56 protein-coding genes, 1 tRNA gene and 1 pseudogene (2 of these 58 cut by a window edge) are annotated in these 55,607 nt (G+C 72.1%); 28 read left to right on the forward strand and 30 right to left on the reverse strand.

All coding sequences use genetic code 11. The annotated features are described in order from the left end of the window. From JK364_RS32925 to JK364_RS32935, 3 genes are all read left to right on the forward strand, one after another. Positions 1 to 553, forward strand: the 3' portion of a protein-coding gene (locus JK364_RS32925) for a trans-aconitate 2-methyltransferase (protein WP_201855012.1). It extends 272 nt beyond the left edge of the window; the window shows 553 of its 825 coding nt (coding positions 273-825); its start codon lies beyond the left edge, outside the window; the stop codon is at positions 551 to 553. Then, positions 550 to 912, forward strand: a complete 363-nt coding sequence (locus JK364_RS32930) for a VOC family protein (RefSeq protein WP_201855013.1) — start codon at positions 550 to 552, stop codon at positions 910 to 912. Before JK364_RS32925 ends, JK364_RS32930 begins: the two co-directional genes overlap by 4 nt. 123 nt (positions 913 to 1,035) lie before the next feature. After that, positions 1,036 to 1,641, forward strand: coding sequence for a Uma2 family endonuclease (locus JK364_RS32935; RefSeq protein ID WP_307841455.1), 606 nt, complete (start codon positions 1,036 to 1,038; stop codon positions 1,639 to 1,641). Here the strand turns inward: JK364_RS32935 and JK364_RS32940 are convergent. Both JK364_RS32940 and JK364_RS32945 read right to left on the reverse strand, forming a co-directional pair. After that, positions 1,566 to 2,150, reverse strand: coding sequence for an ATP-binding protein (locus tag JK364_RS32940; RefSeq protein WP_201855014.1), 585 nt, complete (start codon positions 2,148 to 2,150; stop codon positions 1,566 to 1,568). The two genes, JK364_RS32935 and JK364_RS32940, sit on opposite strands and share 76 nt — an antisense overlap. After that, positions 2,125 to 2,343, reverse strand: coding sequence for a hypothetical protein (locus JK364_RS32945; protein ID WP_201855015.1), 219 nt, complete (start codon positions 2,341 to 2,343; stop codon positions 2,125 to 2,127). The genes JK364_RS32940 and JK364_RS32945 overlap by 26 nt, the downstream gene beginning before the upstream one ends. A gap of 59 nt (positions 2,344 to 2,402) precedes the next feature. On the opposite strand from JK364_RS32945, the gene JK364_RS32950 reads away from it, so the two are divergent. The 5 genes and pseudogenes from JK364_RS32950 (at position 2,403) to JK364_RS57675 (ending at position 4,660) form a co-directional block, all read left to right on the forward strand. After that, complete coding sequence (locus JK364_RS32950) at positions 2,403 to 3,125, forward strand: DUF5753 domain-containing protein (protein ID WP_201855016.1); 723 nt, start codon at positions 2,403 to 2,405, stop codon at positions 3,123 to 3,125. After that, complete coding sequence (locus JK364_RS32955) at positions 3,122 to 3,343, forward strand: DUF397 domain-containing protein (RefSeq protein WP_201855017.1); 222 nt, start codon at positions 3,122 to 3,124, stop codon at positions 3,341 to 3,343. Before JK364_RS32950 ends, JK364_RS32955 begins: the two co-directional genes overlap by 4 nt. Before the next feature lie 73 nt (positions 3,344 to 3,416). Then, positions 3,417 to 3,584, forward strand: coding sequence for a hypothetical protein (locus tag JK364_RS32960; protein WP_230992856.1), 168 nt, complete (start codon positions 3,417 to 3,419; stop codon positions 3,582 to 3,584). A 472-nt stretch (positions 3,585 to 4,056) separates the two neighbouring features. Then, positions 4,057 to 4,257 (forward strand): annotated as a pseudogene (locus JK364_RS57670) (AAA family ATPase); the annotation flags it as partial. 157 nt (positions 4,258 to 4,414) lie between these two features. Continuing rightward, entirely contained in the window at positions 4,415 to 4,660 is a 246-nt protein-coding gene (locus tag JK364_RS57675; RefSeq protein ID WP_307841456.1) for an ATP-binding protein, read from the forward strand. 329 nt (positions 4,661 to 4,989) lie between these two features. Here JK364_RS57675 and JK364_RS32970 read toward each other — a convergent pair whose 3' ends face one another. Further along, positions 4,990 to 5,700, reverse strand: coding sequence for a TetR/AcrR family transcriptional regulator (locus JK364_RS32970; RefSeq protein WP_201855018.1), 711 nt, complete (start codon positions 5,698 to 5,700; stop codon positions 4,990 to 4,992). Continuing rightward, the gene (locus tag JK364_RS32975; RefSeq protein WP_201855019.1) at positions 5,697 to 6,677 is read right to left on the reverse strand and encodes an acyl-CoA desaturase; all 981 of its coding nucleotides are present in this window, start codon (positions 6,675 to 6,677) and stop codon (positions 5,697 to 5,699) included. Before JK364_RS32975 ends, JK364_RS32970 begins: the two co-directional genes overlap by 4 nt. Before the next feature lie 247 nt (positions 6,678 to 6,924). Between JK364_RS32975 and ppc the strand changes: the two genes are divergently transcribed. After that, a complete protein-coding gene (gene ppc / locus JK364_RS32980) occupies positions 6,925 to 9,645 on the forward strand; it encodes a phosphoenolpyruvate carboxylase (RefSeq protein ID WP_201855020.1) in 2,721 nt (906 codons plus the stop codon). Between the two features lie 187 nt (positions 9,646 to 9,832). Further along, a complete protein-coding gene (locus tag JK364_RS32985; RefSeq protein WP_201855021.1) occupies positions 9,833 to 10,666 on the forward strand; it encodes a PIG-L family deacetylase in 834 nt (277 codons plus the stop codon). Between the two features lie 154 nt (positions 10,667 to 10,820). On the opposite strand, the gene JK364_RS32990 is transcribed toward JK364_RS32985, so the two are convergent. From JK364_RS32990 to JK364_RS33015, 6 genes are all read right to left on the reverse strand, one after another. Continuing rightward, on the reverse strand, positions 10,821 to 11,339 hold the full coding sequence (locus JK364_RS32990) for a hypothetical protein (protein WP_201855022.1): 519 nt from the start codon (positions 11,337 to 11,339) through the stop codon (positions 10,821 to 10,823). Between the two features lie 69 nt (positions 11,340 to 11,408). Next, complete coding sequence (gene pth, locus JK364_RS32995; RefSeq protein WP_201855023.1) at positions 11,409 to 11,999, reverse strand: aminoacyl-tRNA hydrolase; 591 nt, start codon at positions 11,997 to 11,999, stop codon at positions 11,409 to 11,411. Positions 12,000 to 12,087: 88 nt separating this feature from the next. Continuing rightward, positions 12,088 to 12,687: a 50S ribosomal protein L25/general stress protein Ctc gene (locus JK364_RS33000; protein WP_201855024.1), complete on the reverse strand. Its 600-nt coding sequence runs from the start codon at positions 12,685 to 12,687 to the stop codon at positions 12,088 to 12,090. Between the two features lie 222 nt (positions 12,688 to 12,909). After that, on the reverse strand, positions 12,910 to 13,887 hold the full coding sequence (locus JK364_RS33005) for a ribose-phosphate diphosphokinase (protein ID WP_201855025.1): 978 nt from the start codon (positions 13,885 to 13,887) through the stop codon (positions 12,910 to 12,912). Between the two features lie 72 nt (positions 13,888 to 13,959). Continuing rightward, positions 13,960 to 15,417 carry a bifunctional UDP-N-acetylglucosamine diphosphorylase/glucosamine-1-phosphate N-acetyltransferase GlmU gene (glmU, locus tag JK364_RS33010; protein WP_201855026.1) on the reverse strand — a complete coding sequence of 486 codons (1,458 nt, stop codon included), beginning with the start codon at positions 15,415 to 15,417 and terminating at the stop codon, positions 13,960 to 13,962. 140 nt (positions 15,418 to 15,557) lie between these two features. Continuing rightward, positions 15,558 to 15,629: transfer RNA gene (locus tag JK364_RS33015), tRNA-Gln, on the reverse strand. A 178-nt stretch (positions 15,630 to 15,807) separates the two neighbouring features. Here JK364_RS33015 and JK364_RS33020 point away from each other — a divergent pair. After that, positions 15,808 to 17,424, forward strand: coding sequence for a sensor histidine kinase (locus JK364_RS33020; RefSeq protein WP_201855027.1), 1,617 nt, complete (start codon positions 15,808 to 15,810; stop codon positions 17,422 to 17,424). A 150-nt stretch (positions 17,425 to 17,574) separates the two neighbouring features. On the opposite strand, the gene JK364_RS33025 is transcribed toward JK364_RS33020, so the two are convergent. Both JK364_RS33025 and JK364_RS33030 read right to left on the reverse strand, forming a co-directional pair. Next, positions 17,575 to 18,063 carry an SUKH-3 domain-containing protein gene (locus JK364_RS33025; RefSeq protein ID WP_201855139.1) on the reverse strand — a complete coding sequence of 163 codons (489 nt, stop codon included), beginning with the start codon at positions 18,061 to 18,063 and terminating at the stop codon, positions 17,575 to 17,577. An 89-nt stretch (positions 18,064 to 18,152) separates the two neighbouring features. Then, positions 18,153 to 18,674: a YwqJ-related putative deaminase gene (locus tag JK364_RS33030; protein ID WP_201855028.1), complete on the reverse strand. Its 522-nt coding sequence runs from the start codon at positions 18,672 to 18,674 to the stop codon at positions 18,153 to 18,155. A 195-nt stretch (positions 18,675 to 18,869) separates the two neighbouring features. Here JK364_RS33030 and JK364_RS33035 point away from each other — a divergent pair, with 195 nt between their 5' ends. From JK364_RS33035 to JK364_RS33045, 3 genes are all read left to right on the forward strand, one after another. After that, entirely contained in the window at positions 18,870 to 19,847 is a 978-nt protein-coding gene (locus JK364_RS33035) for an HNH endonuclease (protein WP_201855029.1), read from the forward strand. Positions 19,848 to 19,852: 5 nt separating this feature from the next. After that, positions 19,853 to 23,035, forward strand: coding sequence for an SUKH-4 family immunity protein (locus JK364_RS33040; RefSeq protein ID WP_201855030.1), 3,183 nt, complete (start codon positions 19,853 to 19,855; stop codon positions 23,033 to 23,035). Between the two features lie 265 nt (positions 23,036 to 23,300). After that, positions 23,301 to 24,221: a coiled-coil domain-containing protein gene (locus tag JK364_RS33045; protein ID WP_201855031.1), complete on the forward strand. Its 921-nt coding sequence runs from the start codon at positions 23,301 to 23,303 to the stop codon at positions 24,219 to 24,221. A 90-nt stretch (positions 24,222 to 24,311) separates the two neighbouring features. Here the strand turns inward: JK364_RS33045 and JK364_RS33050 are convergent, their stop codons facing one another. Continuing rightward, entirely contained in the window at positions 24,312 to 25,880 is a 1,569-nt protein-coding gene (locus JK364_RS33050; protein WP_269146332.1) for an MFS transporter, read from the reverse strand. Between the two features lie 470 nt (positions 25,881 to 26,350). Between JK364_RS33050 and JK364_RS33055 the strand changes: the two genes are divergently transcribed. From JK364_RS33055 to JK364_RS33070, 4 genes are all read left to right on the forward strand, one after another. Further along, complete coding sequence (locus tag JK364_RS33055; protein WP_182471651.1) at positions 26,351 to 27,139, forward strand: ABC transporter ATP-binding protein; 789 nt, start codon at positions 26,351 to 26,353, stop codon at positions 27,137 to 27,139. After that, complete coding sequence (locus tag JK364_RS33060) at positions 27,136 to 29,706, forward strand: ABC transporter permease (RefSeq protein WP_201855033.1); 2,571 nt, start codon at positions 27,136 to 27,138, stop codon at positions 29,704 to 29,706. The genes JK364_RS33055 and JK364_RS33060 overlap by 4 nt, the downstream gene beginning before the upstream one ends. Positions 29,707 to 30,266: 560 nt before the next feature. After that, complete coding sequence (locus JK364_RS33065) at positions 30,267 to 31,253, forward strand: aldo/keto reductase (RefSeq protein ID WP_201855034.1); 987 nt, start codon at positions 30,267 to 30,269, stop codon at positions 31,251 to 31,253. A gap of 72 nt (positions 31,254 to 31,325) precedes the next feature. Further along, entirely contained in the window at positions 31,326 to 31,724 is a 399-nt protein-coding gene (locus JK364_RS33070) for a VOC family protein (protein ID WP_201855035.1), read from the forward strand. A 63-nt stretch (positions 31,725 to 31,787) separates the two neighbouring features. Here the strand turns inward: JK364_RS33070 and JK364_RS33075 are convergent, their stop codons facing one another. Continuing rightward, entirely contained in the window at positions 31,788 to 32,714 is a 927-nt protein-coding gene (locus JK364_RS33075) for a DNA-3-methyladenine glycosylase family protein (protein WP_201855036.1), read from the reverse strand. A gap of 2 nt (positions 32,715 to 32,716) precedes the next feature. Continuing rightward, positions 32,717 to 33,088 carry a VOC family protein gene (locus JK364_RS33080; protein WP_201855037.1) on the reverse strand — a complete coding sequence of 124 codons (372 nt, stop codon included), beginning with the start codon at positions 33,086 to 33,088 and terminating at the stop codon, positions 32,717 to 32,719. A gap of 99 nt (positions 33,089 to 33,187) precedes the next feature. Here JK364_RS33080 and JK364_RS33085 point away from each other — a divergent pair, with 99 nt between their 5' ends. Further along, positions 33,188 to 33,649, forward strand: a complete 462-nt coding sequence (locus JK364_RS33085) for a MarR family winged helix-turn-helix transcriptional regulator (protein ID WP_201855038.1) — start codon at positions 33,188 to 33,190, stop codon at positions 33,647 to 33,649. Between the two features lie 13 nt (positions 33,650 to 33,662). Here the strand turns inward: JK364_RS33085 and JK364_RS33090 are convergent, their stop codons facing one another. The 9 genes from JK364_RS33090 to JK364_RS33130 form a co-directional block, all read right to left on the reverse strand. Continuing rightward, positions 33,663 to 33,959, reverse strand: coding sequence for a gas vesicle protein K (locus JK364_RS33090; protein ID WP_201855039.1), 297 nt, complete (start codon positions 33,957 to 33,959; stop codon positions 33,663 to 33,665). Next, positions 33,956 to 34,252 (reverse strand): gas vesicle protein, encoded by a 297-nt coding sequence (locus JK364_RS58165; protein WP_201855040.1) that lies wholly within the window; start codon positions 34,250 to 34,252, stop codon positions 33,956 to 33,958. The genes JK364_RS33090 and JK364_RS58165 overlap by 4 nt, the downstream gene beginning before the upstream one ends. Further along, positions 34,249 to 35,085 carry a GvpL/GvpF family gas vesicle protein gene (locus tag JK364_RS33100; protein WP_201855041.1) on the reverse strand — a complete coding sequence of 279 codons (837 nt, stop codon included), beginning with the start codon at positions 35,083 to 35,085 and terminating at the stop codon, positions 34,249 to 34,251. Before JK364_RS33100 ends, JK364_RS58165 begins: the two co-directional genes overlap by 4 nt. After that, on the reverse strand, positions 35,082 to 35,480 hold the full coding sequence (locus JK364_RS33105; RefSeq protein WP_201855042.1) for a gas vesicle protein: 399 nt from the start codon (positions 35,478 to 35,480) through the stop codon (positions 35,082 to 35,084). Before JK364_RS33105 ends, JK364_RS33100 begins: the two co-directional genes overlap by 4 nt. Further along, complete coding sequence (locus JK364_RS33110; RefSeq protein WP_201855043.1) at positions 35,477 to 35,737, reverse strand: gas vesicle protein GvpG; 261 nt, start codon at positions 35,735 to 35,737, stop codon at positions 35,477 to 35,479. The genes JK364_RS33105 and JK364_RS33110 overlap by 4 nt, the downstream gene beginning before the upstream one ends. A gap of 1 nt (position 35,738) precedes the next feature. Then, positions 35,739 to 36,491, reverse strand: a complete 753-nt coding sequence (locus JK364_RS33115) for a GvpL/GvpF family gas vesicle protein (RefSeq protein ID WP_201855044.1) — start codon at positions 36,489 to 36,491, stop codon at positions 35,739 to 35,741. A gap of 3 nt (positions 36,492 to 36,494) precedes the next feature. After that, positions 36,495 to 37,028, reverse strand: a complete 534-nt coding sequence (gene gvpJ, locus JK364_RS33120) for a gas vesicle protein GvpJ (RefSeq protein ID WP_201855045.1) — start codon at positions 37,026 to 37,028, stop codon at positions 36,495 to 36,497. A gap of 37 nt (positions 37,029 to 37,065) precedes the next feature. Further along, positions 37,066 to 37,377, reverse strand: coding sequence for a gas vesicle protein GvpO (locus JK364_RS33125; protein ID WP_063745093.1), 312 nt, complete (start codon positions 37,375 to 37,377; stop codon positions 37,066 to 37,068). A gap of 137 nt (positions 37,378 to 37,514) precedes the next feature. After that, positions 37,515 to 38,273 (reverse strand): FadR/GntR family transcriptional regulator, encoded by a 759-nt coding sequence (locus tag JK364_RS33130; RefSeq protein WP_201855046.1) that lies wholly within the window; start codon positions 38,271 to 38,273, stop codon positions 37,515 to 37,517. 230 nt (positions 38,274 to 38,503) lie between these two features. Here JK364_RS33130 and JK364_RS33135 point away from each other — a divergent pair, with 230 nt between their 5' ends. The 7 genes from JK364_RS33135 (at position 38,504) to mfd (ending at position 48,488) form a co-directional block, all read left to right on the forward strand. Continuing rightward, a complete protein-coding gene (locus JK364_RS33135) occupies positions 38,504 to 39,871 on the forward strand; it encodes an MFS transporter (protein WP_201855047.1) in 1,368 nt (455 codons plus the stop codon). Between the two features lie 63 nt (positions 39,872 to 39,934). Continuing rightward, positions 39,935 to 41,773, forward strand: a complete 1,839-nt coding sequence (locus JK364_RS33140; RefSeq protein WP_201855048.1) for a dihydroxyacetone kinase family protein — start codon at positions 39,935 to 39,937, stop codon at positions 41,771 to 41,773. Position 41,774: 1 nt separating this feature from the next. After that, positions 41,775 to 42,245, forward strand: coding sequence for a ribose-5-phosphate isomerase (locus tag JK364_RS33145; protein ID WP_201855049.1), 471 nt, complete (start codon positions 41,775 to 41,777; stop codon positions 42,243 to 42,245). Then, a complete protein-coding gene (locus JK364_RS33150; RefSeq protein WP_201855050.1) occupies positions 42,245 to 43,048 on the forward strand; it encodes a triose-phosphate isomerase family protein in 804 nt (267 codons plus the stop codon). Before JK364_RS33145 ends, JK364_RS33150 begins: the two co-directional genes overlap by 1 nt. A gap of 1 nt (position 43,049) precedes the next feature. Further along, positions 43,050 to 43,856, forward strand: a complete 807-nt coding sequence (locus JK364_RS33155) for a sugar phosphate isomerase/epimerase family protein (protein ID WP_201855051.1) — start codon at positions 43,050 to 43,052, stop codon at positions 43,854 to 43,856. Next, the gene (locus tag JK364_RS33160) at positions 43,856 to 44,728 is read left to right on the forward strand and encodes a phosphogluconate dehydrogenase C-terminal domain-containing protein (protein WP_201855052.1); all 873 of its coding nucleotides are present in this window, start codon (positions 43,856 to 43,858) and stop codon (positions 44,726 to 44,728) included. Before JK364_RS33155 ends, JK364_RS33160 begins: the two co-directional genes overlap by 1 nt. A gap of 190 nt (positions 44,729 to 44,918) precedes the next feature. Beyond that, positions 44,919 to 48,488 (forward strand): transcription-repair coupling factor, encoded by a 3,570-nt coding sequence (gene mfd, locus JK364_RS33165; RefSeq protein WP_201855053.1) that lies wholly within the window; start codon positions 44,919 to 44,921, stop codon positions 48,486 to 48,488. A 46-nt stretch (positions 48,489 to 48,534) separates the two neighbouring features. Here mfd and JK364_RS33170 read toward each other — a convergent pair whose 3' ends face one another. The 3 genes from JK364_RS33170 to JK364_RS57130 form a co-directional block, all read right to left on the reverse strand. Continuing rightward, positions 48,535 to 48,879, reverse strand: coding sequence for a helix-turn-helix domain-containing protein (locus JK364_RS33170; protein WP_201855054.1), 345 nt, complete (start codon positions 48,877 to 48,879; stop codon positions 48,535 to 48,537). Beyond that, positions 48,876 to 49,247: a type II toxin-antitoxin system RelE/ParE family toxin gene (locus JK364_RS33175; protein ID WP_372462025.1), complete on the reverse strand. Its 372-nt coding sequence runs from the start codon at positions 49,245 to 49,247 to the stop codon at positions 48,876 to 48,878. The genes JK364_RS33170 and JK364_RS33175 overlap by 4 nt, the downstream gene beginning before the upstream one ends. A gap of 423 nt (positions 49,248 to 49,670) precedes the next feature. Further along, positions 49,671 to 51,212, reverse strand: a complete 1,542-nt coding sequence (locus tag JK364_RS57130) for a helix-turn-helix domain-containing protein (RefSeq protein WP_201855055.1) — start codon at positions 51,210 to 51,212, stop codon at positions 49,671 to 49,673. Positions 51,213 to 51,325: 113 nt separating this feature from the next. Here JK364_RS57130 and JK364_RS33185 point away from each other — a divergent pair, with 113 nt between their 5' ends. Both JK364_RS33185 and JK364_RS33190 read left to right on the forward strand, forming a co-directional pair. After that, on the forward strand, positions 51,326 to 51,838 hold the full coding sequence (locus tag JK364_RS33185) for a hypothetical protein (protein WP_307841449.1): 513 nt from the start codon (positions 51,326 to 51,328) through the stop codon (positions 51,836 to 51,838). A 127-nt stretch (positions 51,839 to 51,965) separates the two neighbouring features. Then, positions 51,966 to 52,328, forward strand: coding sequence for a DUF1330 domain-containing protein (locus tag JK364_RS33190; RefSeq protein ID WP_201855056.1), 363 nt, complete (start codon positions 51,966 to 51,968; stop codon positions 52,326 to 52,328). A 115-nt stretch (positions 52,329 to 52,443) separates the two neighbouring features. Here JK364_RS33190 and JK364_RS33195 read toward each other — a convergent pair whose 3' ends face one another. The 3 genes from JK364_RS33195 to JK364_RS33205 form a co-directional block, all read right to left on the reverse strand. Then, entirely contained in the window at positions 52,444 to 54,309 is a 1,866-nt protein-coding gene (locus JK364_RS33195; RefSeq protein ID WP_201855057.1) for a gamma-glutamyltransferase family protein, read from the reverse strand. Positions 54,310 to 54,415: 106 nt separating this feature from the next. Further along, positions 54,416 to 55,444, reverse strand: a complete 1,029-nt coding sequence (locus JK364_RS33200) for an ABC transporter ATP-binding protein (RefSeq protein WP_201855058.1) — start codon at positions 55,442 to 55,444, stop codon at positions 54,416 to 54,418. Further along, on the reverse strand, positions 55,441 to 55,607 hold the 3' portion of the coding sequence (locus JK364_RS33205; protein ID WP_201855059.1) for an ABC transporter ATP-binding protein. The gene runs 928 nt beyond the window's last position; 167 of the gene's 1,095 nt are visible here — the last part of the coding sequence; its start codon lies beyond the right edge, outside the window; it ends in the stop codon at positions 55,441 to 55,443. The genes JK364_RS33200 and JK364_RS33205 overlap by 4 nt, the downstream gene beginning before the upstream one ends.

A 55,607-nucleotide genomic window follows, 5' to 3' on the forward strand; every position in this document is an offset into this window, starting at 1 on the left:
CCTCGACCTCCGGCAGGCCGATGTGCGGAACTGGGTGCCGGACGAGCCTTACGACCTGATCGTCTCCAACGCCGCCCTCCAGTGGATCCCCGGCCACCCCGACGCCTTCCCCACCTGGCTGGCCGGACTGCGCCCCGGCGGCACCTTCGCCTTCCAGGTCCCCGGCAACTTCACCGCCCCCAGCCACACCCTGCTGCGCGACCTGTGCAACGCACCCGAATGGCGCGACCGCCTCGCCGCCCGCCTGCGCGACCCGGCCGCCGTCCTGGAACCGACCGAATACCTGGACCGCCTGGCCGCCCTCGGCTGCGAGGTCGACGCCTGGGAGACCACCTATGTGCAGATCCTGACCGGCCCCGACCCCGTCCTCGACTGGGTCAAGGGCACCGCCCTGCGCCCGGTCCTGACCGCCCTCGCCGACGACCCGCCCGCCCGCGACCGCTTCCTGGCCACCTACGCCGCCCTCCTCCGCGACGCGTACCCCGCCACCCCCCACGGCACGGCCTTCCCCTTCCGCCGCATCTTCATCGTCGCCCACCAGGCCCCCCGGTGATCACGACCCTCGACCATGTACAGCTCGCCGCTCCACCCGGCAGCGAAACCGCGCTGCGCGCTTACTACGGCGGGGTGCTCGGCCTGGCGGAAGTCCCCAAACCGCCCGCCCTGGCGGCGAACGGCGGCCTGTGGTTCGCCTCCGGCCCGGTCCAGCTGCACCTGGGCATCGACCCGGACTTCCGCCCCTCCCACAAGGCCCACCCGGGTCTCAGGGTCGTCGGCATAGAAGCCTTCGCCGCCCGCCTCGCCGGGCACGGTGCCGAGGTCGTCTGGGACGAGAAACTGCCGGGGCACCGCCGCTTCTACTCCGAGGACCCGGTCGGCAACCGGCTGGAGTTCCTGGAGCCGATCGGGTGAAACCACTCGATCGGATGATCGGCCCGGGGTTTGCCGTAATGAGGCTTCATGGACGCATAGCGTCACGGTGTCGCTTGTGCCGCAGTGGCGTCGGCGCCCGGACTGAATGGAAGGTAATTGGCTGTGTGCAGGTCCTCGGCCGCCGAGTATGAGACCGCGTCCCTGGACGAGGTGCTGTGGCAGGCGTGGAAGGCCATGGAACTCCCCGAGGGCTACCGGGCCGAGATCATCGAGGGGTCCATCGAGGTGTCGCGCATCGGCCGTCGGCGCCATGGAGTGATCGCCAATCGTCTCCGCCGGGCCCTGACCCCCCATCTCACGGACGGCCGCTCTGCCGCCTACCAAGGCGGAGACGTCATCCACCGCCGCAAGGTGTGGATCCCCGACCTCTTCATCGCCCCCGAGGACCTCGACGAGATCCCCGACGAGGAAGACCTCGGAGTGGACGCGAGCGGCGTCCAGGCCGTCTTCGAGGTGGTCTCGCCGGGCCGGGAAGCCCAGGCCCGCGACCGGAAGCGCAAGCGCCGCGCCTACGCCCGCGCGGGCATCCCGCTCTACGTTCTGATCGACGACTTCGACGGTGACGGCACGGTCGTCATCCTCATGGCACCCGACCCCGACAAGGCCGTCTACGCCGACGAGCACCGCGTCCCCTACGGCACCGACGCCGTCATCCCCGACGGCCCCGCCAAGGGCTTCGTCATCGGCGAGGCCATCGTCAGGCCGTGAGGCTCAGCGGTTCCAGCCCGGGGTGAGCCGGGTGCCGGTATGGCCTCTCCCCGTGGAAGTCGCGTTCCCATGACGACCTCGGCCCATACGGTCAGTCCCTCGCGGGAGCGTCGCCCGCCCCAGCGGTGTGCCAGTGCCGCGACCATGAACAGGCCGCGCCCGTGCTCGTCGTCCCCCTCGGGCGGAGCGGTGACCGGGATGGCGCCCGCGCCCTCATCGGTCACGGTGATGACGGCCGAGCGCCCGGCCAGCGCGAGCGTGACCGCGACTGAGCGGCTGGCGGTGTGTTCCAGCGCGTTGGCGGCGAGTTCGCCGATGACGGTTTCCAGCGCCTCGGTGGTCTCCCTGGGCAACCCCCATGAACGCGCCGTCCTGGCCACATGTCGACGGGCCGTGGCGGCGGAAGCGAGATCGTCGCCGGGGAGCGTCCACAGACTGAGTGCCTGCGGGCGCGTGGCGCTGCCGAGCGCGGCGCCGACCGCCTCAAGAGACGCGGCGCATTGGTCCACGACCGGCCCCCTTGGTGCGGATGTCGGAGAGCCACACTCCGGCGAGATGGGCGAGCGCGGCGGCGACGGCCTCGCACAGTTCGTCGCCGTCGGTGGTGAGCGGGCCCGCCGTGGCCGGTCCCACGATCCAGCGCCGCCCGCAGGCGGCCCAGTGGCCGGCGCGGACATTCGCCAGGGGAGACGGCCAGCGCATGACGCCGGAGGCGACGCAGCGCGTGCCGGTCAGCGGCGGCCAGCTCGCGGAGCAGCCTGGTGGCGCGAGGAATTCGCTGGGCCACGGTCAAGGCACTGGCCGACGCCTGCGAGGCATCCGCCGAGGAACGGGACGCGCTGGTACGCGTGGTCAAGTCGCAAACCGAGGGCTGGTGGGTCGGCAACAGCGCGGTACCGGAGTGGATCGATCCACTGGTCTCGTTCGAGCATGAGGCGGAGTACGAGCACGTGTACGCGAACAACGTCGTACCCGGACTACTTCAGACCCGTTCCTATGCGACCGCGATCCACCGGGCGACTGAACTGCGCACCCCCAACGAGCAGGTCGAGCGCATGGTCGACGCCCGGATGCAGCGCCAGAGCATCCTTGACCGGCAAGTGTCCCTGCACCTGTGGGTAATCCTGGACGAAGCCGTACTCCGGCGCATCGTGGGTGATGAGGCTGTGATGGCCGAACAGATGGATTACCTCTACGACATGGCACAGCGCCCGAACGTCGATATCCAGCTGCTCCCTTTCACGGCTGGAGCCCATGCCGCGGGGTCCGGGCACTTCGTCATCCTCGGCCGGGACGATGCACGAAACCCGCTCAACTCCATGGCCGTCGTGTACATCGAGATGCGGCGCAGGGGCTTGTACCTTGACGAGGTGGACGCGGTGTCTTCCTATAAGTTGTCGTTCGATTACCTTCGTTCACAGGCAGCCGACTCGACAGCATCCCTGCGGCTGCTGGGGACACTGCGACAGGAGTTCTCTTCATGAGCGATCGCATATCTTCCACCGTTGGCATGGCAGCCGCCGTCTGGCGCAGAAGCAGTTACAGCGGCCCCGAGGGCAACGAATGCGTCGAGGTCGCGGACCTCCGTACCCACATCGCCGTCCGCGACTCCAAGAACACCACCGGCCCCGTCCTGACGTTCCCCGCCGACGCCTTCGCCTCGTTCGTCAGTGAGGTGAAGGCGGGTCGCCGGCCCGACTGAGGCCGTCCACAACCCGCGCGGTGGTGGCGCGACAGCGTGTATACATCGTGTAGCAGCGAGAAAGGGCGAGCCGGTGTACGTGACGAGGCTGCGGCTTGACGGCATCCGTGGATTCCATGGGCCGCGCACCGTGGACCTCGACTTCACCCGGCCCGATGGCGGCTACGCGGGTTGGACGGTGCTGGCCGGGCGCAACGGCTCGGGCAAGGGGCGCCAAGGCGATGGCGCCCTGGACGGCTGAATTCGAGGTTCGGCTCCAGTAGAAGCCCGAGGACGCGCTCTTTCCGGAATCGGGCGATGTCATGCCCACCGAGGTGAGGTTCAGCGGGAAGCGGGAGGCGGGCGCGCTGTGGTCGTCGTCACCTGTCGGCTGGTTCCACGCCGGGTACGGCCCGTTCCGCAGGCTGTCCGGAGCCGGGATGTACCACGAACGCCAGTCCCGTGCCGCCCATCGCGGCGCTGCCAGCCGCGCTGCCGCGATGCGTACTCTCTTCCATGAGCAGGCCGCGCTGACCGAGGCTGTCGACTGGCTGGTCTCGGCTCATCTCTACCGGCTGGAGGAGCGCTCGGGGGCCCAGGAACTCCTTGATACGGTCATCGCGCTGCTCAGCCACGATCTGCTGCCCGATGGTTACCGCGTCGTCGAAGTCGATTCCGACGGGCCATGGCTTTGCCGGAACGACAGCGGGGGAGCGAGGGTCCCGCTGCACCAGATGAGTGACGGATTCCGCACCGTTGTCGCTCTGGTCCTCGACATCGTCTGGCAGATGTACACCGCGTATGGACACCTGGATCTCAGATGGCGGCGTACTGAGCACCAGGCGCCTGAACCGTATCTGCCGCACTCGGGCGTGGTGCTGATCGACGAGGTCGACGCGCACCTCCACGTCTCCTGGCAGCAGCGCATCGGGGAATGGCTCAAGGCACACTTCCCGGCGATCCAGTTCATCGTCACCACCCACAGTCCGTACATCTGCCAGGCCGCCGACGAGCGCGGCCTGATCCGATTGCCCGGTCCGGACGAGGCGCGGCCCCCCCGAGGTGGTCTCCGAAGCCCTGTGGAAGCGCATCGTGTACGGAACAGGCGACGACGCCGCGCTCTCGGACCTGTTCGGGCTGGACACCCCGTACTCGGGCGAGGCCCAGGAACTGCGGAAGGAACTGGTCGCGCTGGAGGCTCGCGTGGTCACCGGGCAGGCCACGGACGAGGAGGAGGACCGCCACCAGGATCTCCGGGAGCGGCTGAAGAGCTCGCCGCGGACCAGGGCCGCGGAAGTGGAGGCCCGCTTGAAGCGGCTCGGGGCCTTTGACGAATGATCCGGGTGCAGCGCGATGACCTCAGTACGGACGTGGACCACTTCGAGCCGTTGGCGGTCAACCCGTTACGGACTTTCGATTGGCTGAACCACCTCCTCGCGTGTACGGCCTGCAACAGCCATCACTGGGCCTTGAGAGCGGGGAGTACACGGGGCTGACGGACAAGGGGCGGGCGACCCTGGACGTGTGCGGGCTGAACAGGGTTCATGCTTCGACAGGCCGTCCTGCCGAAGGCCAGGGTCGCCTTCGCCTTCGACCTCAGGGACGAGACGCTCGATCTGCTGCGGGTTCCGGAGCTGCGCGCGGCCCTGCTCGGCTGACTGCGCCCGTCAGTCCTTGCGGCGGCCTATCAGGCGGGGCTTCTGCTCCAGGCCGTCCAGGCCGTGCCAGGCCAGGTTCACCAGGTGGGCCGCGACCTCGGCCTTCTTCGGTTTGCGGACGTCCAGCCACCACTGGCCGGTCAGGGCGACCATGCCCACGAGGGCCTGGGCGTAGAGGGGGGCCAGTTTGGGGTCGAAGCCGCGGGCCTTGAATTCCAGGCCCAGGATGTCCTCCACCTGGGTGGCGATATCGCTGATCAGGGAGGCGAAGGTGCCCGTCGACTGGGCGACGGGGGAGTCGCGGACGAGGATGCGGAAGCCGTCCGTGTACTCCTCGATGTAGTCCAGGAGGGCGAAGGTGGCCTGCTCGCACAGCTCGCGCGGATGGCCCGCGGTGAGGGATGTGGTGACCATGTCCAACATCCGCCGCATCTCGCGGTCCACCACGACCGCGTACAGCCCCTCCTTGCCGCCGAAGTGCTCGTACACCACCGGCTTGGAGACCCCGGCCTTCGCCGCGATCTCCTCCACCGAGGTGCCCTCGAAGCCGCGCTCGGCGAAGAGCGTGCGACCGATGTCCAGCAGCTGCTCCCGGCGCTCCTTGCCGGTCATCCGGACCCGGCGGGGCCGCCGGGTTCCGGATCCGGAGGACCGGCCGGTCCGGCGCGGCCGGTCCTTTTCACCGCTGGTATTACTGTCGGTCGCCACGCCCTCTATCATGCCGCTCCGGCGGTCTCCTCCTGACGGCGGGCATCGATACGGCCCTGGCTCGGCCACCGGACGTCATACGCCCAGCCCGCCTTCTCGAACCAGCGGATGATCCGGGCGCTGGAATCCAGCTGCCCCCGCATCACCCCGTGCCGGGCGCAGGTCGGGTCCGCGTGGTGCAGGTTGTGCCAGGACTCGCCGCACGAGAGCACCGCGAGCCACCACACATTGCCGGAGCGGTCCCGCGACTTGAACGGGCGCTTGCCCACCGCGTGGCAGATCGAGTTGATCGACCAGGTCACATGGTGCAGCAAGGCCACTCGGACGAGTGACCCCCAGAAGAAGGCGGTCACCGCGCCCTGCCAGGACCAGGTGGCCAGTCCGCCGATCACCGGCGGCACCATCAGGGAGACCACGGTCCAGATCACGAACTGCCGGGAGACCGCCCGGATGGCGCCATCCTTGATCAGATCCGGTGCGTATTTGGACTGCGACGTCTGCTCCTCATCGAACATCCAGGCGATATGGGCCCACCACAACCCCTTGAGCAGGGCCGGAACGGTTTCGCCGTACCGCCAGGGGGAGTGCGGGTCGCCCTCCGCGTCGGAGAACTTGTGGTGCTTGCGGTGATCGGCCACCCAGCGGACCAGCGGGCCCTCCACGGCCAGCGACCCCGCGATCGCCAAAGCGATCCGCAGCGGCCGCTTCGCCTTGAACGAGCCATGGGTGAAGTAGCGGTGGAAGCCGATCGTGATGCCGTGGCAGCCGATGTAGTACATCGACACCAGAAGCGCCAGATCCAGCCAGCTGACCCCCCAGCCCCAGGCCAGGGGAACCGCCGCGACCAGCGCGACGAAGGGGACGGTGATGAACAGGAGGAGGGCGATTTGTTCGATGGAGCGCTTGCTGTCCCCGCCGAGCGTGGCGGAGGGAGGCGGGGTCTCCTGGGCCTTCGGCGCGTCGTTGACCACGTCGGGGCTTGCAGTCATGGGATCCCTCGTGGGGCTCGGGGGCATGGCTACGGATGCGTAACCTACGGCGTCGTAAGTATGGCAGGGCCGGGAAGCGGGGCAATAGGGCTCTGGTCTCACCCAGGGTCGTGCCGCCTATCCTGGTGAGCGTCGGACAGCGCGGTCCGCACATGGCCGAAAGCACCGGGTCAGCAGCCCGCGGCGCCCGCCGCGCACGTTCTGATGCCGCGCTTGGAACCCCGTTCACTGCAAGGAGCCCGCACCTGTGAGCAGTGCCGACCACACCAATGCCGCCCTGCGTGCCGATATCCGCCGTCTGGGTGACCTGCTCGGTGAGACCCTCGTCCGGCAGGAGGGCCCCGACCTCCTCGAACTCGTCGAGCGCGTCCGCGCCCTCACCCGCAGTGACGGCGAGGCCGCGGCCGACCTGCTCGGCTCCACCGACCTCGAGACCGCCGCCAAGCTGGTCCGTGCCTTCTCCACCTACTTCCACCTGGCCAACGTCACCGAGCAGGTGCACCGCGGCCGCGAGCTGCGCGCCCGCCGCGCCGCCGAGGGCGGCATCCTCGCCCGCACCGCCGACCAGCTCAAGGACGCCGACCCCGAGCACCTCCGGGAGACCGTCGCCAACCTCGGCGTGCGCCCCGTCTTCACGGCCCACCCCACCGAGGCCGCCCGCCGCACCGTTCTCACCAAGCTCCGACGCATCGCCGAGCTGCTCGACACCCTCGCCGTCGGCGGCGACGCCCGCCGCGCCGACCTGCGGCTCGCCGAGAGCATCGACCTGCTCTGGCAGACCGATGAGCTGCGCGTCGCCCGCCCCGAGCCCGCCGACGAGGCCCGCAACGCCATCTACTACCTCGACGAGCTGCACGCCGGAGCCGTCGGGGACGTCCTCGAGGACCTCACCGCGGAGCTCGAGCGCGTGGGCGTCGAGCTGCCCGCCACCACCCGCCCGCTCACCTTCGGCACCTGGATCGGCGGCGACCGCGACGGCAACCCCAACGTCACCCCCGAGGTCACCCGCGACGTCCTGATCCTCCAGCACGAGCACGGCATCACCGACGCGCTGGAGATCATCGACGAGCTGCGTGCCGCGCTCTCCAGCTCCATCCGCAACACCGGCGCCTCCGAGGAGCTCCTCGCCTCCCTCCAGCGCGATCTCGAACTGCTGCCCGAGATCAGCCCGCGCTACAAGCGGCTCAACGCCGAGGAGCCCTACCGGCTCAAGGCCACCTGCATGCGGCAGAAGCTCGTCAACACCCGCGAGCGGCTCGCCGGGGACACCCCCCACCAGCCCGGCCGCGACTACCTCGGCTCCCGCGAGCTCCTCGCCGACCTCCACCTCGTCCAGGACTCCCTGCGGGCCCACCGCGGTCAGCTCATCGCCGACGGCCGGCTCGAGCGCTCCATCCGCACCCTCGCCGCCTTCGGCCTCCAGCTCGCCACCATGGACGTCCGCGAGCACGCCGACGCCCATCACCACGCCCTCGGCCAGCTCTTCGACCGGCTCGGCGAGGAGTCCTGGCGCTACGCCGACATGCCGCGCGACTACCGCCGCAAGCTGCTCGCCAAGGAGCTGCGCTCCCGGCGCCCGCTCGCCCCCACCCCGGCGCCGCTGGACGCCGCGGGCGCCAAGACCCTCGGCGTCTTCCACACCATCCGCGAATCCTTCGAGCGCTTCGGCCCCGAGATCGTCGAGTCGTACATCATCTCCATGTGCCAGGGCTCCGACGACGTCTTCGCCGCCGCCGTCCTCGCCCGCGAGGCCGGGCTGATCGACCTCCACGCGGGCTGGGCCAAGATCGGCATCGTTCCGCTGCTGGAGACCACCGAAGAGCTGAAGATCGCCGACAAGCTGCTCGACGAGATGCTCGCCGACCCCTCCTACCGGCGGCTCGTCGCCCTCCGCGGCGACGTCCAGGAGGTCATGCTCGGCTACTCCGACTCCTCCAAGTTCGGCGGCATCACCACCTCCCAGTGGGAGATCCACCGCGCCCAGCGGCTGCTGCGCGACGTCGCCCACCGGCACGGCGTACGGCTGCGGCTGTTCCACGGCCGCGGCGGCACCGTCGGCCGCGGCGGCGGCCCCACCCACGACGCGATCCTCGCCCAGCCGTGGGGCACCCTCGAGGGCGAGATCAAGGTCACCGAGCAGGGCGAGGTCATCTCCGACAAGTACCTCGTGCCCTCGCTCGCCCGGGAGAACCTGGAGCTGACGGTGGCCGCCACGCTGCAGGCATCCGCCCTGCACACCGCCCCGCGCCAGTCCGACGAGGCGCTCGCCCGCTGGGACGCGGCCATGGAAACCGTCTCCGAAGCCGCGCACGGCACCTACCGCGCGCTCGTCGACGACCCCGACCTGCCCGCGTACTTCTTCGCCTCCACGCCGGTGGACCAGCTCGCCGAACTCCACCTCGGCTCCCGGCCCTCCCGCCGCCCCGACTCCGGCGCCGGCCTCGACGGGCTGCGGGCCATCCCGTGGGTGTTCGGCTGGACCCAGTCCCGGCAGATCGTCCCCGGCTGGTTCGGCGTCGGCTCCGGCCTCAAGGCCGCCCGCGAGGCCGGACTCGACACCGTCCTCGACGAAATGCACCAGCACTGGCACTTCTTCCGCAACTTCCTCTCCAACGTCGAGATGACGCTGGCCAAGACGGATCTGCGGATCGCCCGGCACTACGTCGACACGCTCGTTCCGGATGAGCTGAAGCATGTCTTCGACGTGATCCAGGAGGAGCACGAGCTGACGGTGCGGGAGGTGCTGCGGATCACCGGTGGACGGGAACTCCTCGACTCCAACCCGGTGCTGAAGCAGACGTTCCACGTCCGGGACGCCTACCTCGACCCGATCTCGTATCTGCAGGTGACCCTGCTCCACCGCCAGCGCACCGCGGCCGAGCGGGGCGAGGACCCCGACCCCCTGCTCGCCCGCGCCCTCCTCCTCACGGTCAACGGCGTGGCCGCGGGCCTCCGGAACACGGGCTGACGACGGCGTGACACGCGTCAGGGGCCCGCTCCTAAAGGGAGCGGGCCCCAGACATGCTGGTCGCGCCCGTACCTCGCGCGCGCTGAAACGCCGGCGCGTGGAAGGCCAAGCGGCCGCGCCGGGAACAGCCGGTCCAGCCGACGCGGTTGCATCGACCGAAGACGTATTTCTCCAGGAGGACTGTTTCATGACCGACCGGCCCTTGACGCTTATGGCAGTGCACGCCCACCCCGACGACGAGGCCACCACTACCGGAGGGGTCCTCGCGCGGTACGCGGCGGAAGGCATCCGCACGGTTCTCGTGACGTGTACCGACGGCGGTTGCGGTGATGGACCGGGGGGTGTCAAACCGGGTGATCCCGGGCATGACCCGGCGGCGGTCGCCTTGATGCGCCGTCAAGAGCTCGAGGCGAGTTGTGAGGTCCTGAAGATCAGCGATCTGGAGATGCTGGACTATGCCGACTCCGGGATGACGGGCTGGCCGAGCAACGACGCCCCCGGATCCTTCTGGCAGACCCCGGTGGAGGAGGGCGCGGCCCGACTCGCGGAACTCATGCGGCACTACCGGCCCGATGTGGTCGTCACCTACGACGAGAACGGCTTCTACGGCCACCCCGACCACATCCAGGCCCACCGCATCACGATGGCGGCGGTGGAGATGACCGGGCTGACCCCGAAGGTGTACTGGACGACGATGCCCCACTCGGGGATGCGGCGGTTCGGGGAGATCATGCGCGAGTTTCATCCGGACATGCCGGAGCCGGATCCGGCCGAGGCCGCCGAGATGGCCAAGATGGGCCTCCCCGACGATGAGGTCACCACGTGGGTGGACACCACCGCGTTCAGCGGCCAGAAGTTCGACTCGCTGGCCGCGCACGCCAGTCAGGGCGAGAACATCTTCTTCCTCAAGATGGGCAAGGAGCGGTTCGGCGAGTTGATGGGCATGGAGACCTTCGTCCGTGTCCAGGACGCCACCGGCGCGGCCATACCCGAGAACGATCTCTTCGCCGGACTGCGCTGATCCGCGGCCCAGGTCGCAAGCCCGGCGGTCTGCTCCGATCAGGACAGACCGCCGAGGCGGTCGGCCATGAGCGGGAGACCGGCCGGTCGGACGGCGGTGGGGTGGTCCCGGGACGAAGAGCGAGCCCGGACGCGGCAGGGGCACCCGGTGAGCGCTACAGCGTAAGTGTGGCGAAGGAGGCGCCCAGGAGCGCCGCGCCCAGTAGGCCCATGGCCCAGCCTGTGCGGCGCAGGCCGAGGCCGCCCGCGACGATCAGGGAGGTGAGGAGGAGGGAGCCGCCGAAGGGGACCCAGGCGTGGAAGATGCCGGCGGGGCCGGTGCGGACGGCGTGGTCCGTGCCCGGCTTGAGGGCCACCAGCACCCGGTCGCCCGTCCCGTCCGTGACCGCCTCGTCGATCCGTACCCGGCCACGGGACTTGCCGCCCTTCTGGGCCGGGGTGAAGGAGCCGGTGCACCATTCGTCGCCGCAGTCGGAGACCGTGACGGTGCCGCGCTCAAGCCCCTTGGTCAGCATCGACGGCTTGGCGTCGCCCCAGGAGGACCACACCCCGGCGACCAGGATCAGCAGCGCGACGAGCGCCATCGCCACGTTCTTCGCCAGCAACAGAAACCCGTACGCGCTCTCGCCCGCCCGCCGCGAACGGCTGCGCTTGGTCACACCGGTGAAAGCCATGGCGGCGATCCTCGCCATCCCGGGGCTCCCGGTCAACCTTCCGCCGAACAAACGGGCGAAGGGCGTTTTTCAGGAGTTGTACGTACCCTGCGCGCGCTCCAGCCCGTCCGCGATGAGCGTCTCCACCGCGTCCGCCGCGCGGTCCACGAAGTAGTCCAACTCCCGGCGCTCCGCAGCGGAAAAGTCCTTGAGGACGAACGCCGCGACATCCATCCGGCCCGGCGGGCGGCCGATTCCGAAGCGCACCCGGCAGTAGTCGGCCCCCAGCGATTTGGTGATCGACTTCAGCCCGTTGTGGCCATTGTCACCCCCGCCGATCTTCAACCGCAGTGCCCCGTAATCGATGTCCAATTCGTCATGGACGGCCACGACATGACTGACCGGCACCTTGTAGAAGTCGCGCAGCGCGGTCACCGGACCGCCCGAGAGGTTCATGAAGGACATCGGCTTGGCGATCACGACCCGGCGGCTCGCCGGTCCGGGCGGACCCACCCGGCCCTCGACGACCTGGGCCCGGGACTTGTGCGCCTTGAAACGGGCACCCATCCGCTCGGCCAGCAGATCGGCCACCATGAAGCCGACGTTGTGGCGGTTGCCCGCGTACTCGCCACCGGGGTTGCCGAGGCCCACCACAAGCCAGGGGCTCGTGTCGTCCGTCATCTGGATGTCTCTCCTTGAGGACGGCCGCCGCCCCGCACCCCAGGGGGCGGGACGGCGGCCGGAGAAGCGAAAAGGGAGCAGCCGCAGATTACGCCTCGGCGCCCTCGGCCTCGCCCTCGGCGCCCTCCTCGGCCGGGGCCTCGGCCTGGGCGGCGACCACCTGCAGCACGGCCGCGTCCTCCTCGACGGCCAGCGTGGTGCCCGCCGGGAGGGTGATGTCCTTGGCGTGGATGGTGGCACCCGCGTCCAGGCCCGCGATGGAGACGGTGACCGACTCCGGGATGTGGGTCGCCTCGGTCTCGACCGGCAGGGCGTTCAGCAGGTGCTCGAGCAGGTTGCCGCCCGGGGCCAGGTCGCCCTCGGTGAGGATCGGCACCTCGACGGTGACCTTCTCGCCCTTCTTCACCAGCAGCAGGTCGATGTGCTCCAGCACACCGATCTTGATGGGGTGGCGCTGCACGGCCTTCGGGATGACCAGCTCGTCCTTGCCGCCCTCGACGTCCAGACGGATCAGCACGTTCGGGGTCTTCAGCGCCATCAGCAGGGCGTGCGCCGGCAGCGTGACGTGCAGCGGCTCGACGCCGTGGCCGTAGATCACGCCGGGAACGCGATCGGCGGCACGGGTACGGCGGGCGGCACCCTTGCCGAACTCGGTGCGGGGCTGAGCGGAGATCTTGACCTCGGCCATGGGGCACTCCTCGTAGATCGTTTACGGTGTGTGGGCGTCACCCGGCCCACGACAGACCTGCTACGAAGAGCGCGTCGATAACGGACAGCCGCTGTGAGAAGTGGCCTCCCTCGCCGAGCAACCCCACGATTCTACCAATGGCCGAGGGTGCCTGGAGCCAACGGCTGAGGCCACCCCCTGACGGGAGTGGCCTCTACGTCCGGTCCGGGGAGGTTAAGCCGCTCACGCTTGCTCCTCGAACAGGCTGGTCACCGAGCCGTCCTCGAAGACCTCCTGGACCGCGCGGGCGACCGTCGGCGCCATCGACAGCACGGTCACCTTGTCCAGCTCCACCTCGCTGGGAGTCGGCAGGGTGTTGGTGAAGATGAACTCACTGACCTTGGAGTTCTTCAGCCGGTCCGCGGCCGGACCCGACAGCACACCGTGGGTGGCGGTCACGATCACGTCCTCCGCGCCGTTCGCGAACAGCGCGTCCGCCGCCGCGCAGATGGTGCCACCGGTGTCGATCATGTCGTCGACCAGCACACACACCCGGCCCCGCACATCGCCGACCACCTCGTGCACCGTGACCTGGTTGGCCACGTCCGGGTCCCGCCGCTTGTGCACGATCGCCAGCGGCGCGCCCAGCCGGTCGCACCAGCGGTCCGCGACCCGCACCCGGCCGGCGTCCGGCGACACCACGGTGAGCTTGGCCTTGTCGACCTTGGCGCCCACGTAGTCCGCGAGCACCGGCAGTGCGAAGAGGTGGTCCACCGGGCCGTCGAAGAAGCCCTGGATCTGGTCGGTGTGCAGATCGACCGTGAGGATCCGGTCGGCACCCGCGGTCTTCAGCATGTCGGCGATCAGCCGGGCCGAGATCGGCTCACGGCCACGGTGCTTCTTGTCCTGACGGGCGTAGCCGTAGAACGGAACGATCACCGTGATCGAGCGCGCGGAGGCCCGCTTCAGCGCATCGACCATGATGAGCTGCTCCATGATCCACTTATTGATCGGAGTCGTGTGGCTCTGGATCAAAAAGCAGTCGGCACCGCGCGCCGACTCCTGGAAGCGGACGTAGATCTCGCCGTTGGCGAAGTCGAATGCCTTGGTCGGGACCAAGCTGACGCCCAGCTCATGGGCGACCTCCTCGGCCAGCTCGGGGTGGGCGCGGCCGGAGAAGAGCATCAGCTTCTTCTCGCCGGTCGTCTTGATCCCGGTCACAACAAGTCTCCTTGGATGTCACTTTGGGTGCACTTCTCACCGTACGCCCCGCACGGCGTAGCTGTGCAGATGTCACTGCTGACCCTCGTCCTCCCGACGAGCGGCCTCGGCGGCTCGCGCCGCGGCGCTTCCGGGGCGCTTGCGGGCGACCCAGCCCTCGATGTTCCGCTGCTGTCCGCGTGCGACGGCGAGCGAGCCCGGGGGCACATCCTTGGTGATGACCGATCCGGCGGCGGTGTATGCGCCGTCCCCGATCGTGACGGGAGCCACAAGCATGTTGTCGGCCCCGGTCCGGCAGTGGCTGCCGATGGTGGTGTGGTGCTTGTTCACACCGTCGTAGTTCACGAAGACACTGGCGGCGCCGATGTTGGTCTGCTCGCCGATCGTCGCGTCGCCGACGTAGGACAGATGCGGCACCTTGGTGCCCTCGCCGATCGTGGCGTTCTTCATCTCCACATACGTGCCGGCCTTGGCCTTGGCCCCCAGCCGGGTCCCGGGGCGCAGATACGCGTACGGCCCCACGCTCGCCCCCGCGCCGATCTCCGCGCTGTCCGCGACGGTGAACGAGACGGCCGCGCCCCGGCCGACGGTGGTGTCGGTGAGCCGGGAGTTCGGCCCGACCTCGGCGTCCGTGGCCAGGTGGGTGGCGCCCAGCAGCTGGGTGCCCGGGTGGACCAGCGCGTCCGGCTCGAAGGTGACGGTCACGTCGATCCAGGTGGTGGCGGGGTCGACGACGGTCACACCGCTCAGCATCGCCCGCTCCAGCAGCCGCTCGTTCAGCAGCCTGCGGGCCTCGGCCAGCTGGACGCGGTTGTTGATCCCGAGGATCTCGCGGTGGTCGCCCGCCACGCACGCGCCCACCCGGTGCCCGGCCTCGCGCAGGATGCCGAGCACATCGGTGAGGTACTCCTCGCCCTGGCTGTTGTCGGTGCGCACCTTGCCGAGGGCGTCGGTGAGCAGCTGGGCGTCGAAGGCGAAGACCCCGGAGTTGATCTCACGGATCGCGCGCTGCGCGTCGGTGGCGTCCTTGTGCTCCACGATCGCGGTGACGGCGCCGGTCGCGTCCTCCCGCATGATCCGGCCGTAGCCGGTGGCGTCGGGGACCTCGGCGGACAGCACGGTCACGGCGTTGCCGTCGGCGTCGTGGGCCGCGGCGAGCCGCTGGAGCGTCTCGCCGGTCAGCAGCGGGGTGTCGCCGCAGACGACGATCACGGTGCCGTCGAGGGCGACCCCGCTGTCGGACAGCTCCTCCAGGCCCATCCGGACGGCGTGCCCGGTGCCGTTCTGCTCGTGCTGGACGGCGGTGCGCACCTCGGCGTCGGTCTCGGCCAGATGTGCGGAGACCTGCTCGCGGGCGTGGCCGACCACGACCACGAGATGTTCGGGGGAGAGCTCACGGGAGGCGGCGACGACATGCCCGACGAGGGAGCGGCCGCAGAGGGCGTGCAGAACCTTCGGGGTCGCCGATTTCATGCGGGTGCCCTCACCCGCTGCGAGGACGACGACGGCTGCCGGGCGGTTGGCGCTCACGGGTGTGCCCTTCGGCTTCGGGGGTGGACACCCGCAGGATACCGAGAGGTTTCCGGGCGGAAAGGAAGGAGGGTCCCGAGCCGGGAGGTCAGATCCCGGGAAGGCGGAACGCGGGGCGGGATCCGAGGCGGAATGTGAAGCTCCCCCGCCAGGACTCGAACCCGGACAAATGGCACCAAAAGCCACTGTGCTGCCAATTACACCACGGGGGATGGCGCAAGCCATCTGACCGGAATTCGATCAGATCGCCGCTTCGGCGCCCTCCACTATGCCGTACCAGGAGCCTTCCGTGCGACGGTATGCGCCACCCCGTCAGGGGCGCGGACGGCGCGGCGGCGCGCCGCCGTGTCACCGGGAAAAGCGCTGGCGCCCCGCCGTAGGCTGGTCGCTATGAGTTCGACGGGGGAAGAGGCGGCGGGCGCGCGGGGCGCGCCCGCGGGGCCGTGGTGGTGGGCGCGGCGGCGGAGCATGGCGCTCGATGTCCTGCTCGCCGTGGCGTCGTCGATCGAGTGCGCGGGGGAGGGTGTCGGTTTCGCCCACGATGCCCGGATTCCGGTAGTCGCCGGGGTGCTGATCGGGGTGCTCGTCGGCGCCACGCTGGTGCTGCGGCGCCGCTGGGCGATCGCCGTGGTGCTGATATCGATCGCGGTCACCCCCGCCGAAATGGGTGTGCTGCTGGGCGTCGTGGGGCTCTACACCCTCGCCTCGTCCGAGGTGCCGCGCCGGATCACGGCGGCGCTGGCCGGGATGGCGGCGGTGGGCAGCTTCCTCGTCACGGTGATCGGCCTCCGCCGGGACAACCCCCAGAGCGGTCTGGGGACCTCCGTATGGGAGGCCCCGATGTTCGCCATGGTGCTCACCCTGGGACTGACCGCCCCGCCCGTGCTGCTGGGGTTGTACGTCCGGGCGCGGCGGCGGCTGGTGGAGAGCCTGCGGGAGCGGGCGGACGGTCTGGAGCGAGAGCTCTCGCTGCTCGCGGAGCGGGCGGAGGAACGGGCCGAATGGGCTCGTAACGAGGAGCGGACCCGGATCGCGCGGGAGATGCACGACGTGGTGGCGCACCGGGTGAGCCTGATGGTGGTGCACGCGGCGGCGCTGCAGGCGGTGGCGCTCAAGGATCCGGAGAAGGCGTCGAAGAACGCGGCGCTGGTGGGCGACATGGGGCGGCAGGCGCTGACGGAACTGCGGCAGATGCTGGGGGTGCTGCGGTCGGAGGACGGTCTGCGGTCTCCGGCGGGCGCGGGGGCGGCGTTCGCCGCCGGGTCCTCGTCTTCCGCCGCCGCTGGGGCCTCCTCCGCCGGGGCCTCCTCCGCCGACGCCTCCGATGCGGCCGGGGCCTCCGGGGCCTCCGGGGCGTCCACCGAGGAGAGGCCGCTGGCGGGGGTGGCGGCCGCGGCCTCGGCCGCCGCGGAGGCCGCGGGGGCCGCGGGAGCGGCCGGGAAGGGCGCGGGGGTGGCCGGGGGGCCGCGGCTGGCGGAGCTGGAGGCGCTGGTCGGGCAGTCCCGGGCGGCGGGGATGGCCGTGGAGCTCTCGGTCGAGGGCGAGGAGCGGCGGTACGCGGCTCCGGTGGAGCAGACGGCCTACCGGGTGGTCCAGGAGGCGCTGACCAACGTCCACAAGCACGCCCCGGGCGCGAGCGCCCGGGTCCGGGTGGCGCACCGCACCGCCGAGATCGCGGTCCTGGTGGAGAACGGGCCGTCGGAGCGCGGCGCGGCGGACGCGGGGCTGCCGAGCGGGGGGAACGGTCTGGTCGGGATGCGGGAGCGGGTCTCGACGCTCGGCGGGGGCTTTGTGTCGGGGGCCACGGAGGCGGGTGGCTTCCGGGTGTCGGCGGTCATCCCGGACGGGACGGAGGGGCCGGACGGCCCCGACCGTAAGAATGACGCGGATCACACGGATCACACGGATCACACGGATCGCGCGGATCAGCCCGCGGACCGTATGGATCAGCCCGCGGACCGTCCGGCCGGCCGCGCCGGGGGCGTGGAGCGGGCGAAGAGCGCCTGAGCGTTCTGCGGATGTGCCCGGAGCTGCCGTTGGTCGTCCGCGGCGCCGTCGTGGCTGGTCGCGCCCACGCGGCGGAGCCGCACATCGACACAGCCCCGCGCCCCTGCGGGGCGCTTCCGCCGGGGCCCGACAGTGCGGCCGGTGCGCGCGTTACGCGCGGGTCAGTCTGGGCGGGAGCGCGCCCGTGACGAGGGTGCTGAGGGCGGCGTCCAGGGTGGGGCCGAGGTACCAGTCCCCGGTGTGGTCGAGGCTGTAGACCCGTCCTTCCGCGTCGATGGTCAGCACCGCCTGCCCATCGGCCTCCTCGCCCAGCGGGCTGACCTCGGTCTCCAGGGCCCGGCCCAGATCGCCGAGGGTGCGGGCGAGGTGGAGGCCGAGCAGGGGGTCGATACGGAACGGGGTCGGGGCGATCTCGCGGCCCGCGCCGGGCGGCTGGATGTGCAGTCCGCCGAACTCCGCCCATGCCTCGACCGCCGCCGGGAAGACGGCGTGCCGGTGGCCCGCGGGGGAGGTGTGGGCGCGCAGGGTGTCGGCCCAGACCTCGGCGCGCCGCATGTCCCAGTGGCCGGGCTGCCAGCCCGCCTCGCGCAGGGCGGCGTCGACGGCGACGGAGAAGCGGGTGACGTCCAAGCGGTCGATCGGCTGCCGGGCCGGGCGTGTCGGCTGCCGCGGGTCTCCCGGCGGGGCCTGGGCCGTCTGTGGTGCTTGTGGTGCTTGATGTGCCTGGTTCACGTGCTCTCACCCACCACCCGTACGCCGAAATGGGCCAGCAGCGCGGCGCAGGACAGACAGGGCGGGGCGTAGCTGCCGTGCTGCGGGTCGCCCGCCTCCCGGATCCGGCGAGTGGTGAGTTTGGCCTGTTTGAGGGAGCGGCGAGCCTCACCCTGGGTGAGCGGTTTGCGGGAGGCGCGCTTGGATCGGCCGGCTTCGACGCTCGCCAGATGGCGGGAGAGCAGGATCACTTCGGGGCAGCGGCCGGTGAATCGTTCCCGCTGGCCGCTGGCGAGCGCGTCGAGGAATTCCCGCACCAGCGGATGGAGCGTCGGCGGCTGGTCGGCCTTGCCTCCGGTGCAGGTCAGCGTCTCGCCGCGGACGGAGAGCGCGGCCGCGACGGCGGGCAGGATGCCGTCGCGGCGGTGGTGGAGCGGCGGTGGGCCGGCGTCGGGGTCGACGCTGCTCCATCTCAGCCGGGGGTCGCCGGCCGCGGCGGTGGCGCCGTCGCCGCCTCCGTTGCTCTGCGTGATGTGCATGTGGTGGATCCCTCCCTGTGCAATCCCCCGGTTGCAATGATCAGATTGCCAAATCCGGTGGGCGCTGCGGTAGTCCGGGCCTGAACCACCTGGTGGGGAGCGAGGGGCCCCGGGGGCGGGTGGCCGCCCGGTTCGGCCGGTTGCGTCACCGCATAGGCTGTGCCCAGTAGCCAGCATCAGCAGGGGGCAACCGCCATGACGACAGGTCGGCTCGGTCAGCATGCCGCGCCACCGAACACGGCCTACGCCGGGCAGGTCGTGCACTTCCCGGATCCGGTCCGGGCCGCTCGCCACCCCAAGGGTGTCCGCGTGGACGAAAGCGGCTTTCCGGACTTCTCGCCGTATGCGCGCGCGGCCGCCGAAATCGCCGAGCCCCCGGAGGGGTTCGGCGTCGACGAGCTCCGGCTGACGGACTACGTCTCGGCGAACGCGGCGCTGCACGCCGCCGGCCACGAGCTGTGGAACGAGGCGTCGGCGGTGGCCACCCCGCACGGCTGGACCTGGCACCACGTCGTCGGCACCCGGCGCATGGAGCTGATCCCGGTCGAGGTCAAGGCGCTGCTGCGGCACCACGGAGGGCTCGCCACGGCGCAGGTCGACCAGGAGAAGCGGGGCACCCGCCCGCTGCAGGAGACCCGGCCGATGCATGTGGGCCTGCCGCTGCGGGGCATCTCCGTCACCGAGGAGCAGGTGCTCGGCGTCGAGGAGGACCTCGGCTACCGGCTGCCCGACGCCTACCGCGCCTTCCTCAAGGCGGCGGGCGGCTGCGCGCCGGTCGGCACGGCGCTCGACCCGGAGCTGGGGCTGCTGATCGACCAGCCCTTCTTCACGGTGCGCGACGAGGCGGCGGTCAATGACCTCGTCTATATCAACAAGTGTCTGCGGGACCACTTCACCAAGGACTATCTGGGCGTCGGCTTCGTCCAGGGCGGGGTGATCGCGGTCAAGGTGAAGGGTGACGCGATCGGCTCGGTGTGGTTCTGTGCGTATGACGACGCGCGGGACCGTGACGGCTGGACGGTCCAGGAGCGGGTGGAGCGGCTGTTGCTGCCGTGCGGCGACGACTTCGACGCCTTCCTGCTCCGGCTGGCGGGCAATCCGCCGGAGCTGGAGACCGTGGCGAACCTGATGGTGGACGGTGGATTCGCGTACGCCGTCCCGGTGGAGGGGTGAGCGCGATGGTGACCTTCGCACAGGCGCAGGAACGCGCGGAACTCTGGATCAACGGCGATGTGCCGGCCTATCAGCAGCGCGAGGCGCGGGTCCGGGAGTTCGACCTGGGCTTCGTGGTCTGGGCCGAGGACCGTCCGGACGGACCGGTCTCGGGCCACGGGGCCGAGGGCACGCGGATGGTGATCGCCCGCGACAGCGGCGAGACCACGCTGTGGCCGGGGCTGCCGGTGGGCGAGGTGATCCGCCGTTACGAGGAGCGGTACGGCACGACCGACGGCTCCCGCGACGAGTCCACCACCGGACGACAGCAGCGCATCGACCTGAACGCGACGTCCTTCCTGCTCACTCCGCCGGAGTGGCTGCAGGAGGCGGCGGACGCGATGAGCAGCCGGTCCGAGGGGCGGCTGGACCTTCCCGGGCAGCGGTCGGGGGCGGAGTCGGGCGGGGGCGCGCCGGATGCCGCCGCCGCGTCCGCTGGTTCCGCTTCTGGTTCCGGTTCTGGTTCCGCTTCGGTTTCGGGTCCTTCCGGGCCTCCTGCTCCGCCTGCTTCTTCGGCCGCTGGTGCCGCTTCACCTCCTTTGCCGCCGGAGGACAACTGGCCGCCGGCCGGTGGGCCGGTGCCCGGGTCGCCGGGACACCGGGCCCCGGGCAGGGACGACTGGCCGTCGGACGGCGGGGCGCGGAGCGCCGGGCCGGACGCGCCGCACAGCGCGCCGGGCGCGCCGCCCGTTCCGCCCGTGCCCGTTCCGGGTGCGCCTGCTCATGGTGGGCCTGTTCCGGGTGCGCCCCGGGACCGGGGAGGGGCCGCGGACGACTGGCCGTCCGACGGTGTCGCGCGGCCGCTCGCGGGCGACCGGCCGCAGGACGGCCCGCCCGCGCCGGGTGCCCCTGCCGCGCCCGGTGCCCCGTCCGGCGGTGAGGGCTGGCGGAACGCGCCGCAGCCGCCCCCGCCCGGTGGGGCCGGTCCGTGGGCCCCGCCCACGCCGGGCGCCGGTACGCCCTCCTCCGGGGGCCAGGCCGACAACGCGGCCGCGTCCGGCGCTACGCCGTGGGCCGGTACGGACATCAAGGGCGACGATGACGACGACCGCTCGGTCGCCCCGCCCGCCACGGTCTTCGCCCCGCCGCTCGCGGGCTCCGACGACGAGGACACCCCGCCGCCGGGCATACGGCCGGACGCCAAGACCGAGTTGATGTCCGGCGGCAGCGCGCTGCCGTCAACGGCCATCGCCCCGTCCCTCGACTTCCCGGGGCAGCAGGGCGGCCCCGGCGCCGGTCCGGGTGCCAATCCCAACGCGAGTGACATCGCGGACGCCGCCACCCGTAAGGCGGGCGGCGGTCCCACGCCTCCGCCGCCCGGTGCTCCGGGGACGCCGGGTGCGCCTGGTGCGCCTGGCGCCCGGCCGGGGGCGGACTCCACGCCTCCGCCGCCCGCGCCGTCCGGGCCCGGTGCCCCCGGCGCTCCGGCCGGGGGGTACGTACCGACGCAGCTGGTCTCGCAGCTCGGCTCCGACAGCCTCGGCGGCGCCCCGCAGCCTCCCGGCGCGCCGGGTGCGCCGAGTGCTCCTGGTGCTCCTGGTGCTCCTGGTGGGCAGGGTGGTGGGCCGACGCCGCCTCCGCCTGGTGCTCCGGGTACGCCCGGTGGCGGGGTGCACGCCGCCGCGACGATGCTCGCCGGTCAGACCCCGCCCCCGGGCACCCCGCGGCCGCCCGGCCCGCCCGGTCCCCCCGGACCTCCTGGGCCGCCCGGTCCTCCCGGCGCGCCTGGCGCCCATGGCGCCCCCGGTGCTCCTGGTGGGCAGGGTGGTGGGCCGACGCCGCCTCCGCCTGGTGCTCCGGGTACGCCCGGTGGCGGGGTGCACGCCGCCGCGACGATGCTCGCCGGTCAGACCCCGCCCCCCGGCACCCCGCATCCGCCCGGTGCTCCCGGTGCTCCGGGTGCTCCGGGCCAGGGTGCCCCGTCCGGCCCGCGGCCGCCCGGCCCACCCGGTGTCCCCGGTGCGGGTGGTCCGCACACGCCGCCGCCCCCGCCGGGCGCGGCCGGGCCGCCGTACCCGGGCGGACCCGGTGCCCCTGGCGCGCCGGGTGCCCCCGGTATGCCTCCGCCCGCCGGTGCTCCCGCTCAGGGGATGGCGCCGCCTCCGGGCACGCCCGCGCCGGGGATGGCGCCGCAGCCCGGCTATGCGTATCCGCCGCCGCCCCCCGGTCAGCCGACCGTGGGCCCGGGCTATATGGCGGTGCTGCGCTACCGCGCCCAGGACGGCTCGGAGCAGCAGCTGATCCGCCGTTCGGCGCCCGGGACCCCGCATCCGGAGTGGCAGATCCTGCATGAGCTGCGGGCGATGAACGTCCCGCCGCAGCAGGTGCTGGAGCTCCACACCGAGCTGGAGTCCTGCGATCTGCCCGGCGGCTACTGCGCCCGGATGATCCGGGAGAGCTGGCCGCAGGTGCGGATCAGCCACACCGCTCCGTACGGACGCGATCACGCCACCCGGCAGCAGGGCGTACGTCATCTGCTGGAGCACCAGGGCGAGCTGCACCAGGTGGCGGACGGACCGGCCCGTCCGGCGCCGAACCGGGTGCCGCTGCCGCACCCCAGCCAGGTGCAGCCAATCCCGCCGGTGCCGCCGGAGGGGCTGGCGCATGAGCTGGGCCAGGCGTTCGGGCCGCAGGGCATCGTCCGCTTCGACCAGCGCGCGGTGTCGCGGATGGGCGTTCCGGAGGTGGTGGCGCAGACGCTGGTGTGGGCGGGGCTGCCGCTGGACTTCGGTCCGTTCTTCTGGGCGCAGGCCCAGGCGGGCCGCCCGGTGCCGACGCTGGCGGAGCTGGCGGCGGAGCGCGGGGTGCAGTCCGCGCCGGACGCGGGTTCGTACCTGGTCATGGGCAATGACTTCGGCCGTCAGCTGTGCGTGCAGTACGGCACGGCGAACATCGTGGCGGTGCCGCTGGAGGCGACGCCCCAGCCGACCCCGCCGCAGTTCGTGAACACCGGGCTGCCGGAGTTCGTGCGGTGCATGGCGCTGCTGGGCCGGATGTGGCGGCTGCGGTACGGGCTGACGCCGGACCAGGCGGGCCGTTGGACCGTGGACTTCCAGGCGCAGCTCGCGGGTCTGGACCCGGCGGCGCTGTCCGCGCCGGACAACTGGTGGGCGGTGCTGCTGGAGCAGATGTGGGACGGCCTGCTGTAAGCCCGTTGTGAGCCCGCCCGCGCGGCCGTTGTGAGCCCGCCCGCGCGGCCCTGACCGCGCGCCGCCGGACGAACCGCGCGACCGAAGAACGAATGGCGATCGAGGCGCCCGACCCCCGTGACGGGGGCGGGCGCCTCGTCGTTGTTGTCACCGGCGGCGCTCCGGGCCGCGGATATGGGCGGAGTGTCGCGTTATGGGGATGAGAGGCCATCTATAAAGATGTGCGCCGAAGCGCGTTGCATACCGGACAAAAGGGGTTCCAAGGATGGGCGCATCGGTGTCACGTCATGGCTTCACCATCGTCGGCGGACGGGGCCGTGGCTACCGTCCCGCGCAGGTCGACCACTATGTGGCCGGCCTGTCCGAAGCGCGGGACGCGGCGTGGGAGCGCGCCGCGCGCCTCACCGTGCTGGCCAATGAGCTGACCGCCGAGGCGGAGCGGCTGCGCGAGGTGATCTCCCAACTGGCCCCCCAGACCTATGAGTCCCTCGGCGACCGGGCCCAGCTGATCCTGATGGCGGCCGAGGAGGAGGTCGACTGTCTGCGGGCGGCGGCCGAGGCGACGGCGCAGGAGGAGTGGGAGGCCGCGCAGGCCGTGGCCCGTACGGTGCGGGACGCCGCCCGCGACGAGGCCGAGCTGGTCCGCGAGGCCGCCGAGGCGGCGGCGCGTGCCACCTTGGAGTCGGCCCAGGTGGATGTGGACGAGCTGCGGGCCGTCTCGCGCCAGGACGCCAAGGAGTGGCGGGCCCAGGCGCTGGCGGAGCTGAAGGAGATGCGGCAGCGCACCGCCGGGATCCTGGCCGAGCAGGAGCGGGAGCACGCCGAGCGGTGGGACGCGGCGGGCCGCGAACTGGCCGAGCGGGACAACGCGATGACGGCCCGGCTGGCCCAGCTGGAGGAGTACGCCCAGGCGGGGCTCGCCGACGCCAAGCGGGAGTACGGGATGGCCGAGCAGGCCGCGCGGCTGCGGCAGGAGGACGCGCAGGCGCAGGCGGCGGAGATCATCGCCCAGGCGCGGGCCCGGGAGGAGCGGCTGGCGCGGGAGACGGAGCGGACGCTGCGCGAGCATGTGGAGCGGCGCGAGGAGCTCAAGGCGCATCTGGAGCATGTGCGCGGCAGCCTGGCGGCGCTGACCGGCAAGTCGGTGGCGGAGGACGCGGCGGCGGCCCCGCACCACGAGTCCTGACCCCACCGGCGGGCACCGAGAAGCCGGCCGTCAACTGGCTGGCACCGATGGCCCATGTACCCGCGGGCCGCGGCCGCATCCGCCCGCCGTTCAGGCTTCCGCGTCCGCCTCAGCCTCCGCCTCCGTACGGACCGGAAAGCGGCGCGGGGCGAGGAACACCAGGGCCAGCAGCGCCAGCAGCGCCGCCGTGGCCGAGCCCAGGTAGACGTGGTCGACGGCCGTGTCCACGGCCCGTCGCAGATAGTCGGCCGCCTGGTCGGTGAGGGTGCCGGGGTGCTCCAGGGCGCGTGAGACCGAGTCCAGGTCGTCGGGCAGCCCCGGCCGGATGGCGTCGGGCGCCTCGGTGAGCCGGGAGGCCAGCGTCGCGTTGGCCACGGCGCCGAAGAGGGCCGCCCCGACGCTCTGGCCGACCTGGCGGCAGAAGAGGATCGAGGCGGTGGCGGTGCCGCGCTCGGCCCATCCGACGGACGACTGCACCCCGATGATCAGCGGCAGCTGGAAGAGTCCGAGCGCGCCCCCGAGCAGCAGCATGATCAGCGCGGGCTGCCAGGCGGCGCCCGGGTAGGGGAGGAGCGGGAAGGCGGCCAGGACCAGCGTGGCGGCCGTCATCCCGGTGATGGCGCAGCGCCGGAAGCCGACGCGGTTGTAGACGCGGCTGCTGAGCGCGGCCGCGATCGGCCAGCTCAGCGTCATCGTGGACAGCACGAACCCGGCCGGTATCGGTCCGAGCCCCAGCACCGACTGGGCGTAAGTGGGCAGGAAGACGGTCGGGGCGATCATCAGCAGACCGAGCGCGGCGAAGGCGATGTTGACCGCCGAGATGGTGCGGCGGTGCCAGACCCAGCCGGGGATGATCGGTTCGGCGGCGTGCCGTTCGATCCATACCGTGGCCGCGACGCACACCGCGGCGCCGCCGAGCATGGTGAGCGAGGGCGCGGACAGCCAGCCCCAGGCCACTCCGCCCTGGACGAGGGCGGTCAGCAGCAGCCCGCCGCTGAGGAACACGCCGAGCGCCCCGGCCCAGTCGACCCGGGGGCGGCTCGCCCGGTGCCGCCGCGGTTCGGTCAGATGGCGGGCGATCAGGATGAACGCCAGGGCGCCGACCGGCAGATTGATCAGGAAGATCCACCGCCAGTCGGCGTATCCGGCGAGCATTCCGCCGAGCGCGGGACCCGCCACGGAGGAGAGCGCCCACACCGAGGAGAGCCTGGCCTGGATCTTCGGGCGCTCCTTGAGCGGGTAGAGGTCGGCGGCGACGACCTGGATGGTGCCCTGGAGCGCCCCGCCGCCCAGCCCCTGGACGACCCGGAAGGCGATGAGGGAGGCCATGTTCCAGGCCCCGGCGCACAGCAGCGAGCCGATGACGAAGAGCACGACGCCCGCGAGCAGGACGGGCTTGCGGCCGAAGGTGTCGGAGAGCTTTCCGTACAGCGGCAGGGAGACGGTGACGGCGAGCAGATAGCCGGAGAAGAGCCAGGAGAAGACGGAGAAGCCGCCGAGGTCGCCGACGATCTGCGGGACGGCGGTGGAGATGATGGTCGAGTCCAGCGCGGCCAGCGACATGCCGAGCATCAGGGCGGCGACGACGGGGCGGCGGTGGCTGGGGGTGGGGGTCTCGGAGTGGAGCTGGGATGCGGGGGGCCTGGGGTCCGCGTCCATCGGCCGTCGTGCGGTGCCGCCCACGGTGGCGAGCTCCCTCCGCCGGTACGCGCCGGCACGTATCCCTGATGTTCGTACGACGGACTCGCGTGCGCACGATTCTTGTACGACCCACGATTCCATGCCGGAGCAGGCTCGCGGAAGAACGCATCCGGGCTGTCCAGACGGCCCGGGTTGAGCCTGACGTGGCGGGAGGGTGCAGCATCGACCCCGAGTCCGGGGTCAGACCCAGGACTCACTCCCCTAGGGGATGCCCACCCTGTACTCCTACTCCCGGTTCGTCCGGGCGGATGAGGAGCCTGTCGTCCCCACTTCATAAGGTTGCTACGGGCTGCGCGACCGAGGGGGTGGGGCTAGCCCTACCGCTAAGAGGGAGTCATTCCCCATCGCGGAGGTTCCCGGATCGCGGCAGTCTTATTGCGGCGATCGGGGAACAGAGATCGCCGATCGGACATCGAAGGAGAAAGACCGTGACAACGGCTGTATCGATTCCCAGGACCGGGGGCAGCGGAGGACATACGGCCGTCGCCGCCCGAGCACGTCAGGTCGTCAAGGCGTACGGCTCCGGGGAGACCCGGGTGGTCGCGCTGGACCATGTGGACGTGGACATCGCGCGGGGGCAGTACACCGCGATCATGGGCCCGTCCGGCTCCGGCAAGTCGACCCTGATGCACTGCCTGGCCGGTCTGGACACCGTCAGCTCCGGGCAGATCTTCATCGACGAGACCGAGATCACCAAGCTGAAGGACAAGAAGCTCACCAAGCTGCGCCGGGACCGGATCGGCTTCATCTTCCAGGCGTTCAACCTGCTGCCCACGCTCAGCGCGATCGAGAACATCACGCTGCCGATGGACATCGCGGGCCGCAAGCCCGACCGGGCCTGGATGGACCGGGTGGTGGAGACCGTGGGTCTGTCCGGCCGGCTCAAGCACCGTCCGAACCAGCTCTCCGGCGGTCAGCAGCAGCGCGTCGCCGTGGCCCGCGCCCTCGCCGCCCGCCCCGAGATCATCTTCGGTGACGAGCCGACCGGAAACCTGGACTCGCGGGCCGGTGCCGAGGTGCTGGGCTTCCTCAAGCGGTCGGTGGACGAGTTGGGCCAGACCATCGTGATGGTCACCCATGACCCGGTCGCCGCCTCCTACGCCAACCGGGTGCTGTACCTGGCCGACGGCCGGATCGTCGACGAGATGTACAACCCGACGGCCGATCTGGTCCTGGAGCGCATGAAGCACTTCGACGCGCGAGGACGGGTGTCATGACCGTCCTCAAGACCTCACTGCGCAACTTCGTCGCCCACAAGGGGCGGATGGCGCTGTCCGCGATCGCCGTGCTGCTTTCGGTGGCGTTCGTCTGCGGCACGCTCGTCTTCACCGACACCACCAACGCCACGTTCGACAAGCTCTTCGCGAGCACGGCCTCCGATGTCACGGTCAGCCCCAAGGGCGTCAGCGACAAGGACACCCGGCAGGGCCGGATCCGCACCCTGCCCGGTTCGGAGCTGGCGCGGCTGAAGCAGGTGGACGGCGTCAAGTCGGTGCTGGGCGACGTCACCAGCCAGTCGATCACCGCCGCCGACCGCGACGACAACAGCATCGGCGCGGACACCGGCGCCCCGACCATCGGCACCAACTGGGACCCGACCGAGCAGCGCTCGGTCAAGATCACCTCCGGCCACGCCCCGCGCGGCCCGACCGAGGTGATGGTCGACGCCGACACCGCCAAGAACAAGAAGCTGAAGCTGGGCGACGAGGTGCGGATCATCGCCATCCCGGGCGAGTTCCGCGCGAAGATCGTCGGCATCGCCACCTTCCAGGTGACCAACCCCGGCGCCACGCTGATCTTCATGGACACCGACACCGCGCAGCGCAAGCTGCTCGGCGCTCCCGGGGTCTACTCCAGCTACGCGCTCACCGCCCAGGCGGGCGTCAGCCACGACCAGCTGAAGAAGAACGTCGTCGCGGACCTCGGCACCGGCGTCAAGGTGCAGACGAAGGCCGAGTCCAGCAAGGAGGCCGAGGACGACATCGGCTCGTTCCTGGACGTCATGAAGTACGCGATGCTCGGCTTCGCCGGGATCGCCGTCCTGGTCGGCATCTTCCTGATCGTCAACACCTTCTCGATGCTGGTCGCCCAGCGCACCCGTGAGATCGGCCTGATGCGGGCCATCGGCTCCAGCCGGAAGCAGATCAACCGGTCGGTGCTGATCGAGGCGCTGCTGCTCGGCGTCATCGGCTCGATCCTCGGTGTCCTCGGCGGCGTCGGCCTCGCGGTCGGCCTGATGAAGATCATGGGCAGCGCGGGGCTCCATCTGAGCACCGACCAGCTGACCGTGAAGCCCACCACGCCCATCGTCGGCATCGGTATCGGCGTCGTCGTCACCGTCATCGCGGCGTACATCCCCGCCCGCCGGGCCGGGAAGATCTCCCCGATGGCGGCCCTGCGCGACGCGGGCACCCCGGCGGACGCCAAGTCCGGATGGATCCGCGGCGCGATCGGCACCCTGCTCACCGCGGGCGGCGCGGCCGCCCTGGTGGTCGCGGGGAACGCGGACAAGGCGGTCGACGGCTCGATGTTCCTGGGCCTCGGCGTGGTGCTGACGCTCATCGGCTTCATCGTCATCGGCCCGCTGCTGGCCGGTCTGGTGGTCCGGGTACTGGCCACCGTCGTCCTGCGGATCTTCGGCCCGGTCGGCCGGCTGGCCGAGCGCAACGCGCTGCGCAACCCGCGGCGCACCGGCGCCACCGGCGCGGCCCTGATGATCGGCCTGGCGCTGGTCGCCTGTCTGTCGGTGGTGGGCTCCTCGATGGTCGCCTCGGCCACCGACGAGCTGGACAAGTCGGTGGGCGCGGACTTCATCATCCAGTCCGACACCGGCCAGCCGATCACCAAGGGGATCGCGGACTCGGTGCGCCAGGCCAAGGGCCTGAAGCACATCAGCGAGGCCAAGGACATCGAGGGCACCAAGCTCACCCTGCCCGACGGCAAGACGGTCACCAAGGACCTCTCGGCCGCCAGCCCGACGTACGCCGACGACCTGCGCACCCCGGTCGTCGAGGGCGACCTGTCCGCCGCGTACGGCAAGGACGCCATGTCGGTGCCGGAGGGCTTCGCCAAGGACCACAAGGTGAAGAAGGGCGACACCCTCACCGTCGCCTTCAAGGAGGGCCGCACCGCCAAGCTGACCGTCGCCGCGATCACCTCGGACGACGTCAGCCTCGACAAGGGCGCGCTGTACCTCAACATCGCCACCGTCGAGACGTATGTGCCCGCCAAGCTGATCCCGGCGGACGTCATGATGCTGGCGCAGGCCAAGGACGGCCAGGAGAAGCAGGCGTACGACTCCCTCAAGTCCCAGCTGCACCACTACCCGTCGGTGAAGGTGCGTGACCAGACCGACTACAAGAAGGAGGTCAAGGACCAGGTCGGTCAGCTGCTCAACCTGGTCTACGGCCTGCTGGCACTCGCGATCATCGTCGCCGTCCTCGGCGTGGTGAACACCCTGGCCCTCTCGGTCGTCGAGCGGACCCGCGAGATCGGCCTGATGCGCGCCATCGGCCTCTCCCGCCGCCAGATGCGCCGCATGATCCGCCTGGAGTCCGTGGTCATCGCCCTCTTCGGCGCCCTGCTGGGCCTCGGGCTCGGCATGGGCTGGGGCACCACGGCCCAGAAGCTGCTGGCGCTCGAGGGTCTGAAGACCCTGGAGATCCCGTGGCCGACGATCATCACGGTCTTCATCGGCTCCGCCGTCGTGGGCCTGATCGCGGCCCTGGTCCCGGCCTTCCGGGCGGCGCGGATGAACGTCCTGAACGCGATCGCCACGGAATAGCGAAGCCAACGGGGGAAATGAGGCCCGCTGCCCCTCCATGGGGGGATGGGCAGCAGGTCGGCCGACCGGCCCGGTGCGCGACGGGGGAGCGCACCGGGCCGGTCATGTCTGGCGACAGGCACTCAGGTCAGTTGATGCCCCACGGGTCGGTGATCTGCGCGGTGTCCCTTGTGCCGTCGGGGTTGGTCCACTGACAGATGTCCCCGACGACATTGATCGGGATGACTATGCCTCCAGAGGCCCAACATTCGGCCCTGGTGAGCGGAGGGCGGCCATCGGCCTGGGCCGTTCCGCCGATTCCCAGCGTGAGGGCGAGGGCTCCGAGGGTGGTTGCCGCGGCTAACGCAAGGCGACGAGAGCGCATGTCCGTACACTCCGATCCGGTGGACTTTCCACCTCAACGAGAAAGCTAGCCGGACGAACGCGAGGAGTTCACTAGAACTGTTACCGCGCGGTTCGGATGAGGAGGTACCGGCGTATTCCGGCTCTGGTCCGGTCGTTTGACTTCGAGTGCGCTCCAACTCCTAGCGTGATCGTCACGACCACGAGGGAGGTACCCGATGTCCGAACTGCCCGTCCGTCACCTGGGCGCACTGACCGTCGCGGCCCAGGGGCTGGGCTGCATGGGGATGAGCCACGGCTACGGCGCCTCGGACGACGCCCAGTCGATCGCCACCCTCCACCGCGCCCTCGACCTCGGTGTCACGCTGCTGGACACCTCCGACTTCTACGGGGGCGGGCACAACGAGGAGCTGCTCGGCCGGGCCCTGGCCGGGCGGCGGGAGCAGGCGGTGCTGGCCACCAAGTTCGGCTTCGCCAACCAGCTCGGGGAGCCGACCGCGATCCGGGGGGACGCCGCGTACGTCCGCCAGGCGTGCGACGCCTCGCTGCGGCGGCTCGGCGTCGATCACATCGACCTCTACTACCAGCACCGGGTCGACCCCGACGTCCCCATCGAGGAGACCGTCGGCGCGATGGCCGAGCTGGTCCGGGCGGGCAAGGTGCGCCACCTCGGGCTGTCCGAGGCGGGCGCGGAGACCATCCGCCGCGCCCACGCGGTGCACCCCATCGCGGCCCTGCAGAGCGAATGGTCGCTGTGGACCCGGGACCTGGAGCACGAGATCGTCCCGGTCTGCCGCGAGCTCGGCATCGGCCTCGTCCCCTTCTCCCCGCTCGGCCGCGGCTTCCTCACCGGCCGCTACACCTCGACCGACGGCCTGCCGGAGGGCGACGTACGCCGTACCCAGCCCCGGTTCGCCGACGGCAACCTCGAGAAGAACCTGGCCATCGTGGAGAAGCTGAACGAACTGGCCGCCGCGAAGGGCGTCACCGCGGGCCGGCTCGCCCTCGCCTGGGTGCAGCACCGCGGCGACGACGTGGTCCCCATCCCGGGCACCCGGCGCCAGACGTACCTGGAGGAGAACCTGACCGCCGCCACCCTCCAGCTGTCCCCCGAGGAGCTGTCCGCGATCGACGCCGCCGCCCCGGCCGACCGGATCGCCGGCACCCGCTACGACGAGAAGAGCCTCACCTTCGTCAATCGCTGATCCGGGGACCGATGAGTTTCGGGGTGGCCCGGGGTCTTTGGAGGTGAACGCATCACCCCAAGGGAGATCACCATGACCGAGACCGCGAAAGGCGCCCGTTTCACCGAGGTGGGCCGGGTCGCCGTCACCGTTGCCGATCAGGACCGGGCGCTGGAGTTCTACGTGGGCACGCTCGGCTTCGAGAAGCGTGCCGACATCCCCTTCGGCGACGGCCACCGCTGGATAGAGGTGGCCCCGGCGGGTGCCCCGACCGGGATCGCGCTGGTTCTGCCGCGCGAGGGCGGGCAGGGGCCGGGCTACGACACCGGCGTCATCCTCACCTCCGAGGACATCGACGCCGACCACGCGGCGCTGCGCGAGCGCGGCGTCGACACCGACCCGGAGGTGCAGCGCTGGGGCGCCCCGGTGCCGCCGATGTTCAGCTTCCGGGACGCGGACGGCAACGCGGTGATGGTCGTCGAGAACGGCTGACCCTGGCGGCCACCGGTGAAGAGCCGGTCCGCGGACGGGGGGCGGACCGGCTCTTCGGTGTGGTCACGGCGTACGGCCGCCGATGTGCGCGGCGCGGACGCGGAGCAGCACCGCGACCCAGCTGCGGTAGGGCCGCCAGCGGTCGGCGATACCGGCCAGCCGGCGGATGTCGCCCGAGGCGGTCTCGTCGAGGCCGTACGCGTCGGCCATGGCCGCGTGCACCCGCGGTTCATGGCGCGGGAAGACATCGGGGTGCCCGGCGCCCCGGATGAGGATGAGTTCGGCGGAGAACGGGCCGATGCCGGGGAGGTCGCGCAGCGCGGCGAGGGCGTGGTCCACCGGCATCGAGCGCAGCCGTGCGGCGTCGAGTTCACCGGCGTCGGCCGCTTCGGCCAGTGCGTGCAGCCGCTCGATCTTCACCTCGGTCAGGCCGGGGTCGCGGGTGATCGCGCGCAGGGCCGGTGGGGTGGGGAAGGCGTACCGGGTCCGGCCCTCGATCCGGACGCGCTGTCCGTACCGCTCGGCGAGGCGGGCCTTGATGGCGGCGGCCTGGGTCCTGCGGATGCGGTGGCCGATGATCGCCCATGCGGCGGCTTCGTAGGGCGAGTGGAAGCACACCGGCCGAAGGCCCGGATAGTCCGCCATGAGCCCGGCCACCACGGGGTCGGCGGCGGCGAGGCCGGGGAAGCCGCTTCCGTCGACGTCGAGGGAGAGGACGCGGGCCAGCTGGGCCCGGACGGCCCCGTCAGCCCCGCCGGACGTGTCGGGGTACGCGGTGAACTCGGCCCGGACCCGGCCCGCCTCTCCCTCCGCCGTCTCCTCCTGCCGCACCGCGACGGCCACTGTCGAGTGGCCGTCGTCGGCGGGGAAGGCCAGGCGGAGCACGTCGTCCGCCGCGCCCTGGTAGCTCGCCGGGGTGAAGCCCTCCAGGAAGCGCACGCTCGCCGCGAGCGAGAACGGGCCGGAGGGGGTGAGGGCGACGGCGGTCACGGTCAGCCTCCGTGCGCCGTGAGGGCGTAGCCCTCCGGGCCGACGAAGGTGAACGTGCGGCCGAAGGGGCTGTCCTGGGGCGGGCTGAGGATGGCCACCCCGGCGGCGGTGAGCTGGTCGTGCAGCGCCTGGGCGTCCGGGGTGCGGAACCACAGGGCCACGCCGAGACCGGGCCGTGCGGCGGCGTCGAGGTCCACGCCCGGCAGCGGCTCGCGGACGGCGAACGGGATCGGCGCGGTGGTGAACACCACCGCGCCGGGCGGCGAGGCCGGTGCGCGCCGCAGGCCGAGATGGGTTTCGCAGAAGGCGGCCGCCGCCTCGACATCGCGTACCTGGAGGGCGATGAAGTCGGGGCCTTCGATGGTGGCGGGCATGGGTTCTCCCCGGTTGTCGGTCGAGCCAGTGATGTCGATGTCAGGACTTTGACATCACTGGACTGTACGCACGGCCCTCTCCTATGTCAAAATCCTGACATGGAAGACCGGACGCCCGTGGCCCCGCCGCACCCCGCCGACGACGTCACCGAGCATGTGGGCTACCGCCTCAAACGCGCCGCCGCGGCGCTGCGCGGCGCCATGGACAAGGCGCTGCGCGAGCACGGGCTGACGGTGCCGCAGTACGCCTGCCTCGAACACCTCGACCAGCGGCCCGGCCTGTCCAACGCCGAGCTCGCCCGCTCCACGTTCGTCACCCGGCAGTCCATGAACGTCGTCCTCCGCGGCCTCCAGGACGCGGACCTGATCTCCCGGCCCGCCACCACCGACCACGGCCGCGCGCTCCCCGCCCACCTCACCGAGCACGGCCGTGAACGGCTCGACGCCGCCCGGTCCGCCGTCTACGCCATCGAAGGGACGATGGTCGACGCCCTTCCGCAGCGGCGTCTGGCCGCCCTCCTCGCCGACCTCGACCGCATGGCGGAAGCCCTCGGCGGCTGACCTGCCCCCTGTCTCAGTCGCGGGGGAGCAGGGTGCCCAGGGGGCCGAGGTCCAGGTTGAGGTCTTCCGGGGTCAGGCCGTGCTGGTCGCACAGCTCCGTCATGCGCTGGTCGAGCAGCATCAGCGTGGTGCCGATGCGCTCGATCTGGTCCTCGGTGAGGCCGCCCGCGTCGATACGGCGGATGGCCTGGCGCTCCATCAGCTGACGGAGGAGTTCCACGACCGTCAGCACCAGGGCCACCAGATCACGGCCGACCGAGTCGCGGTCGATGTCCACGCGGGAGGGGCCGGAGGGGATCGGCGCGCTCATAGCGGGCCGCTGTCGGTCCATGGGGCCCGGACCCGTTCGTTCACCGAGGAGAGGAAGGCGTGCAGGGAGAGGCGGACGAGGGGGACCTCGGCGATCGCGATGACCAGGTCGCCGCTGATGACGACGCCGGTGGCGAGCACCCGGTCGAGGAGGTCCACGAGCGGGACGCCGAGCGGGCCCAGCGCCTCGGCGGGAGTGGTTCCCCACTCGGGGGCTTCCGCGCGGGTGGTGGCGGCGGGGGCCGCTTCCCACAGCGCTTTCGCCGGGGTGGTCTCCCGGGTGGGGGCCGTCATGGGGTCGCCCCGCCGTTGGCGATGCCTGCGTTGGCGATGCCTCCGTCGGCGAACGAATAGGGCGCCCACGGTCCGGAGAGTTCGATCTGCACGTCCGTCTCGTCGCGGCGCAACGACGCGAGCGCGGCGCGCAGTTCGCGCTCCCGGCCCAGGTCGAGAAGGTAGGCCGCGTTCAGCACATGGATGCGGTGCTTCCCCGTCACCTCGACGCCGTGCGGGCGCAGTCGGCGCGCGGCCACGGCGAGGCCCCGGACGACGGCGTCCACCCGCTCCGCGGCCCGCAGCGCCAGGGTGTGGCGCTGTTCGCGGCCGCGCTGCCGGGTGCGGACGCGGTCCAGATACGCGCGGCCGCTCCCGCCCGGGCCGGGGCCCTCCGCCGGGGCCGCTTCCGGGGCGGGCGGCGGTCCCGTGGGGGCGTAGACCTTGACGCCCCATTCGACCCGGCCCGCGATCCGGTCCAGGGCGGTCAGGAAGGACGTCTCCCGTTCGCCCAGGGCCTCTTGGACCCGGCCGTCGTCGAGATAGACCGTGGCCAGGGGCAGCGGAACGGTCGGGGCCAGCGCCGACGCCGCCGTGATCACCGCGTGGTGGGCGCGGGCGCAGCGCTCCAGCTCGGCGCCGTCGGACAGCCGCCGCCGCAACGCCTCCTCGTCATACCCGGCCGCGGGCACGTCCTGGACCACGGCGGTGAGCGGGCCCGCCGCGAGCGTACGGACGGGGGCGCCGGTGCCGAACCCGGGGAGTTCCGCCAACGGTTCCGCCGGGGCGGTGAGGCCGCCGCCTCGGCAGACCGCGAAGGCGTAGACGAGGGTGAGGGTTTCGGGCGGGGTCATCGGGGGGTCCGCTCCTCGGTCGCGCCGACCGCGCTCGGCTCCTCCGAGCCGATCCGTGACTCCAGGGCGTGAAGTCGCGTCCGCAGTTCCGCGTTCTCCTGGGCGAGGCTGTCCCGCGCGGCGCGCGACGAGAGCGCGGGATCGGTTTCCCACCAGTCGATTCCGGCCCTGCGGGCGGTGTCCACGGAGGAGATGAACAACCGCAGCCGGATGGTGAGCAGTTCGATGTCCAGCAGGTCGATCTTGATGTCCCCGGCGATCACGATGCCCTTGTCCAGGACCCGCTCCAGGATCTCGGCGAGGTCGGAGGGGTGCCGCTCGGTGGTCACGGAAGGGGGGTGGGAAGCGGGGTGGGCGGTCACGGAAGCGGGGTGGCCCAGGTCGCGTTCGGTCATGGCATCCGCACCCTCGCCCTTCCTGCCCGGCCGCCCGAGCGCTCCAGCAGATCCAGCAGCCGGTCCTCCTCCCGGTCGAACTCCTCCGGGCCGATCGCCCCCGACTCCAGGGCCTCGTTCAGCGCGGCGAGCCGGGCGCGCAGCACCGACGGATGGCACATCTCCTCCTCCGCCATGTCCCGCACGCGCTCCGCGATCCACACCACCCCGCGCACCGGCGCCAGCGGGAAGAGGACGACCTGGCTCAGTACGCCCATGTCAGACCCGGCCTTCCGTGAAGCTGTAACAGGGCAGCGGGCCGGTGAGCCGCAGTTCGGCCCGGTCGCGGTGGGCGGTCGCGAGGCGTTCCACGGCGCCCTCGAACCGCCGCTGCTCGCGCCGGTCCAGCAGGAACGAGGCGTTGAGTACGCACCCCTCGACCTCCGGGCCGTGCACCGTGGCGTCCGCCACGGCCGAGAGCTCCGCGAGCACCGTGGCCGCGGCGGCCACGGCCCTGCGCTTCAGCCCGCGCGCCACGGCCTCGCCGAGCCGCACACTGGCCTCGTACCCCGGGGCCCGGCGCGTGGCGGTGCGCAACCGGCTCACCTCGGGGTCCTCCCGTACCAGCGCGCCCAGGTCGGCCTCGGTGGGCAGCGCCTTGAGGTTCATCTCGACGCGCCCGTCGACGCGTTCGAGCGCGGCCAGGCAGTCGTTCTGAGTGCACAGCAGCTGCCGCCGCACCGACTCCTCGTCGGGGGCGACCATCCCGAAGCGCATCGGCAGCACCGGCCCGTCCCGCCCCAGCGTCAGGGCGAGGTCCTGGTGGGCGAGGAGGTCGCGGCGCTTGGCGCGCAGCCGGGCGGGAGCGTCGCTGATCACCGCGGCCAGCGCTCCGGCCCGTACGGTACGGACCGGGGCGGGCCGCTCGCCCACTCCGGTGCGGCCGGGCGGTACCGCGTGGGAGGCGCGGACGACTCCGTAGACGTACACGCTCTGAGGTGCGGGCGCGGGCGCGGGTGCGGGCGCGGTCATGGATCAGTCCTCCTCGGAAAGCTCGGAGGGCTCGGAAGGATCGGAAGACCCGGAGGCGGACGCGGAACGGCGGCGGGTGGGGGCGGTGCGCCGCCGGGGGCGGCTCTCCCGCTCCTCCCGCTCCTCCCGCTCCCCCTGCTCCCCTTCTCCGTCCCCCTCACCGGCCCCGACGGCCCGCTTGACCTTCTCGCCCACGCCCGCCACCGCCTTCTTGGCCTTCTTCTTGCCGAGGCCCGTGGCCATTCGCCCGGCCGGACTCCCGCCGCCGCCCGCCATCCCGCCCAGGAGTTCCGGAACGGTCTTGCTGCGGTCGAATTCGAGGTCCACGCGATTGCACGCTTCGGCGAAGCGGAGGTACGTGTCCACGCTGGCGACCACGATCCGGGCGTCGATCTTCAGGATCTCGATGCCGACGAGGGAGACCCGGATGAAGACGTCGATCACCATGCCCCGGTCGAGGATGAGTTCCAGGCAGTCGTAGAGGGTGCCGGTCCGCTGGATGCGGACGACCTCTTCCGTGTAAGTCCCAGTGGGCATCTCGGGGCGTCCTTTCGGCAGTCGTCTCCGCGTCGTCTCAGCAGTCGTCGGCCGCGCCGCGCCGGTAGCGGCGGACCCTCCGGTATTCCTGGAGCTCGCCCCGCTCGTCGATGCGCACCTCGTACGTGGCCAGCAGGCTGGTGGTGTCGGGGATCCGGGCGACCTCGAGGACGTCCACGCTGACGAGCCAGCCGTCCTCGTGGCGGGCCACGCCGCTGACGCCCTCGGGCTCATGGACGATCAGTGAGGCGAGCTGTTCGCACGCGTGCCGGGCGGCCTCGGCCGGCTTGGGGGCTCGGGGCCGGGTACTCGTCCTGGTGGGCGATGGGCGCGGGTCTCGCTCTGCCATGTGCATCAGTGTGATCACAGGGCGTGTGCGGCCGCCCGCCGTGATGGGCCAGACGGCCGCCTGTGATGACGGGCCAGACGGCGGTCTGCCGTGCTGGGCCGGATGCGGGACCGCCGGGCGGCTACCGCCGGGAGCGCTCAGGCCCCCTCTGCCTCGTCCTTCTCCCGCGGGCTCAGCGAGGACCACAGGCGTTCGCTCGCGCAGTGCATATGCTCCGCCATGGCCCGCTCGGCGGCCTCCGGGTCGTGGTCGCGGATGGCCTGGAGGATCGCGGCGTGTTCCTTGAGGGTGCCGGCCACGGTGCCCTCGATGTCCCCCGCGCGCTCCATCCAGACCTGGAGGAGCGAGCGGATGCTGTGCAGGATGTCGCTGAGCACGGAGTTGCGGGCGATGGCCGCCGTCTCCAGGTGGAAGGCGATGTCGGCGTCGATGAACGCCGTGACGTCGCTGCCCGCCTCGCGCATGTGCTCCAGATGGGCCTCGAGGCGGTCCATGTCCGCGGGTTCGGCGCGCTCGGCGGCGAGGCGGGCGGACATGCCCTCCATGAAGGTGCGCACCTCGACCAGGTCATGGGTGCGGCGCTGGCCCAGCATCAGGCCCCAGTTGATGGCGCGGGGCAGGAACTCCGAGGTGCCGGCCCGGACGTAGGACCCGGAGCCGGGACGGATCTCGATGATGCCGAGGACGTCGAGGGCGGACAGCGCGCCCCGGACGCTGGACCGGGCCACGTTCAGCGCCTCGGCGAGCTGGCGCTCCGCGGGGAGCCGGGTGCCGGGCCGCAGATGGCCTTCGGAGAGGTGGTCGAGCAGCCGCTTGGCCACCTCGCTCACCGACGACTCCCGGACGACGGGGCGCAGCAAGGCGGTGAAGTTCGGCTGGTCGGACTCAGCGCTCACGTGGCGTTCCCCCTAGCGGTCTGGGCTGGACCCACCAGTACATCACCAGTGGCCGGAGCGGAAATCCCCGCCTACGGGCTAAGCGCCCGGCGGCGTTCTGTCAAGAGGCCATTGGCCTGCGATAAAAGCGACGCTCATCACTTTGGTTAATTGGTGACCAATTTTAGATGGGTGGCTAGCGTGAGGCTCACTCCACCGGACAACGCCGTCCCGCCCAGTGAGGAGCCGCCATGGGCACCCCTGTTGTCACCCCGGTCACGACGGACGTCGAAAGATCGGCGATCAGGAAGATCGCGATCCGACTCGTCCCGTTCGTCGCCCTGATGTTCTTCGTGAACTTCCTCGACCGGACCGCGGTCTCCTTCGCCGAGCCCAACGGCATGGGCGAGGACCTCGGCCTCAGCGCCGCTCAGTTCGGGCTCGCCTCGGGCGTCTTCTTCATCGGCTACATCCTGCTGGAAGTGCCCAGCAACATGGCGCTGCACCGGTTCGGCGCCCGCCGCTGGCTGGCCCGGATCATGGTCACCTGGGGAATCGTTTCTCTGCTTTTCACCTGGGTGAACTCCACCGAGCAGCTGTATGCCCTGCGCTTCCTGCTGGGGGTCGCCGAGGCCGGGTTCTTCCCCGGCGCGATCCTCTTCCTCAGCCAGTGGGTGCCGGCCCGCCACCGCACCCGGATCCTCGCGCTGTTCTACCTGGCCCAGCCGCTCACCACGGTGATCGGGGCGCCGCTGGCCGGACTGCTGATCAACCAGCACGGCTCGTTCCTCGGCCTCGACGGCTGGCGCTTCATGTTCCTGGGCGTCTCGGTGCCGGCGATCCTGCTCGGCGTCATCGCCTGGTTCTACCTGATCGACCGCCCGGCCGACGCCAAGTGGCTCACCGGCGAGGAGAAGAGCTGGCTGACCGGCGCGCTGGCGCGGGAGAACACCGAGAAGACGGCCGGCCACGGCGGGCGCGAGGGGCTGAGGGCGGCGTTCGCCAGCGGCCGGGTATGGGTCCTCGCCCTCATCTACTTCGGCTTCATCTACGGCCTGTACGCCCTGGCGTTCTTCCTGCCCACCATCATCAGCGGCTTCGAGGACCAGTACGGGACCCACTTCAGTGTGATGGACAAGGGGCTGATCACCGCCATCCCCTATCTGCCCGCCGCGATCGTCCTCTTCTTCTGGTCCCGGCACGCCACCCGGCACGGGGTGCGCGCCTGGCATGTGGCCGGGCCCGCGGTGGTCGGCGGCGTGAGCATTCCGCTGGCCCTGTCCATGGGCTCGCCGACCGCGACCGTCGCCGTGATCACCGTCACCGCCTGCTCGATCTTCGCGGCGCTGCCCGCCTTCTGGTCGCTGCCCTCCCGGTTCCTCACCGGAGGCGCCGCGGCCGCCGGTATCGCCCTGATCAATACGGCCGGGAACGTCGCGGGCTTCGCCGCGAGCTACATCACCGGCTGGCTGCGGGACCTCAGCGGCTCCTACTACCTGCCGTTCTTCCTCGTCGGCGGCTTCATGGTGCTGTCCGCCGTGCTGATGGTCCTGCTGGCCACCCGCCGCGGACCCACGGCCCCCGCCCCCGAACAGGAGCTGATCACCGCCGGGCACTGACCTCCGCCCGCCGTCCAGCCCCAGCGCACCGATCCCCCCCGCGGCCCCGGGAGACCGCCAGCCATGACACGACTCTTCAACAACCCAGCCGCCTTCGCGGACGAGGCCCTGGAGGGCTTCGTCGCCGCCCACCGGCGCCTGGTCCGGCGCGTCCCCGGCGGCGTCGTCCGGGCCACCGCCGCCGCCCCCGGCCAGGTGGCCGTGGTCGTCGGCGGCGGTTCCGGCCACTACCCGGCCTTCTCCGGTCTGGTGGGGCAGGGCCTGGCGCACGGCGCCGCGGTCGGCAATGTCTTCGCCTCGCCCTCGGCCCAGCAGGTGCGCCAGGTGGCCAAGGCGGCGCAGGCCGGTGGCGGGGTGCTGCTGGCGTTCGGCAACTACGCGGGCGATGTGCTGCACTTCGGGCAGGCCGCGGAGCGCCTCACCGCCGAGGGCATCCCCTGCGCGACACTCGCCGTGACCGACGACGTCTCCAGCGCCGCCGCCGGGGAGTCGGAGAAGCGGCGCGGGGTCGCGGGCGACCTCGCGGTGTTCAAGACCGCCGCCGCGGCCGCCGAGGCGGGGCTGCCCCTGGCGGAGGTGGTCCGCCTCGCGAAGCTGGCCAACACCAGGACCCGCTCGTTCGGCATCGCCTTCTCCGGCTGCACCCTGCCCGGCGCGGACGACCCGCTGTTCACCGTCCCGGCCGGCCGGATGGCGGTGGGCCTGGGCATCCACGGGGAGCCGGGGCTCGCCGAGCGCCCTGTGCCCAGCGCCGACGAGGCCGCCGACCTGCTGGTCTCCACTCTGCTCGGCGAGCTGCCGGAGGGGGTCGGGAGCCCGCGCGGACAGCGGGCGGGCGTGATCCTCAACGGCCTGGGCTCGGTCAAGTACGAGGAGCTGTTCGTCGTCTACCGCCGGGTGGCCCGGCTGCTCGCCGAGGCGGGCGTCGAAACGGTCGACCCCGAGGTGGGCGAGCTGGTCACCAGCTTCGACATGGCGGGCGTCTCGCTCACCCTCTTCTGGCTGACCGATGAGCTGGAGCCGCTGTGGACGGCCCCGGCCCACGCCCCCGCCTACCGCAAGGGGACGGTCGCGGCACCCCAGCCGTCGGCGACCGCGGACACGGACCTCTCCGCGGACACCGCCGTCGCCGAGGGCACCGACGTCCCCGAGGACACCGCCGTCCCCGAGGCGAGCGAGCCTTCCCGTGCCGCGGCCCGCACCGCGCTGGCGGCGCTCGGCGCCATCGAGACGACCATCCGGGCCCACGCCGAGGAACTCGGCCGCATCGACGCGGTCGCCGGCGACGGCGACCACGGCATCGGCATGCGGCGCGGCTCCGAGGCCGCGCACGCGGCCGGACGCCGGGCCCTGGAGCGGGGCGCGGGCGTCGGCACCCTGCTGCACCACGCCGCCGACGCCTGGGCCGACCGGGCCGGTGGCACCTCCGGGGCGCTGTGGGGGGTCATCCTGCGGGCGCTGGGCACGGCCCTCGGCGACACCGAACCGCCCGGCGCGCACCCCGTCAGCGTCGGCGTGGACGCCGCAGCCGACGGGGTGATGCGGCTCGGCAAGGCGGAGACCGGCGACAAGACGATGGTCGACGCCCTGGTGCCGTTCGCCGACGCGCTGAGCGACGCGGTCGGCGGGGGAGCGCCGCTCGCCGCCGCCTGGGACACCGCGGCCACCGCCGCCGACGCCGCCGCGGCGGCCACCGCCGAACTCCTGCCCCGGCTGGGCCGCGCCCGGCCGCACGCGGAGAAGTCGCTGGGCACCCCCGACGCCGGCGCGGTGTCCCTCGCCCTGATCGTCCGTGCCGTGCACGGCGCCCTCGCCGGCAACGGCACCGCCGGCACCACCCCCGAACCCGCTCCTGAACCCACCGCCGACACCACCGCCGACACCACCGCCAGGAAAGGCTGAGATGAACGACAAGCTCCGCATCGTCGTCGGATCCGATGACGCCGGATACGACTACAAGGAGGTTCTGAAGAAGGACCTGGAGGCCAGCGAGCTCGTCGCGGCCGTGACGGACGTGGGCGTGGACGCCGACGGGCACACCGCCTACCCGAAGGTCGCGATCGCCGCCGCCGAACTCGTGGCCGCCGGCGAGGCCGACCGGGCGCTGCTGGTGTGCGGCACCGGACTCGGGGTCGCCATCGCCGCCAACAAGGTCAAGGGCATCAGGGCCGTCACCGCCCACGACAGCTTCTCCGTCGAGCGCGCCATCCTCAGCAACAACGCCCAGGTGCTCACCTTCGGCCAGCGCGTCGTGGGTCTCGAACTCGCCCGCCGCCTCGCCCAGGAGTGGCTCACCTACCGCTTCGACACCTCCTCGGCCTCGGCCGCCAAGGTCGAGCTGATGTGTGCCTACGAAGAGGGCACGGCCGCCTGATGTCCTCCCCCCACGTCCCGTCCGTCACCATCGGCGTCAGCCTGAAGATGTACTTCGGGCACCACCAGACGCTCAACTGGTGCCGTCGTATCGCGGCGATCGCCGAGCGGCACCCGGCCGTCACCGGCGGCCTCGTGGAGACGTTCGTCCTGCCCTCCTTCCCGGCGCTGGTCCCGGCCGCCGGACTGCTCGCCGGGACCGGGGTCCGGGTCGGCGCGCAGGACCTGAGCGCCGAGGAGCCCGGCGCGTTCACCGGCGAGGTGAGCGGCGCCCAGCTCAGGGAGATCGGCTGTGGCTACGCCGAGGTGGGCCACGCCGAGCGGCGCCGCCTCTTCCACGAGGACGAGACGGTCGTCGCGGCCAAGACCGCCGCCGCGCTGCGCCACGGCCTCACCCCCGTGCTGTGCGTCGGTGAGCCGGAGCGCGCCGACGCCGGGCGGGCGGCCGAGCGCTGCGCCGCCGAAGTCGAGTCCGCGCTCGCCGCGGCCGGACGGGCCGGGGTGCTCGGCCCGGTGATCGTGGCCTACGAACCGCAGTGGGCCATCGGCGCCCCCGAGCCCGCCTCGCCCGAGCACATCCGCGCCGTGTGCACCGCCCTGAGCACCCGGCTGGCGGAGCGGGCGGAGCTCGCGGGCAGCCGGGTCGTCTACGGGGGCAGCGCCGGACCGGGGCTGCTCACCCGGCTCGGTCCCGAGGTCGGCGGGCTCTTCCTGGGCCGCTTCGCCCATGACCCGGGCGCGTTCGAGGCCATCCTGGACGAGGCGGCGGCCCTGCACGGGACGACCGTGGCGGGGGTGGCGTGAGATGGCCATCGGACTGAGCACCTACGCCTTCTTCTGGCGGACCTCCCCGAAGGCACCCCGGCCGCTGACGCTGGCCGACATGCTCCGGAGCACCCATGACCTGGGCGTCGGCGTCCTCCAGATCTGTGACTACCCGTCGATCGAGACGTATCGCGACGAGGAGCTCGCGGAGCTGCGCACCATGGCCGAGGCCCTCGGCATCCGGCTGGAGCTCGGCACCCGCGGGATCCGCCCCGGGCATCTGCTGAGGTATCTGGAGCTCGCGGAGAAGCTGGGCGCGTCCTTCGTCCGCTCCATGCTGAACACCCATGACCACCGGCCGACCGTCCCCGAGGCGGTCGAGCTGCTGCGCGAGGCGGTGCCCGGCTACGCCGCGCGCGGGGTCACCCTCGGCCTGGAGACGTACGAGCAGATCTCGACGGACGATCTGCTGGCCGTGGTCACCGCCGTCGACAGCCCGCACCTCGGCGTCTGCCTGGACCCGGGCAACAGCGTGGCCCGCCTGGAGCGGCCGGCCGATGTGATCGACCGCACCGCCCCGTACGTGGTCAACATCCACGTCAAGGACTTCGCCTTCACCCGCCGGGACGGCTGGGTCGGCTTCACCCTCGCCGGCTGCCCGCTCGGCGAGGGGCTGCTCGACTACGACCGCATGATCGCCGCGGTCCGCCCGGAGGAGAAGGGCGTCCACCAGATCGTGGAGCACTGGCTCCCGTGGCAGGGCGGCTTCGAGGAGACCGCCCGGCTCGAAGACCAGTGGACACGGCAATGTGTCCGCACCTTGAACACCCTGATGAGGAGCACCTGATGGCCACCCCCGCCACCGAGCCCACGACCGTCGCCGTCATCGGCGCCGCCGGAAAGATGGGCCTGCGCGTCTCGGCGAACCTGGAGAAGAGCGACTTCCGCGTCCTGTTCGGCGAGAACTCCCCCAAGGGCCAGGAGGTCCTGGCCGAGCTGGGCCGCGAGGTCATCGACTCCGCCAAGGCGGCGGCCGAGGCGGACGTGGTCATCCTCGCCGTCCCCGACCGCGTCCTCGGCGCGGTGTCCGAGGCGCTGGTGCCGGTGATGAAGCCCGGCTCGGTCGTCCTCACCCTGGACCCGGCCGCCGCGTACGCGGGCCTGCTCGCCCGGCGCGACGACGTCGCCAACGCCTGTGCGCACCCCTGCCACCCGTCGGTCTTCCTGGAGCGCACCACCAAGGAGGAGTGGGCCGACACCTTCGGCGGGATCGCCGCCCCGCAGGAGGTCGTCGCGGCGTTCGAGTCCGAGGACGCGGCGGCGCGCGAGCTGACCGAGACCGTGATCCGCACGATGTACGCCCCGGTCGTGGACGTCCACTGGGTGACCGTCAAGCAGTTGGCCGTGCTGGAGCCCACCCTCGTGGAGACCATCGCCTGCATGGTCGGCGCGCTGCTGACCGAGGCCCTGCACGAGACCGTCCACACCGTGGGCGTCCCGGAGCCCGCCGCCCGCGCGATGCTCCTCGGCCACACCCAGGTCGCCCTCGCCAACACCCTCAAGGGCGACAACCCGTTCTCCGACGCCTGCCTGATCGCGATGGACTACGGACGGGAGTCGATCGTGCGGGACGACTGGAAGAAGGTGTTCCAGGACGACGAGCTCGACAAGGTCATCACGCGGATGCTCAAGATCAAGGAAATCCGCCGCGCGGCGTGACACCGCGCTGTGCGCTGTGCGGTACGCGGTTACGCCCCCGGCCCGGTGCGCTCACGGGGGAGCGCACCGGGCCGGGGGCGTCATCACACGGCGCGGGTTGTCGGCGGGTGGCCGTACTCTGGAAGACCCCCGGCCCGTGACACGTGTCGGGTCGTTCGCGTTGTCCGCCTCCGGGATGGAATACCCCTTTATGAGCCTCACCGGTCTGCTCGACGCCGTCGTAAGGGACCCCGCGCTCGCCGAGGCGGTGCGCGGCGCCACCGACGGCCATCGCCCCCACGTCGATCTGGTCGGCCCGCCCGCCGCCCGTCCGTTCGCCATCGCCGCGCTCGCGCGCTCCGCGGGCCGTACCGTGCTCGCGGTGACGGCCACCGGCCGGGAGGCGGAGGATCTGGCGGCGGCGCTGCGCTCGCTGATGCCGCCAGGCCATGAAAACGCAGTGGTGGAGTACCCGTCCTGGGAGACGCTGCCGCACGAGCGGCTCTCCCCGCGCTCGGACACGGTCGGGCGGCGCCTCGCGGTGCTGCGCAGGCTGGCCCATCCGAGCCCGGACGACCCGGCGGCCGGGCCCGTCTCGGTCGTTGTCGCGCCCGTACGGTCCGTGCTCCAGCCGCAGGTCAAGGGGCTCGGTGATCTGGAGCCGGTGAGCCTGCGGGCCGGGCGGACCGCCGATCTGGAGGAGATCGTGGACGGGCTCGCGGCCGCCGCGTACTCCCGGGTCGAACTGGTCGAGAAGCGCGGTGAGTTCGCCGTGCGCGGCGGCATCCTGGACGTCTTCCCGCCGACCGAGGAGCATCCGCTCCGGATCGAGTTCTGGGGCGACGACATCGAGGAGATCCGCTACTTCAAGGTGGCCGACCAGCGGTCCCTGGAGATCGCCGAGCACGGGCTGTGGGCCCCGCCCTGCCGGGAGCTGCTGCTGACCGGCGACGTACGGGAGCGGGCCGCGGCCCTCGCCGAGGCCCATCCCGAGCTGGGCGAGCTGCTCGGCAAGATCGCCGAGGGGATCGCGGTCGAGGGCATGGAGTCCCTGGCCCCCGTCCTGGTCGACGACATGGAGCTGCTGCTGGACGTCCTCCCGGCGGGCAGCATGACGGTCGTCTGCGAGCCGGAGCGGGTGCGCACCCGGGCGGCGGACCTGGTGGCCACCAGCCAGGAGTTCCTCCAGGCGTCCTGGGCGGCCACCGCCGGGGGCGGCGAGGCCCCGATCGACGTCGGCGCGGCCTCCCTGTGGGGCATCGCGGACGTCCGCGACCGCGCCCGTGAGCTGGGCATGATGTGGTGGTCGGTGAGCCCCTTCGCCGCCGACGAGGAGCTCACGCAGACACTTGCCGCTGACGCGGCGGGGGACACCGTCAAGCTGGGCATGCACGCCACCGAGAGCTACCGCGGCGACACCGCCCGCGCGCTGGCCGACACCAAGGGCTGGCTCGCCGACGGCTGGCGCACGGTCTATGTGACCGAGGGCCACGGCCCCGCCTCCCGCACCGTCGAGGTGCTCGGCGGCGAGGGGATCGCGGCCCGGCTGGACGGCGACCTCACCGAGATCAAGCCGTCCGTGGTGCATGTGGCCTGCGGCTCGATCGACTACGGCTTTATCGACCCGGCCCTGAAGCTGGCCGTGCTGACCGAGACGGATCTGTCCGGGCAGAAGGCCGCGGGCAAGGACGGGGCGCGGATGCCCGCGCGCCGCCGTAAGACGATCGATCCGCTCACCCTCGAGGCGGGCGACTTCATCGTCCACGAGCAGCACGGCGTGGGCCGCTACATCGAGATGGTGCAGCGCACCGTCCAGGGCGCCACCCGCGAGTATCTGGTGGTGGAGTACGCCCCGGCCAAGCGCGGCCAGCCCGGCGACCGGCTCTTCGTCCCCACCGACCAGCTGGAGCAGGTCACCAAGTACGTGGGCGGCGAGGCGCCGACCCTGCACCGGCTCGGCGGCGCCGACTGGACCAAGACCAAGGCGCGCGCCAAGAAGGCCGTCAAGGAGATCGCCGCCGACCTGATCAAGCTCTACTCGGCCCGGATGGCGGCGCCCGGCCACGCCTTCGGCGGGGACACCCCCTGGCAGCGGGAGCTGGAGGACGCGTTCCCGTACGCGGAGACCCCCGACCAGCTCACCACCATCGCCGAGGTCAAGGAGGACATGGAGAAGTCGGTTCCGATGGACCGGCTGATCTGCGGCGACGTCGGCTACGGCAAGACCGAGATCGCGGTCCGCGCCGCCTTCAAGGCGGTCCAGGACGGCAAGCAGGTGGCGGTGCTCGTGCCCACGACCCTGCTGGTGCAGCAGCACTTCGGCACCTTCGGCGAGCGGTACGGCCAGTTCCCCGTCAACGTCAGGGCGCTCTCCCGCTTCCAGACCGACACCGAGGCCAAGGCGGTGCTGGAGGGGCTGCGGGACGGCGCGGTCGACATCGTCATCGGCACCCACCGGCTCTTCTCCTCCGAAACCAAGTTCAAGGACCTGGGCCTGGTCATCGTGGACGAGGAGCAGCGCTTCGGCGTCGAGCACAAGGAGCAGCTGAAGAAGCTCCGCGCCAATGTGGACGTGCTGACCATGTCCGCCACGCCCATCCCGCGCACCCTGGAGATGGCGGTCACCGGCATCCGCGAGATGTCCACGATCACCACCCCGCCGGAGGAGCGCCATCCGGTGCTGACCTTCGTCGGTCCGTACGAGCAGAAGCAGATCGGCGCCGCGATCCGGCGCGAGCTGCTCCGCGAGGGCCAGGTCTTCTACATCCACAACCGGGTGGAGTCCATCGACCGGGCCGCCGCCCGGCTGCGCGAGATCGTCCCCGAGGCGCGGATCGCCACCGCCCACGGGCAGATGTCGGAGGGTGCGCTGGAGCAGGTCGTGGTCGACTTCTGGGAGAAGAAGTTCGACGTCCTGGTCTCCACGACCATCGTCGAGTCCGGGATCGACATCTCCAACGCCAACACCCTGATCGTCGAGCGCGGCGACAACTTCGGCCTCTCCCAGCTGCACCAGCTGCGCGGCCGGGTCGGCCGTGGCCGCGAGCGCGGTTACGCGTACTTCCTCTACCCGCCCGAGAAGCCGCTCACGGAGACCGCCCATGAGCGGCTGGCCACGATCGCCCAGCACACCGAGATGGGCGCGGGCATGTATGTGGCGATGAAGGACCTGGAGATCCGCGGCGCGGGCAATCTGCTCGGCGGTGAGCAGTCCGGCCACATCGCGGGCGTCGGCTTCGACCTCTACGTCCGGATGGTCGGCGAGGCCGTCGCCGACTACCGCGCCTCGATCGAGGCGGGCGAGGGCGAGCCCGCGGAGGCGCCGCTGGAGGTCAAGATCGAGCTTCCGGTCGACGCGCACGTCCCGCACGACTACGCCCCCGGCGAGCGGCTGCGCCTCCAGGCGTACCGGGCGATCGCCTCCGCCAACAGCGAGGAAGACATCCGCGCCGTCCGCGAGGAGCTCACCGACCGCTACGGCAAGCTCCCCGAGCCGGTGGAGAACCTCCTCCTGGTCGCCGGCCTGCGCCTGCTGGCCCGCGCCTGCGGCGTCACCGACATCACCCTCCAGGGCTCCAACATCCGCTTCTCCCCGGTCGAGCTCCGCGAATCCCAGGAGCTGCGCCTCAAGCGCCTCTACCCGCGCACGGTCATCAAGCCCGCCACCAAGCAGATCCTGGTACCCCGCCCCGCCACCGCCCGCATCGGCGGAAAGCCGCTGGTGGGACGGGAACTGCTGGCGTGGACCGGGGAGTTCCTGACGTCGATCCTGGGGTCGTGAGGGTGATCCTGGGGGCGTGACGACGGCGCTGGGGACGCCATCGGGCTCAGGCGATGCGGATCTGTTGATCGTCGACTTCGAGCACCAGGGTCAGCCGCGCCCCCAGCGCCTGCGCATAGGCGCGCATCGCCGTGAGATCCACCGACTTGCCCTGCTCCAGCTGGGAGACGCGGGCTTGGGTGATGCCGAGCTGGGCGGCGGCCTGCTGCTGGGTGAGACCCCGCTCCCTCCGCAGCCGCCGCAGGTGATGGCCCAGGAGGTGGGCCTCCTGCCGCAGGCGTGCGGCCTCCTTCCGCGCCGCCCACTCCGCCTCGCCCACCTCGGGGTGGGCCTCGCGGCGGACCCGCTCGCCGCTCCTCTTGACCTCGTCCCACGAGGTGAAACCGTTCATTCCGCCGCCTTCTCCTTGTGGTCGAGGTACTGCCGGTAGCGCTCCTCGGCGAGTGGGACGGCGGTGTCGTACCAGCGCCGCCAGTTGCCCGCCTTGTCGCCCGCCACGAGGAGGATGCACTCCCGGTCGGGGTCGAAGACGAAGAGGATGCGGATTTCGGTCCGGCCCGCCGAGCCCGGGCGTAACTCCTTGAGGTTCTTCATCGAGCTGCCGTGGATCACATCGGCCATGGGACGACCGAGGCTCGGTCCTATGGCCGCCAGCAGCTCGATGGCCTGCTCCACCGAGTCGGCCGAATGCGGATCGTGAGCACATAGGGCGAGGAACCAGTCGGCCACCTCGTCATGGATGTTGATTGACCACGTCACGAGCGAGTATAAGCAGTTGCTTGTAGAAGCGCACCCTTGTAAAGCCAGCTCATTCCCTCGAATGGGTGGGCCTGTCCGCGCCGGTTTCCACGGGGACAGGGGCGGGCCGCGCGCGCGACACCCCCGTCGTCGCGCGGCGGCCGGCCCCGGCTCATGAGCCCGGCGGGGTGGCCGGGTGCGGTGCCGTGCGGGTGGGGGGATGCGCCCTCGGCCCTCGGCTCTCGGCGAGAGGCGGGGTTCGGCGCGGCCCGTCGTGGCTTGTCCAGGACAATAGGCGCCCGCGGCACCCACGGCGAGGAACGATGTGCACAGTGAGCACCCCGAGCGGTTCCCCTTCGAACGGTGAACGCACTGGTGAACGGTGAGTACGGCGGCGAACGGTGGGCGCGCCCGAGGGCGACCCCGGTGCGCGGTCGCCCCGTTTCAGAGCGAGCCCAGAGCTCGCATCGCGAGCCATAGTTCGTACTTCGCGCTCGGCGCGGTCAGCAGGGAGCGACCCAGGACGTCCTCCGCCCTGGTCAGGCGCTTGCGGGCGCCCGGGAGGGAGATGCCCAGGGCGGTGGCCGCGGCGGGCAGGCGGGCGTCGGCGCGCAGCCAGGTGCGTATGGTCTCCAGCCCGGCCGTCGGACCGGCCTGCTCCAGGGGGCGCAGCTGGGCCCGGGCCCAGGTCCCGGCGGCGGGGGTGCCCAGCACCGCGTCCAGCGTGGCGGTGTGCCCCGGTGGGGCCTGGGCGCGGGCCGCCGCGGCCTGGGGCGCGGTGTGCAGCCGCAGCGCCAGCCAGGCGGCCGACTGCGCGGGCAGGCTGCGGCTGATCTCCACGCCCAGCAGCTCGTCCAGATGGCGCATCCGCGCCGCGAGGGTATTGCGGTGGATCTTCAGATGGCGGCTGGCCGCCCCGCCGAAGCTCAGCCACGACCCGAGCGTGCCCAGCAGCTCCTGCGGGCCCGGGTCGGCGCGGCGTGCCGGGGCGTACCGAAGACAGGGCGCCAGGAGCTCGCTCGCCCACACATAGCCCTCCGGGCCCGCCAGGACGGTCACATCCACATCGCCGCCGAAGCCCGCACGGCGCTCGGGCGCGCTACGGGCCACCGCCAGCGCGTGGATGGCCTGCTCATACGCGGTCGGCGTGTCCCGCAGCGCGACCGCCGCGCTCACCCCGACCCGGCATTCGGGCACCAGCCGGACGATCAGCAGGTCCAGTGGTGCCGGGCCGCCCCGCGGGTCACCGCTGATCGGGCCCGGCTCGGGCGGTACGAGCGCGAGGACGTGGTTCGGGCGCACCGGACACGGCACGATCCACGCCCCGCCCCCCGCCTCGCGATCGATCCGCCGGATAATCTCGCGCCGCCGCGCGTGCGGGCACTCGATCACATACATCCGGACCACCGCGGGCAGCGCCGGCCGCAGCGCCCCGGCGATCCGCTGCGCGGCGGGCACGCTGCCCACCATCAGCAGATGCAGCACCGCCTCCCGGCTGTGCTCCTCGGCCGACTCGATCCGCCGCCGCGCCCGCTCGGACTGCTCCAGCCGCCAGCACAGGGCGAGGGTGCGGGCGGCGTCGGCGAGCAGCGTTCCGCAGTGCGGATCGTCCGGCCCCACGACGGCGAGATACGTCCTCGGGCCGGTGTCGAGCGCGATCAGATGCACCGGGGGCCCTTCGCCCCCGCCCAGCACGGCGGACGCCGCCCCGCGCCGGTGCAGCTCGACGGCGGCGCCGACTGCGGCGTCGGCGGCGAGCCGCGCCACCGCCGGGTCGTGCTCCCCGCCCGGCCCGGCCAGCACCCGTCCCGAGTCCCCGACCAGCACGGCCGGGCCCCCGGTCCGCCGGGCCAGCCAGCCGAGCATCTCCCGTACCGCCCCGCGCCGGGTGGCCAGCCGGGCGAGGGCGAGAACGTCATCGGCGCGGTCGGCGCGGTCGGCTCGGTCAGCTCGGTCGGCGCGCTCGTCGGAGGGCGGGGTGTGCATGAAACAGCACATTAGTTCTGATCGCCTGGGTTTCGGAAAGGGCCCGGCCCAGCCTGTGGAAAACCTGTGGATACGGCGGAGCCCACTGGGAGGGAGGCGGCTAGGCTCCCCCGGTGTCCACCGTCATAGCCGCCATGATCACCGCAGTCGTCGGCATCCTCGGCACCCTCTTCGCACCCCTCCTCCAGCAGCGCATGACGGCACGCCAGCGGGGAGAGGAAGCACTCACCGAGGACCGGCGGCGCCGCTTCGAGGAGCGCCGGGCCGCCTACACCGCGATGAACCGCGCCTCCCGTCAGTTCCACACCCTCCTCAAGGACGCGCTGCACCGGATCCGCGACGACGTGTACGCGGACGAGGACCGCGTCCGGCTCGAGGAGGCCCGCCGCGACTACCGGGACCGTTACGCCGAGGCGCAGATGATCGTCCCCGAACGGGTCCTGGAAGCGTCCCGCGACCTCAATACGGTGCTCGCCGGTATCGACGCGATGGCCAAACGGATCGACCGCGGCCTGCAGTACGACGGCGAGACGGCGGCGGACGCGCTGCAGGAGCTGAAGGAGGCCGAGCCCCGGCTGTCGGCGATGCGCCGGATCATGCGGGAGGACCTGGGCATCTTCGACTGAGGCCCGGGGCCGCGCTCCTGACCCCGGGGGTGGCCGCCGCCATGACCTCGGGGGTAATCGACGCTCCCGGCGGGGCGCGGCAGGCTGATCCGTGTCCGCCGATCTGCCTGGAGCACTTGGAGGAGCCATGCCCGCCGCCTACGCGCTCGCGCATCTGCACGGCCGCAGTCCGCACCCCGACGTCATCGAGTACCTGGAGCGGATCCAGGCCACCCTCGACCCCTTCCACGGCCGGTTCCTCATCCACGGCGACACGCTGGAGGTGGTCGAGGGGGAGTGGCCGGGCAGTGTGGTGCTGATCGAGTTCCCGGGCGGGATGGCGGACGCCCGCGAGTGGTACGCGTCGCCCGCCTATCAGGACATCCTGGCGCTGCGCACCGACCATATCGAGGGCGATGTGATCCTGGCCGATGGCGTCGGCCCCGGCTACGACCCACTGGAGCGAGCCGAGAAACTGCGTTCCGCGGACCCCAGCGGGTACGCCCGCTGAGCGCTCCGCTGGAAGTGCCCTGACCTGCCGCCGATCGTCTGCGGCGCCGTCGTGGCTGATCGCGCGGTTCCCCGCGCCCCTTCAAGGCGGTACGTCCGCCCGATCTGTACGCCTGTCACCGCCCCACCGCGTAGCCCTGTGCGCCGCGCGGGTTGGCGGCGGCGAGCAGGACGCCTGTCTCCGGGTCGCGGGCGACCGCGCACAGGCGGCCCTCCGACCAGGGGTCGCCGACCATCACATCGTGGCCGCGGCGGCGGAGTTCCGTGATGGCCGGTTCGCCGATGCGGGACTCGACGACCACCCGGCCCGCCGTCATCGCCCGGGGGTGGAAGGAACCGGGGAAGGACTCCTGGTGCCAGTTGGGGGCGTCGATGGCGCCTTGCAGGTCCAGGCCGGAGCGGACCGGCGCCCGTAGCGCGACGCCGAGGAAGAAGTGCGTGCTCCACTGGTCCTGCTGGTCGCCGCCGGGAGTGCCGAAGGCCATGACGGGGGTGTCGTCGCGCAGCGCGAGCGACGGGGTGAGTGTGGTGCGGGGGCGGCGGCCGGGGGTGAGGGAGTTGGGCAGGCCGGGGTCCAGCCAGGTCATCTGGAGCCGGGTGCCGAGCGGGAAACCCAGCGCGGGGATGACGGGGTTGGACTGCAGCCAGCCGCCGCTGGGCGTGGCCGCGACCATGTTGCCCCAGCGGTCCACCACGTCGAGGTGGCAGGTGTCGCCCCGGGTCACCCCGTCCCGGTCGACGGCCGCTTCGCCGTGCGCCCGGCCCCCCGACCCCAGGCCCGAGTCCGGCCCGCCGACCGTCGGCTCCCCGCCACCCGGCCCGGCGGCCGGTCCGTCCGCCCCGGACGCGGCGCGGGCCACCGCGGCCCGCGCCTGCTTGCTCAGCCGTGGCGCAAGGCCTCCGGGGTGCCCGGGGCGCAGCTCGTACGAGGCCTGTTCGCCGATCAGTGCCCGCCGCTCGTCGTTGTACGGACGCGAGAGCAGCTCCGTCAGCGGAACGTCGGCGGCGTCCCCGTACCACGCCTCGCGGTCGGCCATGGCCAGCTTGCCGCCCTCGATCAGGAGGTGCAGGAAGTCGGGCGTGCCCAGGTCGGCCTCGCTCAGCGCGTACGGCAGCAGGGCGAGTTGCTGGAGCAGCACCGGCCCCTGGCTCCAGGGCCCGGCCTTGCACACGGTCCAGCCGTTCCAGAAGTGGCGGACCGGCGGCTCGTACGTGGCCTCGAAGGCGGCCAGGTCGTCCCCGGTCATGGTCCCGGCGTTGCGGTGCCCGGACGAGTCCATCGCGGGCCGGGCCGCCGCGTCCGCCAGCTCCGCCGCGATGAAGCCCTCGCGCCAGACCCGGCGGGCCGCCTCGATCTGGGCCTCGCGCCCGGGGCCCGCCGCCTCCGCCTCGGCGACCAGCCGCCGCCAGGTGGCGGCCAGCGCGGGGTTGGTGAGCAGCCGCCCGGCGGCGGGGGACGTCCCGTCCGGCAGATACAGCTCGGCCGAGGTCGTCCACTCGGTCTCGAACAGCTCCCGCACCGTCTCGACCGTCTCCCCGATCCGCTCGACCGCCGGATGGCCGTGCTCGGCGTAGCCGATCGCGTACCGCAGCACCTCGGCGAGCCGTTTCGTACCGTGGTCGCGCAGCAGCACCATCCAGGCGTCGAACGCACCGGGCACCGCCGCCGCGAGCGGGCCGGTGCCGGGGACGAGGTCGAGGCCGAGCGCGGTGTAGTGGTCGATGGTGGCCCCGGCGGGGGCCGGGCCCTGGCCGCACAGCACGGTGGGTTCGCCGTCCGCCGGGGCGAGGATGATCGGCACCTCACCGGCGGGTCCGTTCAGATGCGGCTCGACCACATGCAGGACGAACCCGGCGGCCACGGCCGCGTCGAAGGCGTTGCCGCCGTCCTCCAGGACGGCCATGGCGGACTGCGAGGCCAGCCAGTGGGTGGAGGACACCATGCCATGGGTGCCCTGAAGGGTGGGCCGGGTGGTGAACATGTCGGCAGGCTCCTGGTCTCGTACGGGTGCGGGTGCGGGTGCGGGTGCGGGTACGGGTGCGGGTGCGGGTGCGGGCGCGGGTACGGGCGTGCGGACGTGCGGGCGGTCAGATGGTGGCGGCGTCGGGCGCGGTGCCGTCGTCCGCCACCAGATGGCAGGAGACCTGGCGACGGCCGCCGCCCTCCGCGAGCCGCCGCAGCACGGGCGGCTCGGCGCGGCAGCGGTCGACGGCGAGTGGGCAGCGGGTGTGGAAGCGGCAGCCGCTCGGCGGATCCAGCGGGCTGGGCAGCTCCCCGCTGAGCACGATCCGGGCGCGCGACCGCTGCGCGGCCGGGTCCGGCACCGGGGCCGCGGACAGCAGCGCCTGGGTGTACGGATGCTTGGGGTCGGCGAACAGCTCGGCGGCCGGGGCCTGTTCCACCAGCTGCCCCAGATGCATCACGGCGATCCGGTCGGCGAGGTACTCGACGGCGGCCAGGTCATGGGTGATGAACAGACAGCCGAACCGCCGTTCCCGCTGGAGGTCCGCCAGCAGGTTGAGCACGGACGCCTGGACGGAGACGTCCAGTGCCGATGTCGGCTCGTCGGCCACCAGCAGCTGGGGATCGACCGACAGCGCGCGGGCGATGGAGACCCGCTGCCGCTGTCCGCCGGAGAGCTCATGGGGCCGCCGCCGCGCCAGTTCGGGCCGCAGCCCCACCTGGGCCAGCAGCGCGGCGACCCGGTCGCGCAGGGCGTCGCCGGACGCCAGGCGGTGCAGCCGCAGCGGCTGGCCGACGATGGCGCCCACGGTCATCCGGGGGTCGAGCGAGGAGGACGGGTCCTGGAACACCAGGTGGAAGTCCTTGCGCAGCGGACGCAGCGCCCGCTTCGACAGCCGGGTCACGTCGCGGCCGTTGATCGTCACCTGGCCCGCGGTCGGCCGGTCCAGCCGTACGGCGCACCGCCCCACCGTGGACTTGCCGCTGCCGGACTCCCCGACCAGGCCGACGATCTCGCCCCGGCCGATGCCGAGGCTGACCCCGTCGACCGCCCTGACGGTGCCGGCGGGGCCGGTGAAGTGGCGGACCAGGCCGTTGATGTCGAGCACGGCGTCATCCCGCGACGCCTCCGCGGGCGCGACGGCGGCGGTCATGAGGCGGCCTCCTCTTCAGTGGGTTCGGGTTCAGTGGGTTCGGGGTGCACCGGCACCGGATACCAGCACGCGGCCTCATGCCGTTCCGGCCCGTACCGTTCGTACCCCGCACTCCTCTCGTCCCGCTCGCGCGGTGCCCGCAGCGCCCGCAGCGCGGGCCGCT

It is taken from the genome of Streptomyces endocoffeicus (assembly GCF_016741935.1).
In the GTDB taxonomy this organism is placed as follows: domain Bacteria; phylum Actinomycetota; class Actinomycetes; order Streptomycetales; family Streptomycetaceae; genus Streptomyces; species Streptomyces endocoffeicus.

Bases quoted from the DNA above. Each gene is read 5' to 3' on its own strand.
- JK364_RS32985 (WP_201855021.1), top strand. From the start codon at position 9,833: ATGACCGACCGGCCCTTGACGCTTATGGCAGTGCACGCCCACCCCGAC.
- JK364_RS33050 (WP_269146332.1), bottom strand. From the start codon at position 25,880: ATGGACGCGGACCCCAGGCCCCCCGCATCCCAGCTCCACTCCGAGACC.
- JK364_RS33140 (WP_201855048.1), top strand. From the start codon at position 39,935: ATGACACGACTCTTCAACAACCCAGCCGCCTTCGCGGACGAGGCCCTG.
- JK364_RS33145 (WP_201855049.1), top strand. From the start codon at position 41,775: ATGAACGACAAGCTCCGCATCGTCGTCGGATCCGATGACGCCGGATAC.
- JK364_RS58165 (WP_201855040.1), bottom strand. From the start codon at position 34,252: ATGACGGCCCCCACCCGGGAGACCACCCCGGCGAAAGCGCTGTGGGAA.
- JK364_RS32955 (WP_201855017.1), top strand. From the start codon at position 3,122: ATGAGCGATCGCATATCTTCCACCGTTGGCATGGCAGCCGCCGTCTGG.
- JK364_RS33030 (WP_201855028.1), bottom strand. From the start codon at position 18,674: ATGCACATCACGCAGAGCAACGGAGGCGGCGACGGCGCCACCGCCGCG.
- JK364_RS33135 (WP_201855047.1), top strand. From the start codon at position 38,504: ATGGGCACCCCTGTTGTCACCCCGGTCACGACGGACGTCGAAAGATCG.
- JK364_RS57130 (WP_201855055.1), bottom strand. From the start codon at position 51,212: ATGCACACCCCGCCCTCCGACGAGCGCGCCGACCGAGCTGACCGAGCC.
- JK364_RS32945 (WP_201855015.1), bottom strand. From the start codon at position 2,343: ATGCGCTGGCCGTCTCCCCTGGCGAATGTCCGCGCCGGCCACTGGGCC.
- JK364_RS33170 (WP_201855054.1), bottom strand. From the start codon at position 48,879: ATGAACGGTTTCACCTCGTGGGACGAGGTCAAGAGGAGCGGCGAGCGG.
- JK364_RS33100 (WP_201855041.1), bottom strand. From the start codon at position 35,085: ATGACCCCGCCCGAAACCCTCACCCTCGTCTACGCCTTCGCGGTCTGC.
- JK364_RS33070 (WP_201855035.1), top strand. From the start codon at position 31,326: ATGACCGAGACCGCGAAAGGCGCCCGTTTCACCGAGGTGGGCCGGGTC.
- JK364_RS33065 (WP_201855034.1), top strand. From the start codon at position 30,267: ATGTCCGAACTGCCCGTCCGTCACCTGGGCGCACTGACCGTCGCGGCC.
- JK364_RS33155 (WP_201855051.1), top strand. From the start codon at position 43,050: ATGGCCATCGGACTGAGCACCTACGCCTTCTTCTGGCGGACCTCCCCG.
- JK364_RS32970 (WP_201855018.1), bottom strand. From the start codon at position 5,700: ATGATAGAGGGCGTGGCGACCGACAGTAATACCAGCGGTGAAAAGGAC.
- JK364_RS33020 (WP_201855027.1), top strand. From the start codon at position 15,808: ATGAGTTCGACGGGGGAAGAGGCGGCGGGCGCGCGGGGCGCGCCCGCG.
- JK364_RS33200 (WP_201855058.1), bottom strand. From the start codon at position 55,444: ATGACCGCCGCCGTCGCGCCCGCGGAGGCGTCGCGGGATGACGCCGTG.
- JK364_RS33110 (WP_201855043.1), bottom strand. From the start codon at position 35,737: ATGGGCGTACTGAGCCAGGTCGTCCTCTTCCCGCTGGCGCCGGTGCGC.
- JK364_RS33045 (WP_201855031.1), top strand. From the start codon at position 23,301: ATGGGCGCATCGGTGTCACGTCATGGCTTCACCATCGTCGGCGGACGG.
- mfd (WP_201855053.1), top strand. From the start codon at position 44,919: ATGAGCCTCACCGGTCTGCTCGACGCCGTCGTAAGGGACCCCGCGCTC.
- pth (WP_201855023.1), bottom strand. From the start codon at position 11,999: ATGACGGACGACACGAGCCCCTGGCTTGTGGTGGGCCTCGGCAACCCC.
- JK364_RS32975 (WP_201855019.1), bottom strand. From the start codon at position 6,677: ATGACTGCAAGCCCCGACGTGGTCAACGACGCGCCGAAGGCCCAGGAG.
- JK364_RS33150 (WP_201855050.1), top strand. From the start codon at position 42,245: ATGTCCTCCCCCCACGTCCCGTCCGTCACCATCGGCGTCAGCCTGAAG.
- JK364_RS33190 (WP_201855056.1), top strand. From the start codon at position 51,966: ATGCCCGCCGCCTACGCGCTCGCGCATCTGCACGGCCGCAGTCCGCAC.
- JK364_RS33080 (WP_201855037.1), bottom strand. From the start codon at position 33,088: ATGCCCGCCACCATCGAAGGCCCCGACTTCATCGCCCTCCAGGTACGC.
- JK364_RS33085 (WP_201855038.1), top strand. From the start codon at position 33,188: ATGGAAGACCGGACGCCCGTGGCCCCGCCGCACCCCGCCGACGACGTC.
- JK364_RS33035 (WP_201855029.1), top strand. From the start codon at position 18,870: ATGACGACAGGTCGGCTCGGTCAGCATGCCGCGCCACCGAACACGGCC.
- JK364_RS32990 (WP_201855022.1), bottom strand. From the start codon at position 11,339: ATGGCTTTCACCGGTGTGACCAAGCGCAGCCGTTCGCGGCGGGCGGGC.
- JK364_RS33040 (WP_201855030.1), top strand. From the start codon at position 19,853: ATGGTGACCTTCGCACAGGCGCAGGAACGCGCGGAACTCTGGATCAAC.
- JK364_RS33195 (WP_201855057.1), bottom strand. From the start codon at position 54,309: ATGTTCACCACCCGGCCCACCCTTCAGGGCACCCATGGCATGGTGTCC.
- JK364_RS33000 (WP_201855024.1), bottom strand. From the start codon at position 12,687: ATGGCCGAGGTCAAGATCTCCGCTCAGCCCCGCACCGAGTTCGGCAAG.
- JK364_RS33060 (WP_201855033.1), top strand. From the start codon at position 27,136: ATGACCGTCCTCAAGACCTCACTGCGCAACTTCGTCGCCCACAAGGGG.
- JK364_RS33160 (WP_201855052.1), top strand. From the start codon at position 43,856: ATGGCCACCCCCGCCACCGAGCCCACGACCGTCGCCGTCATCGGCGCC.
- JK364_RS33115 (WP_201855044.1), bottom strand. From the start codon at position 36,491: ATGACCGCGCCCGCACCCGCGCCCGCGCCCGCACCTCAGAGCGTGTAC.
- gvpJ (WP_201855045.1), bottom strand. From the start codon at position 37,028: ATGCCCACTGGGACTTACACGGAAGAGGTCGTCCGCATCCAGCGGACC.
- JK364_RS33090 (WP_201855039.1), bottom strand. From the start codon at position 33,959: ATGAGCGCGCCGATCCCCTCCGGCCCCTCCCGCGTGGACATCGACCGC.
- JK364_RS33125 (WP_063745093.1), bottom strand. From the start codon at position 37,377: ATGGCAGAGCGAGACCCGCGCCCATCGCCCACCAGGACGAGTACCCGG.
- JK364_RS33105 (WP_201855042.1), bottom strand. From the start codon at position 35,480: ATGACCGAACGCGACCTGGGCCACCCCGCTTCCGTGACCGCCCACCCC.